Origin of the sequence: Francisella marina (assembly GCF_008369785.1) — a bacterium.
GTDB classification, from domain to species: Bacteria; Pseudomonadota; Gammaproteobacteria; order Francisellales; family Francisellaceae; genus Francisella; species Francisella salimarina.
The window spans coordinates 1554223-1611893 of record NZ_CP043552.1 but is presented as its reverse complement, the minus strand read 5'-3'; the positions used below and the strand labels follow the sequence as shown (position 1 = coordinate 1611893).

The following is a 57671-nucleotide window of genomic DNA, read 5'->3' as shown; positions in this document are numbered from 1 at the left end:
GTAAGATTGCCGATACATTAGCCGAAAAATCAGATCTAGTTGTTCGCTATCAAGGTGGTAATAATGCTGGGCATACTCTGGTCGTAAATGGTAAAAAAACATTCCTTCATTTAATTCCTTCAGGTGTTTTGCATAAGCACACAAAATGTGTAATAGGTCATGGTGTAGTTGTTGATCCAATAGCTCTAGATGCAGAAATTACACGTTTACAAGATACTGGTATTGAGATATCTGCAGATAATCTATTTGTCTCAGAATCCTGTACAGTTATTACTTCATATCACAAGCTTTTAGATGCTGTTAGAGAAAGTAGTACTACTGAGAAAATAGGCACAACTGGTAAAGGTATTGGACCTGCGTATGAGGACAAAGTATCACGTAAAGGTATCAAATTTAAACATTTATTTGACAAAGATGTTTTAAGATCAAGATTAGCACTTTCATTGTCAGAGAAAGAGACATTATTTAGAGATCTTTATAAAGTTGAGTATCCATCTTTAGAAGAAGAGTTTGATAGATTGTATACATTAGGTCAAAAGCTTCAACAGTATTCAGCTGATACTTTCTCAATAATTGATCAAGCGATTGCTGCAGGTAAAAATGTTGTGTATGAAGGTGCACAAGGAGTACTCTTAGATATTGATTATGGTACATACCCATTTGTAACATCTTCAAGCACATCTGTAGCTGGTGTGTATTCAGGTGCAACAACTGCAGGACATAGTCTTGATCATGTAATAGGTATCACAAAAGCTTATACTACTAGAGTTGGTGAGGGTCCTTTCCCTACTGAGTTATTTGATGATGTGGGTAGCTTTATTCAGAAGAAAGGTGGTGAGATAGGTGTAACTACGGGTAGAACACGTAGATGTGGTTGGCTAGACTTACCATTACTTAAATACTCGGCTAAATGCTCAAATCTTACATCTATAGCTTTGACAAAAGTAGATGTGCTTTCAGACTTAGACACTCTAAAAATATGTATAGGTTATAAGTATGAAGGCAAAGAAATATTCTGTGCTTATCCGGGCATAGATCTATACAAGGTCGAGCCTATATTGGTAGATATGGAACCGTTCTCTCTTGATGAAGTTGTGACGAAAGAAAATATGCCAACTGCTCTTAAAACATATTTAAGAACTATAGAAAATCATATTGGTATTCCAATATCCTCATTGGCTTATGGCCCATCTAGAGAACAGATTTTATTCTTTGAAGATTATTTCAAAAAAGGTTAATTATGAGTTTTGCTAAAGATAATACAGAAGTATATATAAGTGCTGAGCAGCTAGAAACAGAGATTACAAAGCTGGCTAATAAAATAAATAAAGATTATGCAGGTCAAGAGATTGTATTGATTTGTGTACTAAAAGGCTCATTTATGTTTTTTGCAGATCTAACTAGGAAGCTAGAAGTTGATCTAAGAACTCACTTTGTGACGGCTTCGTCTTATGGTTCTGGTACAGTTAGTTCGGGGAAGGTAATCTCTACTATTGGTTCTTTGAAAAAAGAGTATATCCAAGGTAAAAATGTAATTATAGTCGAAGATATCGTGGATACTGGACATACTTACCATAAGCTTATGGATGGTATAAATGAGCTAGAACCAAAGAGCTTGAAATTTGCGACTTTACTATTCAAACCAGCTAGGCTAGAAAGAGAAGTAAACCTAGACTATATATGCTTTGAAATTGAGGATAAGTTTATAGTTGGTTATGGTCTAGATTATAATGATAGATATCGCCAGTTGCCATACATTGGTATCATGAAAGATACTAAGTAAGAGGATGACATTATTTCTTGAATACTAAAACTTTATCGGAAGATTAATGTTAGTTACTATATTCTTGTTTTTTGTGATGATGGTGACAGCTAGTTACAAGTGTTGTCATAATTATTAGCATAATAGGGATTAATAGTAGCTTTTTCATATGTATTCTCCTCTTAATTCTTGATAAGCACATAATGTATAATCTTTAATTAAAATTAATTTTAAAGACCATATAATGATAATAGTTAATTATCTATAGATATACAAGTTATTTACTATTAAGATGATTTTTTCAAGATTTTGAATTGTAGCTAAAATTTGCTTAGATGATTATTTAAAAATACCCACTAACAAAAGTTTCTCTCAAGAAATCTTCAGCAAGCTTCCAAGCTCTTTTATTTGATAGTTTGTTAAATACTGTACCAAACTCCAGATCATTAGCATTAGGGTTTGTAAAGGCATGATACGTATTACCAAAAGTATGTAATTGCCATTCAGCATTGCGCATATCCATCTCTTGCTGGAATTTATTGACCTGCTCTGGTGATGCCATAGGGTCATTATAGCCGTGTAGTACTAATATCTTTGTATCTATATTTTGTTCTTTGACGATGTTGGATTCTAGTAATCCATGGAAACTAACAGCTGCTTTTAACTCAAAGTTCGATCTAGCCATATCTAGGACACATCGACCACCAAAGCAGAAACCTATTGCAGAAATACTTGATTTATCAACACGAGGCATTTTTCTAACAACATTAAATGCGGATCTAAGCCTTGTCATCAGTGCATATTTATCCTCTAATAGATTGTTCATAAGAGCAGCATTTTCTTCTTTAGAGCTACCTACTTTGCCCTCACCATAGATATCTATAGCAAATCCTAGGTAGCCTCTTTTAGCCATCGCTATAGCTTTCTCACAAGCAAAGTTGTCTCTACCTGCCCATGTTGGAGCAACTAATACTGCCGGTAAGTGCGCACCTCTATCAGGGTATGCACAGAAACCTTTCAATAAAACACCGTCTCCACGATACTCAACTTCTTTTGTTATTATCATTTTTTATATTAAATCTACTAAAACTAGCATAATTATAATGGTAAATAAGGCATCGGTATAGTCACAATTTGACAGTTTAGCAAAAATTAATAGAATTTGTTTTTTATGATACTTATCAGATACAAAATACAGATAATAGTAGTAATGAAAAAACTAATAGGAACATCGATATAGTAAGCGGCAATAATTCCAGACCAAACGGTCAAGATTGATATCACTGTACTAAGAGCTATAGGTTTATAAAATCCATCAACCCATTGAGTAGCAATCGCAGCAGGACCTATAAGTAGTGAGAATACTAACAATATACCAACAATCTGGCAAGCCATAGATACAGTGATTGCTATGCATATAAATAATAATATAGACAAAAACTTATTTGAGATTCTCTTTGATTCTGCAAATACGGGGTCAATAGATGATATGAATAACGGTCTAGCAATCGCAGCTAGAAGAGCTATGGTGAATATAGCTAAGGCAAGCAATATATAAATCTGCTCTAAAGTTACAGTCAGAATATTACCGACAAGTATAGACATTACAGAACCTGAGTAGCCACTTTGATATAAAAATAGGAAATATGTACCAAGCCCCAAAAAGAAAGTTAAAACTATACCTATTGCAATATCGTTCTTTTTGATTTTATCGCCAAAAGCACCCATGAGAAGACCTGCGATTAGATTTATAGTGAGCTGTCCAGTCATGGCAGATAAATTTAGAAGAACAGCTCCGGATGCTCCTGTAAGGCTAATATGTCCTAGTGCATGAGATGCAAATGATAATCTTCTAATAATTACAAAAAAACTAATAATCCCGCAAATAAGAGCAATTATAGTACCCGCTATAAAAGCATAAATCATAAAAGTATAGTTAAACACAGATATCCTCCTGTAGACATGGTAACTCATTGCAGTAATGGCATTGTCCGTCTTTAAAATGAATAAATGCATCTAATTGAGAGCTAATCTCTTTCATGTCATGAGAGATTAGTAGTAGTGTGATATTTTCTTGTTTATGAATTGCTCTCAAACAACTTAGGAATCTTTGCTTTGCATCTGGGTCAAGATCAGATAAAGGCTCATCTAATAGTAATACTTTGGGGTTGTTTATAAGTGCTTGAACTAAATATATACGTTTTTTTTGACCACCAGAAAGATTTTTAAATGGCTTGTGAATATAATCTTGAGTTTGTGTCAAGGTAATCAAGTAATCTAGTTTTTCTCTGAAATTTTTATTAAATAGAGGTAGCCCCCATGAACTAGGCTTGTAGCTATATTTTACGAGTGTGTAACCCGATGTTTTTTCTTCAAAGTTTATTTCTCTCTCTTGTGGTATGTAGCTTATAGTATTGATATCAACTTTCTTTTCATTAATAGTTATAGACCCTGAGAAGCTTGGTATCTTGCCTAATAGTGTTTTAAAAAAGGTTGATTTACCAACACCGTTTTTACCTACTATACCTACCCAAGCATTTGAGGGAATCTCGAGATTAAGAGGTTGTGTGATTGGTTTATCGTAGCCAATCACTAAGTTTGAACATTTGATCATTTTATTGGTTTGCTTTATCTAGAGCTTCAGCAGTTTTTTGCAGTGTTTTTACCATCCATGTAATAGCATCTTCATTTGTAGGCATTGTTTCTGTAATACCAACTACTGGTATATCGTTTTCTTCTGCTAGTTCTAACATTTTATTAGTGACATTATCAGTAACTTGCTTATTATAGAAAAGAACTTTAACTTCTTTATTTAAGAATAAGTTTTGATAATCAACCATCATAGTAGGACTCGGTTCAGATTCATTCATTATTACCCACTGGAATGCCAAACCCTTCATGTCTAAGTTTAAAGCATCTGACATATAGCCAAACAGAGGCTCTGTGGCTGTTACAGGTGTGCCCGCACTAGACTTCTTAATTTGACTAACTAGGTTATATACTTGCTGATACTTATGATTAAAATTAACTAGGTTTTTTTCAAATAAGTTACTATCAATACTATCTTCTTCAGAGAATGTTTCCTTTAGTTTTTTTGCTAGAGCAGGGAATGTATCGGGATCATACCAAAGGTGTGGATTAATACCAAATTTTGGAGTCTCTGGATAGTTTATGAGGTCCTGTACCTTAATGATTTTGGCATGTTTATTGCTTTGAATAATAGGTGTAATCCAAGAGTCGTAATCAGCACCGTTATAAATAATTACATCAGCTGATGCTAAGAGTTTAGCGTTCTTAACTGATGATATAAAAGTATGCGGATCGCCATCAGCATTGTTTATGATATTAGTAACTTTGACATTACTACCACCTATAAGCTGAGCTATACTTCCATACTGGTTTTCAGCTGCAACGACAGTTATATCGTGAGATCCTTTAGTGGTTTGGGGTTTAGTGGAATCTTTTGTTAGGAAGTTGACTGCTACAAAAGCTATAATGACTATCGCTACAGCCACAGCAATTACTAATTTTTTCATATCATAATACAAGTTCAAAATTTTATAACAAATAATAGATTAAAAAAAAGTTAGAGTAAAGCAGTATATATTTTAGTTATTTGAATCTTTGATAAACAAAGCGATTATAAATGAAAGAATCATTAATATTGGAATAATAATTAATGTTGTTTGGAATGCGTATAATGATTCATGTGATTGTTTTAGATGAGTTATTAATGCTCCAGTGGTTGGTTGCAAAACCCCTCCACTTAATGGTAAGAACATATTAACTACTGCTAATCCCGTTGCAATCTGCGTTGCAGAAACTGTATTTCTCAACGCAGAATAGTTTAAAACATGAACAGCTTGGACAGCACCAAAAAGAATACATAAAACTACAGCTATAGGAAAGCTTGTATTAAAAAATAGTAAATATGTAACAATAAAGAAACCAAAAATAGGTGTAATCAATAAGAATTTCTTCTCACCATCAAATATTGATGCAACAGTACCCCATATAGGGCTAGATATAGCTACACCAATAAAAATTAATGAAGTGCAGTAACCAGCGTTGACTTCAGAAAAACCTGTTAGCTGTAGATATTTTATACCCCATAAGTCTGCGAAAAGAACAGTTGTTCCATAGATAGTGAAGCAGTACAGGCCGTTAAACCAAATTTGTTTATTTTTAAATACAGTAATAATATCCTTTAAATTATCTTTCTTATGTTCATTTTGTTTATTATGCTTAGAGTAGTCAGGATGTACCTGTATTATAAATATGCTAACAAGCAACAAAATTATAGAAATTATAAATAGTAAAGCCATGATTTGTGAAATACTGAAGTGGCTAGCTAAGAATACTAGAGGAGCAGCTGAAAGCGTTGCACCTATATATAGTACAAATTGCGTTAAACCTGTAAATGCAGGAAATAACCTATTTGGTAACCAAATTGCGATTGCTTTTATAGTGCACAATATAGCAAAGCCTCCACCAAATCCAGCTAATATTCTATAAGCCAGAAGCATTGACTCATTATGGGCAATACTTGCGACCAACATTGCTAGAGAAAATATGGCCGAACTTGCTATCATTACTCTCTTGATGCCAAATCTATCTACGAGTATGCCAGCAGGTATCTGTGATATTATATAACTCCAATAAAATGATGAGCTAAACATTGCAGTCGCTGCGAGGCTAAGGTTATAAGGTTCTTTTGTGAAGTCATCAAGTAGAGCGCCTGTCGATGATCTTACAAAATACTCAAGAGCATAAAAAAATGCACATGCAAACCAGATGCTTAATCCCAGTGTGGTAACTTTTTTCTTATACATTAGGTTAGGTTCCTCTAAGTCAAAAAAACTATTTAGTGTTCACAGGAGATGTAAATACTAATCAATAATGATGAAAAAAATATACTAAACTATAAGTGTTACGAAAGCAAATTTTACTTATTTTTAATATTGTCTTTTAGTTTTTTGCAGGAACAATTCTGGTGTTATTACCAGACATATATATAGTTACTTCATCGCCAATATTTAAATCATGTTTATCTTCTTGTAATATGGCAAGTGTTTCACCATTACTTAACTGTATTGTAAATTGATAGCCTTTTGAAGAGGTTATGGCATCTTCTGTTGCTCCTCCAGCAATACCACCAACTATAGCTCCACCGATAGAGCCTGCAATACTGGTAAGCATCCCTGCTCCTGCGCCGGCAAAAGCACCACCAAAAGCACCACCAAGTCCTCCAATTTGGGCACCTATATTACTGTTACCTTTAATTTTGATCTGTTGAATATCTATGATTTTACCTTGCTTTACTTGAGATACTTGACCTACAGAGCTAGCCGAATAGCTTGGCTCTGATGTACTACAACCACTCAATATCAAGAGTGATAAAAATATTAAAGTATAAAAAATATTTTTCATATAATATTCTCCTAACAACAAAGTTTATTTGCAATATCCGCGACTCTTTTACCTAATGTTTTACAAATTTTAATCTCATCATCTGACATATTTTTGTTTGGTGAAAAAGTATTTAGATGAGATGCACCATACGGTGTACCACCTGTACGTGTATGCTCTAGAGCTTGTTCGCTATATGGTACACCAACAATTAGGCAACCATGATGTATAAAAGGGATCATCATTGATAGTAGAGTGCTCTCATGTCCTGAATGCATTCCAGAGGCAGCTGTGAAAAAACCAACAGGCTTGCCAATCAGACTACCCTTAAACCATATATCACTATGAATTTCTAAAAAGTATTTCAAAGGTGATGCCATATTGCCAAAATAAGCTGGGCTTCCAACAATTAAACCATCGCAGTTTGCAAGATCTTCTTTTGTAGCATATAGATCTCCGTTATCAGGAATTTTAGAATCAACCTGTTCAGTTTTTGCTGAGATATTTGGTACTGTACGAACTATGGCAGTAGCACCTGTGGCTTCTACACCTAGGGCTATGGTATGAGCCATTTTCTTTGTACTTCCACCTTGGCTGTAGTATAGTATTAGTATGTTTTTCATTATTTTTTTTCTATGTTTGAAATCAAGTTATACAAAAAATATTTGTCAATATTTAAAAACTATTGGATCTGGGTCTTCAAAGAATATCTTCGTAAAGACTGTCCAACGGTAGCTGCAGCTATAACTCTTACAAGTTTGTTTGCTATCGTACCAGCTTTCTTCATTATAATAAATATTTTGAATGCTTTTAATGCATTTAGCTCTCTTTCTGAGAATTTGCAGAATTTTCTTTTCCAAAATATGCTTCCTGAGACTGCGGCGACAGTTCAGCAGTACATCACAAGTATTTCTGAAAAGATGACCTCTTTGCCTATTACATCAGTTATAGTTTTATTGGTTGTTATTTTTCTAATGATTAAAAGATTAGAAATTACCCTAAATAAAGTTTTTTATGTTAATAAACAACGACCTCTTGTTCAAAGTTTGTTAGTGTATTGGGCTTTGATGACAATGGGACCTATATTAATGGGTTTTGTATTTATTTCTAGTACATATCTTATTTCTATGGCTTGGTTTGTAAAAGATATTGGTATTGAGCAATATCTTTTAAATGGATTATCTTTAATTTTTTTAATAGCAGGATTTTTTGTTTTTTATAAGATATTACCTAATACAAGGATTAACTCAAAAACGGCATTAATTGTAGCGTTTTTGGTGGCTATAGTTTTCTCTATTGCAAAAAAACTTTTTGCTCTATATATGTTCTATGTACCTACTTATTCAGTGATCTATGGTTCATTATCTTTGATACCTATCTTTATACTATGGGTCTTTGTTGCTTGGCAGATTACACTTCTAGGAGCTGTAATGATCAAAGCTATACAGTATATGGAGGTGACATTAGATTTTAAGAAAGAAGTAAAAAGAGATGATTTAAGTATAAGTGTTTGTATGCTTAAAGAGCTACATGTGGCTCAAAGAGAGTCGAGAAATGGGATTAGTATTGATCAGATGTATCAAAAGATGGCGGTTGCTGATTACGATAAAGTTAAGAAAATTTTATATGACTTAGAAACCGCCGGAGTTATTAGGATAACTGCTCAAGATATTTGTTATTTAAATTGTGATGTATTCAGTACAGACTTGTATGAGATATATTTGGCGTGTAATCCAACGATTAATTTCAAAACGAGCTCTATAAGAAAAATTAATGTAATAAAGTCTGACTTATATAAAGATCTTGATATAAAATTATACGAGTGTTTTTAGAGATATAGGAAATTATATAATGATATTTGAGACTCTTGATTATTCAGCATTGATTATAAATGTATTGTATACAATATACTTAGCAAGACTTAAAGTATGGTCTTGGTCATTGGGTATAGTAGGTGCGATACTTTTATTATTTTTGTTTGCGATGAAGGGGACATACTCACTGGTACTGTTGCAGTTCGTTTATGTGGTATTCTTCAGCTATGGTTGGTATAAGTGGTATACACAAGGTATAGATGGTGAGCATAAGACTGTTAAATGGATGAAGAGAGCTGACTATTTTCGTTATATTGTGTATCTAGTAATATTATGTATTTTTAGTATTGTATTTAACTATATCACTAGTTCAGCAGATATATTTTCAACAGGTATTCTAACAGGTATTACATTTACAGCAATTATTATGACTATAGAGAAGTTTATGGAAAATTGGATTGTATGGATTGTTTCTGATTTGTATTTCGTTGTAGTCATGTATCAACAAGAATTGTATGGTCAAGTACTACAGAACTTTATATTTTTCATTACAGCTGTTTATGGCTTTTATTACTGGTATAAAAATACAAAAACTACAGAAGTTAGATAATGATTGTTAAGGTTGCTCTAGCGGTACCTCCAAGTTACTTGCTTGATTACTCTATTAAAGATGCTAATGTCGAGCTATTTAGTAGAGTTTTGGTACAGGTAGGTAAGCGTCAACTTATAGGTTTTATTGTAGCTAAGGATATAAAGATTGATTATGAGCTTACAAGAGTAAAACCTATTCTAAAGATTATAGATCAACCTATTAGCGATGCTGTACAAAGACTTATTTTGTGGTTATCGCAGTATTATTGTTGTGATTTATATAATGCTATACGTTTGGCTTTACCAAATGATTTTTTGAAAATTGAGAAAGTTTCTCCTCAGAAAGATACCTATGCATATTTAGATCAAATAGAGCTACAGCAACATAAACTGACTTCAAAGCAACAAGATGTTCTAAAAATTTTTGCTAATAATGAAGCGCTTCGTTTTGAGGATCTAAAAGAATTAGCCTCTAGCTATGTTATTAATAAACTTCTTGATAAAAACATCCTCAAAAAAACTTATAAGTTAAGACAGTCTAATAATATTATAGAATCAGACTTACCTAAGTTGCTTAATCCAGAACAGCAATATGCTTTTGAGCAAATTACATCACAATCGGGTTTCAAGGTATCTTTACTTTATGGAGTAACTGGAAGTGGCAAAACAGAGGTTTACTTACATACCATTCAGAGTTTTTTAGCTAAGTCTCAACAAGTTCTTGTCTTAGTGCCAGAAATAAATCTTACACCACAGACAATCAAAAGATTTGAGAAGAGGTTTATATATAAGAATGTTGTTGCACTACATTCTAAACTAAGTGATAAAACTAGGTTAACTAACTGGTTAAAAATAAAAAATGGCGAAGCTGATATTGTAATTGCTACTCGAAGTGGAGTCTTAGCTGACTTTAAGGATCTTGGGATTATCATAGTTGATGAAGAACATGATAGTTCATATAAACAACAAACAACAACTATTCGTTATAATGCACGTGATGTTGCTATATTTCGAGCTAGTCAGCTTGATATACCAGTAGTTCTGGGTAGTGCTACACCATCTATTCAAAGTTATTATAATTATGTGGTTGGTAAATATGATTTACTCAAGCTTAATAAAAGGGCGCTAAACTCACACCAGAATACGATTGAGCTATTAGATCTAAAATCAAGTATTGTTGATAATGGTATTAGTAATACTCTTTTTTCATTGATTGAGCAGAATATCAACGATCATCAGCAGTCATTAATATTTATCAACAAGTTAGGTTTTGCTAAGGCTTTGGTCTGTAAGAGTTGCGGAGAGGCTGTGGAGTGTAAGAGATGTGATAAACCATATACATTACATACACACCCATATCAGTACTTAGAATGTCATTTTTGTGGTTCTCGTAAGCCAATAGTTACAGCTTGTCCAAGTTGTAATGCTGAAGAGCTTTTTGCTTATGGTAGTGGTACTGAAAAAGTTCAGTCAAGAATAGAGGCGAGATTTCCATATAATAAGGTGGTGCGCTTTGATAGATCAAATATCAAAACTATGAATGATCTACATAGCATCAATCAGATGATAAATGATAAGCAAGTTGATGTTATCGTTGGTACTCAGATGATAGCAAAAGGGCATCATTTCGAGAATATTACATTAGCAGGGTTAATTAATATTGATGCTGGTTTATATAGTACTGATTTCCATGCAATAGAGCGAACTGCGCAAACGATAGTTCAAGTCTCTGGAAGAGCTGGAAGGGCGGATAAACCTGGAAGGATAATACTTCAGACATATCAGCCTGATAATAAACTTTTACAGTTATTGGTAAATAGTGACTATCTTGAGTTTCTGGATTATCTTCTAGAGCAAAGAAAGTACGCGAGCTATCCACCATATACCTATCAAGCACAAATCATAGCAGAATCAAAAGATGAGAATAAAGTCTTAAATATGTTGGAGCAAATATATTCAAGCTTGAAAGATAGCTCTGGTGTGCAAGTATCTAAGCCATTACCAGCTCTTCATCTGAAAAAAAATAATGTATATCGTTATAGTATACTTTTAACTTCGAACTCACGTAGTCAGATAAATTTAATAATTAAATGGGTTGCTAATAGTCAAATAATGTCAAGTTTAAAAAATTCAGTTAAGATGTGTTTTGATATTGACCCAATAGAGCTAGGTTGATTTAGCGAACTTCTATTTTTCTGAATTTAAATATTGATGAAAAATTTTAGGGTTATCTTTTATCCAGTCATTAAATTTACTCGCAAGACTTTTTCCTATTGGTGTGTTATTAAACATAAAAGCCTTATATGAAATACTATCATCAACTTTAACTGGTACTTGGCAAATGCTTGGATTTATAGAGTGCTGATACGCAATTTCGGGCGAATCAGTAAACATTATATCTGGATATATACCATCTATGCCATCGGTGATAGATTTAATTGCAAGCTTATTATTAGCGATAATTAATAATTGAGCATTTTTGATTTTCTGTAAGGCAAATTTTTCATTTGTTCCACCTCTATTTTCTATGATTAGGGTATTTGGATTGTCTATATCTGCAAAGCTCTTGAACTTAGATAAGTTTTTGCAGCTAGTCATAGCAGCCTTACTAAAAGAGCCTAATGGAGTAGAGAATATGAATTTTGCTTGACGAGTAGGAGTTATTGTCATACCTCCTACAAAGACATCAAATTTATTGTCTTTTAGATCACCTTCAGCAGTTGCCCAAGTGGTCTTAACAAATTTAATATCTTCATTATTTGCTTCAGCAAAAGTTTTTATGAGATCGATATCTTTCCCGGAGAATTTATTATCGTTTTTGTTATAAGTTGAAAAAGGAGCATAATCTCCAGTTGTTCCAACAATAATATCTGCATAACAATTAGATGTTATAACAAGAAATAAAGTGATAGTCAGAGATATTATTTTTTTCATTTTATTAAACAAGTAAAATTTGAATGAAAAAATTTTATATCAAAGAGAAGAAATAAAATAGAAGAAAATAGCAGATAGAAAATTAGTCTTCTTTTTTGTCAATTCTGCTAGCTACGAAACAACCAGCGCCAACAGCTACAAATGCAGATGTAATCCATAATAAATAAAACATACTAGTCTCCTCTTAGTATAACTCGTGAGAGTTTGCTTTAACTTCTTCAGCAGATACTCTACGACCATTTGCCCACATTTTCTTATACACAAAGAATGTATAAGAGAAGATGATTGGAAGTATAATAATAGCTGCACATAATATACCTATTAGAGAAGTTTGGCTACTACTTGCGTTAAATACTGTCAAGCTATATTGGAAGTTGCCGACATTAGATACCATAATAAATGGGAATAATGCAAAGCCAACAGTTAATACAGCGCCTAGTAGAGAGGCCATACTAGCTATGAAAGCAGCACCATCTTTATCTTTGTTGTTGAACTTGATAACAAGTAATGCACCAACAAAAGCTAGAATAGGAGCAAACCACATCCAAATAGTTTTAGCATGCGTGAAATTATAATACCAAGAATGGTCATTAGTAATAACTCCAGCACTGAATGGATGTTGTAATGCTTCTGATGCGTATGTACAACTTGCACCAGTAGAGTACTGATATCCAGGTATTAGAGCAATCCAAATAGCTGCGATTACAAATAAGACTAAGTAAATAGTCGCTGTAACATTTGTAATTTTTCTGAATCTATCTCTTAAAACGCCATCTGTTCTAAGCTTAGCATAAGCTGAACCATGCATTAGTGACATATTTAGAGCAAATATACCAAACAATAATGCAAATGGAGTTAGTAAGTGTATCAAAGTAACCCACATAGATTGATACTGGCCGTTAGTAACAGCACCATATATTAATCTTGAGGTATCATCATAAGAGATAGGAAAACCTAAATATAAGTTACCAACAGCTACACCCATGACAACTATAGGAATAACACTTCCTAACAAAAGCATCCAGTCCCAGAAGTTTTTCCATGTAGGGTTATCTATTTTCTTTCTGTACTCAAAAGCAGGAGGTCTTAAGAAAAGTCCCCATAACACTAGTAAGATAGCGATATATAAACCTGAGAAGCTAGTAGCATAAACTTGTGGCCAAATAGCAAATATAGCACCACCAGCTGTAATAAACCAAACTTGGCTACCATCCCAAGTAGGGCCAACTGTATTTATGATAGCTCTTTTTTCGTAGTCATCTTTACCAACAAATTTGGCAAGAATACCTACACCAAAGTCAAAACCAACAGTAGCAGCTACTAAGAATATTAGAACCCCTACAACTAGCCAAGAGATAATTTGTAAAACATCTAATAACATTTATCTCTCCTTATTTATCATTTTTGTTTTGTTCAAAATGGTATTTACCAGTGCCTAACGAACTAGGTCCTAGTCTTGCATACTTGAACATTAAGAAAATTAGTACAGCAAATAAGCTTAAGTCTATTAGACAGAAGATTGCCATAGATGTACCTACATCAGCAGCCGTAAGAGCTGAAGAACTTATACTAGTAGGAAGCTCTCCATATACTGTCCAAGGCTGACGACCATGCTCTGTTACGAACCAGCCAGCAGAGCAAGCAATAAATGGTAATGGGATTGACCATAGCATTACTCTTAATACAAGTCTGCTAAATTTAGAGCTACCTAAAGAGTTTTTAGCAAGTAGGATTAAGCCAACAAACATTAGAGCAAATAATAATAGACCAATTCCAACCATTATTCTAAATGCCCAGAATATGCTAACAACTTCAGGAACCATATTAGTAGCAGTTGCTTTTACTAATTCAGGATCGTTAGCAACTTTTGCTATCGTATCTGAATCAGCTTTACCGTACTTCTCTTGAGCTACTTGTACAAGTAACTTACCGAAGCCCATATATCTTTGATATTCAGGGTTGTTGTAGTTAACATAGCTAGCATCAGGAGTATCACCTTCATGACCAGTTTCTCTCCACTTAAGAAGATCTGCATACGCTAAACCACCATCTCTAATCATAACTACCGCAGCAGGTACTTTTTCGTACTTAGCAGGGTTAGCAGCAGCTACTTCTGGAGATACATCAGCAGTTTCACCTGTTGCGATATCTCTATAGTATGCAAGGCTAGGGTCTCTAGTGCCATTAGCATCTGCTTTTCCATAGAGGATAGCTTTGATACACGGGACTTCTACATCTGTAGAGTGAGTAGCGATTAGACCAAGTACAGCAGGAATCTCTACTGCATAATGGTTTTCTTGATCAGCATTGCTCGGGATAGCTACAGCATTGAAAGCAGCAGGAGCTTTAGAAGTATCCCACTCAGCTTCTATTGAAGCCATTTTTAATGGTTGTACTTTAAATGCATCTACACCGTTTGCATCACCGAAGAACATCGCCATAGTACATGCAACGATACCGAAACCTAAGCCAACACCCAAAGATCTTTTAGCAAAACCGCTATCACGATTTTTTAGTAGATAGAAAGCACTAATACCGATTACAAAAGTCGCACCAGTTGTGTATCCAGCTGTTATCACGTGACCAAAGTTTGTTTGTGCTGTTTCATTTAGGAATACTTGAAGTAAGCTTACAGTTTCCATTCTCATTGTAGATGCAACGAACTCAGAACCAACAGGATGTTGCATATAACCGTTAGCAACCAATATTAGTAACGCAGAGAAGCTTGAACCTATTGCTAAGCAGAATGTAGACAGTAAGTGTTGTTTCTTTGATAACTTATCCCAGCCGAAGAAGAATAAACCAGCAAAAGTAGACTCAAGCATAAATGCTGCCAAGCCTTCAATAGCCAGAGGTGTACCAAAAATATCACCTACTGATTGAGAGTAGTATGACCAGTTAGTACCGAATTCAAACTCCATGGTTAGACCAGTAATAATCCCTAGAGCGAAGTTAATTCCGAGTAATTTACCCCAAAACTTCACCATATCTTTATATACTTGCTTACCTGTTCTTACGTACATTAGTTCCATTGTGAATAAGATCCACGTTAGCCCTAACGTTAGAGGAACAAATAAGAAGTGAAATGATGCTGTTAAACCAAACTGCAATCTTGCTAAGTCAACAGACATGAGCGTTGGTAACATGTTGCTTCTCCTTATAGTTCTAGTATTTTAGTGTTATTTCCTTTTTGTAAAAGAATTGGAAAGAAAAAATCTTATAATTTGATAATTTAGAGGTCTTTTCTTGCCTTATAATTATACACTCCAAATTTTAACATATTAATAGCCTAAATCAAAAATTAAATTCGAGTGAAGATATTGAAAATAAAGGCTTTGAGTATACTAAAATGGTATAGTATCTGGTTTGAATTTAGATACCTAATGCAGGTGAAATTAAGCTATATATTAGCTTTTGAGAAGTTATTTATTTAAAACGGAGGGGTTGAATTTATACTGCTACAAGCTGCATATTTAAAAATCTTATTTGTTATATTTAAATTTCTTATGTATAAAATACATTTAATTTAAAGATTAAAGATCTATTTTTAGACTTTTTGCTAGTGCTTTGAGTTTTTTCATAGTTTCTGGAAGCTTCCTGATGGCTATCCATTGTTTTGCTAATTCAGTATCTTTATAGGCAGGGTATCCCATATGACTCTCACCAGCAGGTACATCCCACATCACACCAGCCTTACCGCCTATTCGAGCTCCGCTACCTATTTTGGTATGATCTTTGATGCCGGCGTTACCTGCTATTACTACACCATCTCCTACTGTTACAGAGCCACTGATACCTGCTTGTCCGCATATCATACAACCTTTACCAATAATGACATTGTGACCTATCTGAACTAGGTTATCGATTTTTGTATAATCACCAATTATTGTTGAGCCGTATTTAGCATTGTCAATACATGTGTTAGAACCAATATCTACAAAACTGCCAATCACAACATTACCTATATGAGGAATTCTAACTATACTTCTACCATCTTCTGAAGGTCTGTAGCCAAATCCATCTGTACCTATAGAGCAGTTTGAGTATAGTCTACAGAAGTGTCCTATAACTGTTCTATCTCGAATTGTAACACTAGGCCATATAATGCAGTTAGTACCAATTTTTGTATCGTTGTAAATACATACATTGGCGTAGATTATTGTATTATCACCAATTTCAACATTTTTACCAATGTATGCTCCCGGGCCAATTGAGACATTTTCACCAATTTTTGCTGATGAGTCTATAACAGCTTTTTCATGAATGCCATTTTGTTCAGGGTATGGTACAGAGAATAGTTCTAGTACCTTAGCCATGGCTAAGTCTGCGTTACTCACTACCAATATTGGCTTATCATTAATTTTTGCTAACGCAGTGCTAATCTTATCGCTGACAATAGCAGCAGCAGCCTTTGAGTTTTCCCAAAGCTTAATATGCTCGTGTTGATCTATCAAAGTCAAATCATTTTCTTTTGCGGATTCTGCATAATTAAGTCCTGAAATAATAACTTCAGTAGACGGGTTATTGATTATTCTTGCTTTTAGAATATCGGAAATTTGTTTGAGAGTGTGTTGCAACATCTTCCCCTAAAGTACACTTGTACTATAAAGATAGCATACTTCAACGTATTTTGATATCAGCTAAAGTTGCATTAGTCACCAACACCAAAATCAGTATTGCTGACAAGTATCTCAAATTGTGGATCATTAAATAGCTCTTTATATTCATCTAAAAACCATTTTTTCAACTCTTCATCTGCTTTTATTGATGTTGTATTGTTTACATATAGATTCAAAGTTGTGTGATTAAAGTGTTTTTTAGCTATTTCAATATCTTTCTCTATTATATCTTTTGTTTGACCTTTGACGCCAATCAAGAGACAAACCGAGTCAAATAGCTCACTTAGTTGTTGGGGTGATGTATGAAAGAATCCTTTATTCAAAATTTTTTCTCTAAACTGATTATCAAAGCTTTCTAAACCAGTTTTGATAAAAATATTAGTATCAAATAGATCTTTGATTTTGTATAGATGGTCTTTGTACATCCAGTGTGCTTCAACAAATAATAATCTGATATTTTTCTCTTTGACTATCTCTTTGATACGCTGTTTAGTTGCCTGAGGAAGTTCAAATATATTGCCGGAATTTATTATTTCAAGAACACCAAACTCTCCGCTAACATTGTTTAAAATATCAAAATTAATAGAGTTGATTTCGTCAATATTTTTTGAGTTATCTAGTATATAGTCACAAAAAGTACATTTTCCATAAGCACAAGGGCGACTTTTTAGCAGCACGATTTCTCTTTTGTAGCGATGGACATCTGTGATTTTGCTATAACGATCCATTATTTGATGTACTCCTGTGCTTGTATTAAGGCTAGCTCATCAGTGTTTAATTCGTGTGTAACCCTGAAGATGCCGTCCAAACATCTAGTAACCAAACTTAGAGCTTCATCTAATGTTTTACCCTTTAAAAGATAACTTAAAAACATCGCTGCAGTAATATCACCTGAGCCACTTACTTTAGGTTGAACTTTATATTTGGCAGATTCCATATAAGAAAAGTTATTGTTCTGGTAAATTGCAATACCAGTTTTATTTTTATCAAAAGACACACTTGTAACGATTATGATTTGTTTTTCATTTTTGGTTTTTACAATTAGACTTTGGCATGCTTTGACTATATCTTCATGTTTTCTTATCTCGACACCGCTTAGTACACTTAGCTCAAATATATTTGGTGTAATTATGTCAGCTAATGGTAATAAATATTTTAAGAATATTTCTGGGTGATCGTTTGATGCAAAAATATGTCCTGTTTCATCTTCATCATATTTATCACCAAAGACAGGGTCACAGCAGTATAGGCTAGCTTGTTTTTTTTCTTTTAGTAATGTGACTGTATTTGCAATAACTTTAGCAACATCGACGTTACCGATATATCCAGATAAGATAGCATCCTGTTTTGCTAAGAAGTTGTTAGTAATCAAGCCTTCTATAACATTTTGAATATCTTCAGCACTAAAAAAAGAACCTTTAAAAAAGTCGTATTGAGTATGGTTTGATAGCTGGACTGTATATATTGGGGAGACTTCTATACCAAGACGCTGCATAGGGAATACGGCAGCCTTATTACCGGCATAGCCATAGGCTACATGAGATTGAATAGATAATACTTTTGGGGTATTTACACTCATTATTTATAATCCTAGATTACTCTTTATGTTTGTTAGTAAATTAACAGATGCTTCTTTATTGCCAAACTTACCTATTCGGATAAGTAAATTAACAGTATTGTCGTTACCTTTGAGTAGTTTTATATTAAAATTAACCGTGTGGCCTTTGTCAAAAAAACTGCCGTTGATAGTGTACGTGCCAGTGATGTTCGCGGTGTCATCATTGATGTTGCTAGTTACTATTTTATTACTACCGTTATTTAGAGCCAAAAGTGTTGCATTGTATACACTTTGCAGGCTAGTGTTATCAATTTTAGCAGAAAAAGTACCATTCACAAATCGTGCAATAGATTCGCCGGCTGAGTTCAGATTGCTAGTTAAATCAGATGTGTTCGAGCAGCTAACTAGTGTTAAACTTACTAGCATTGATACTGCCCACATTTTAAGAATTTTCATAAGAATCTTGTCGATTTTAGTTAATAACCTAAAGTTTATAACACTGTTTAATCTTTGTAAATTAGTTATATCGAGCCTAGACTCTTGAAAAACTAGTAACAACCCATATACTCTACAAAAGAAGATAAGAGGTTTTGGAGAGGCTGTGTCTGTATATAATCAGTTTGAGGAATTACTAGAGTTCTTAAACAATCGTGTTGTTGGTCAAGAAAATTTAAATAAGCGTTTATTGATAGCATTGCTAGCTGGAGGACACTTACTTGTAGAAGGAGCTCCGGGATTGGCTAAGACAACCGCGATCAAAACATTGTCTGAAAGTATAGATTGCTCTTATCATAGAGTGCAGTTTACACCGGATCTTTTACCGGCAGATTTGACAGGTACAGAGATATACATACCTCAGCAACAGAGCTTTGAGTTTCAGTCAGGGCCATTATTTCATAACCTATTACTTGCTGATGAGATAAATAGGGCGCCTGCAAAGGTTCAGTCGGCATTGCTTGAGGCTATGGGAGAGAAGCAAATCACAGTGGGTAAGAAGACTTATCCCTTGTCTAATCTTTTTATGGTGATGGCTACGCAAAACCCAATTGAGCAAGAAGGTACTTATCCACTTCCTGAAGCACAGTTAGATAGATTTATGCTTTTTGTGAAGATTGAGTATCCGGATCCAAAAACGGAAGCAAAGATTCTGGCTATAAGTAGAGGTGAGGCATTAGGGCATAAATTACGCTACCCAAATATTTCTCAAGAAGCAATTTTTGCAGCACAAAAAGAAGTTTTGAATGTTCAGATGTCAGCAGCTCTTGAGCAATATATTATTGAATTGATTCTAGCTACTAGAGACCCATCAAAATATAGTCCAAGTATCAAAAAATGGATTGCCTTTGGTGCAAGTCCTAGAGGAACTATAGCATTAGATAGAGCAGCTCGAGCACATGCTTGGTTATCTGGCAATGACTATGTATCTCCGGGAGATGTTCATGCAGTTATATATGAAGTCCTACGTCACAGAATATTATTAACATTTGAAGCAGATGTTGATGGTATTAAAAGTGATGATGTGATTACTGAATTGCTAAAGGCTGTGCCAATCCCTTAGAGTATCCTCAATGAAAAGTTATAAAGGTGTTAAGGCTGATATTCAAGAGCTTTTGAATCATCGCTATCAGGCAAAGTCACTAAAATTATTTGCTAATCAGAAAGTTAATACGACTAATGCTGGTACGAATATCTCTAATGCAAAAGGTCGTGGCATGGACTTTGATGAGGTTAGACATTATCAAGCAGGCGATGATATTAGATTGATGCACTGGTCACTTACGGCAAGACTTGGTAAGCCATACACTAAAGTTTATCATGAAGAGCGTGAACGTAGTCTGTATTTTATTGTTGATCAAAATAGTACAATGAATTTTGGTACAAGGGAATGCTTTAAATGCGTTAAGGCTGCTAATACATTAGCGTTATTAGGGTTTGGGGCGTTAGAAGCACATGATAAGGTTGGTGGTATCATTTTTGATGATCATGGCTATAATTTCTATCCTGCAAAACAAGATAAATCAGCGTTGATCAAAATGTTTAATTTTATAACGACTGATCACAAAGATTATCAGCTTAAATCTCAAAAGAAATTAGCAGATGTTATAAAGTTTCTGTATGCGAAAGTTCGTAGTAATAGTGTGATAATTATTATTAGTGATTTTAGTAGTTTTGATGAGCAAGCAAAACAGTATCTTAAATTATTGAGAGCTAAAAATGAGGTTATAAATATCTTTAGTTATGATCTTATAGAAAAGGAGTTGCCTGCTTTAGATACATATTATTTTAGTGATGGTGAGCATCGTATAGTATTAGATGCTGCAAGTAAGAAACAAAGAAGTGTTTATAAAAACCTTTATCAAGAAAGATACACTGCGATAAAGGATTTTTCACGTAAGAATAAAACGGGGTTTATTGAGATAGCGACAAATGATGATCTGGTTAAAGCAATAAATTATGGGATAGCTAATTATGCAAACTAATGATCTTTTGGCTCAATTAAAAGATATTTATTTGCCTGCAAGGGTCTTTCAATGGTGGCCTTTGGCTTATGGTTGGTGGTTACTTTTAGGTTTGATTGTACTAACTTTTATTATCTTCTTGATTATTCTACATTTTAGGAAAAAGAGAAATAGTTACAAGGATTCTATTGTTAATGATTTTAGAATGACAATAGAAGAGACTCAACAAAATAAACCTAAAGAAGCTTTGCAGAATATCTCGGTATATCTAAAAAGAGTAGCATTACAAAAATTTCCAAACCAAGAAATCAAAACTCTACATGGTGAGCAATGGCTTGAGTTTCTTGACTCTAAAATGAAAAAGCAAAATTTTAAAAATACCAAAGCTAATATGCTGGTAAATAGTTATAGAGCTATCGAATTAGATAGACAAACGTTAAATGAAATTTTGACTGTGGCAGAGCAGTGGCTAAGGAGAGTATTGTGATTAATATAGAATACCCTTGGTTTTTGGCTTTGGTTATTTTACCTGTTATTAGCTATTGGATATTTCCAAGGGTAAAACATGATAAGCAGCTAGCACTAAAAACTCCATTTTTTGATCAGTTGGAATCTCAGTTGAGAGGCAATAAAAATGGAGACTTTACCAAAGCGAATTATCTTAAATATATTCTAAGTACTATTTGGATATTATTGATTATTTCAGGTTCTGGTATTCAGTGGTTAGGCAAACCAGTTAGCTTGCCGCAAAGTGGTAGGGATCTAATGATGGCTATTGACCTATCTGGTAGTATGGCTATCCAAGATATGCAGAAGTCTAATGGTAAGATGGAGTCAAGATTTGATCTTGTAATGCGTGTTGCTAATGAGTTTTTAGATACACGTCAAGGAGATAGGGTCGGTTTGATACTTTTTGGTACTTGGGCATATTTGCAGACCCCGTTGACTTTTGATATTCCAACTGTCAAAAAAATGCTTGATGATGCGAGTATAGCTCTACCAGGTCCACAAACTGCTATAGGCGATGCTATAGGTTTGGCAGTTAAGAAGCTCAAAAGATATCCAGGTGACTCTAAAGCTCTTGTTTTGCTAACAGATGGTGAAAACAACTCTGGAGCGCTACAGCCTTTGCAGGCAGCAGAACTTGCAAAACAGTATCACATAAAGATATACACCATAGGTTTGGGTGGCGGGCAAATGATGGTTAAGACTACTTTTGGTGAAAGATTAGTTAATACATCAGAAGATTTAGATACAGAAGTATTACAAAAAATTGCCACAATGACTGGAGGGAAGTTTTTTAGAGCGCAAAATAGTACTGATTTGAAACAAGTATACGAGTCGATAGATCAGCTAGAGCCGATAGAGTCAGACAAAACAGTAGTTAGGCCAGTTACATATCTATATCCTTGGAGTCTTGGTTTTGCATTGCTGTTAAGTTTTGTGATGACTATGGTATGGTTGAAGCGTAGGAGAGGATATTAGTATGGATTTTCATTTTCTGCGTCCGTGGTGGCTGTTAGCATTAGTGCTTATTGTAGTTTTTGTTATTTTACTTTTTAGAAGTTCTTCACAAGCAAATAGTTGGACTAAGTATTGTGATAGTCATTTGTTAGAACATGTAGTTGTAGGTAAGCAGTCAAAAACTAAAAAGTCATTAGTGCCATTTTTGTTTTTGTGCTTGTGGATTGTATCTGTGGTAGCATTGGCAGGTCCTACATGGAAATATAAAGATGTGCCTGTATATCAAGAAAATGTTTCGAGAGTTATAGCTTTAGATGTTTCACAGTCTATGGACACTACAGATGTTTCTCCAACTAGGCTTGAGAGAGCCAAGTATAAGACTTTGGATATTTTGCGTAGAATAAAAGAAGGTCAGGTTGGGATGATAGTATTCTCAAGTGAGCCATTTGTTGTTTCGCCATTAACATCTGATGCGAATACTGTTGAGAACCTTGTCCCTGTCATTAATTCAGATATCGTGCCTGTGCAGGGTAATAATATCTATAAAGCTATAGAAAAATCTGCTCAGTTAATTACTCAGGCAGGTGCAAAAAAAGGTCAGATAATTTTGATAACAGATTCAACACCATCAGCGGATGCTATCGCTAAAGCAAAACAGTTAGCAGAGCAAGGTATAGATACTGATGTATATGCAATAGGAACCCCAAAGGGAGGTATTGCTAAAGATGACAAGGGTAATTATATAAAAGATGATGGAGGCAATATCCAGTATTTTGGTATAGATATGAATCAACTTGAAGCATTAGCAAAAGCTGGATCTGGGAAATTAGTGACTTTAACTGCTAATAATACTGATGTTAAAAAGTTATTATCAGATACGCAAGGCAATGGTAAAAAGAAATCAGATAAAAAGTCAGCAAATATCTTTTGGCAGGATGAGGGGATTTATTTTATTTGGTTATTAGTAGCTATGAGTTTACTATTTTTTAGAAGAGGTATTTTGGAGAGAATATGTCGCTAAGAAAATTAATATTTATCTTGTTACTATTGCCATGTTTTTGTTTTGCGAATAAATTGAATGATTTATGGCAAACAAGAGATCAACAAGGCATGGGATATTATGATAGTGGTAATGCAAAAAAGGCGGCTGAAGCTTTTGAAAACAGTAATTGGAAAGGTTCTTCATACTATAAGGCTGGAGACTATCAAAATGCATATCAAGAGTTTAAAAAAGATGATTCAGCTAAAGGGTTGTATAATCAGGGTAATGCCTTAACGCATATGGGCGAATATAAAAAAGCTATAGAAGCATATACAAAAGCTATACAAAAAAGACCAGATTTTGCAGATGCAAAAAATAATTTAGAAGTAGCAAAAGAGCTAGATAAACAAAAAGATAATCAGCAGAATTCTCAAGACAACAAAGACAACAAAGACAACAAAGACAACAAAGACAACAAAGACAACAAAGACAATAAAGACAATAAAGACAATAAAGACAATAAAGACAATAAAGACAATAAAGACAATAAAGACAATAAAGACAATAAAGACAATAAAGACAATAAAGACAATAAAGACAATAAAGACAATAAAGACAATAAAGACAATAAAGACAATAAAGATAATAAAGATAATAAAGATAATAAAGATAATAAAGATAATAAAGATAATCCTGAGCAGTCAGCCGCAGAAGATCAGCGCCAACAAGAACTAAATGATAAAGAGGCGAATAAGCTATTAGCTGCGATAGACAGTAATCCTGGAGGACTTCTTAAAAATAAATTTGCACGTGACTACCAGAGGATGATAGGAGATAAGCGTGAGAACTAAATTATTAAAATTAGTAAGTATACTTTTGCTGTTAATCGCTGGATTGAATATTAGTTATGCTAATGTCACAGCTAGTGTGGATAATACTCATCTTGAGTATGGAGAAACTTTTGAGCTAATACTCCACCTAGATGATTTTGACACTCAGCCTGACCTAGATGTTTTAGATAAAGATTTTACAGTTTATAACACTAGTACCAGCAGTAAGACTACTGTTATAAATGGTAAATCAAGCTCACAATTTGAGATGATTGTTACTCTTATGCCAAATAGATCAGGTAATTTGACAATACCATCAATTAAAGTTGGTAACGAGTCCACTAAGCCAATCTCTATAAAAGTAGATAAAAAACTTTCAAGTGAAGAGGCAAGTAACTATCAAGATATATTTGCCATAGGCACATTAGCCACAAACGAAACTTATGTTAATGTGCCTGTGTTGTATACTTTGAAGTTGTATTATTCGACACCTATTTTGAGTCTGGATCCTAGAAATTTTGATATAAAAAACTCTGAAATAAAACAAACCAATCATAGAAGAACTTATCAAAAGCGTATTAATGGCAAAATGTATGATGTTGTTGAAGAAAGTTTTTTGATAATCCCACATAGAACCGGAACTATTGCTATTCCACCTATCGCAATGCAAGCAACTATTCCGAATAGATTTGGGCAACTAGGAACTAGGGTTAAGAGCTTCTCCACGGATGCCAAATTTTTAAGAATCAAACCAATTCCCCAAAAAATAGCGATTAAGGACTGGTTCCCTGCTTCAGATGTTAAGATTAGTGATAACTGGTCAGCAGGGGATACCATAAAAGAGGGAGAACTACTAACTAGGACTGTAACTATTAAGGCAAAAGGCGTTTTAAGCGAAGATATTCCAAAATTAGAATTTAAATCTTCTGATGCTTTTAATGTTTATCCTGAAAAGCCAGTACTTGAGGATATCGAGCAAGGTGGACAGCTAATAAGTACAGCGACCTATAAGATTGGTTATATGCCTATTAAGCAAGGTAAAACAACAGTTCCTGCTGTTATGTTAAAATGGTTCGATATTGACAATAGTAAATCACAACTTGCGACAATAGCCGCAAAAACATTTGATGTCAAAAAAGGCACTATACCAAGTACAAGTTTTAATGTAGGTAGTCAAACTGCACCACAAGTTATTAAAAAGGTTATTGAAGATACTTTTTGGCGAAATGTGGCTATAGGGATTTTTGTATTATGGCTGATTACATTTATGCTACTCATAAAGTGTAAACTAACTCGAAAAGCTAAAAATATAACTGAAGAAAAGTTTGTTACAGATGATAAAAATCCTGCAAGCATAAAAGATATTAAAAAAGCATGTGCTAATAAAGATAATATACAGCTTCAAAAAGCAATTATTGGTTGGGCTAATACAAAAAGTGATAAGCAACTCTTTTCATTATTAGAGGTTGCTGAGATATTCCCACAATTAAAAGAGCAATTAAAGTCCTTAAATGCGAGCATATATGCCGGAAAAAGTTTTAGTAATTACCAAGAACTTTTAAGTTTGATTAAAAGTACAACAAAAAATACTAAATCTAAATCTGATACACTAATTAAAGGTTTGTATGAATAGGTAGGGATCATGAAAAATTTTTTATTAAGTATATTTATATTTTTGACTTTTGCTGTTTCAGCGAATTCACAAACTGTTCTTATAACTGGTTTTACTCCTTTTGGTGGAGAAAAGATAAATCCATCTTGGCAAGCAGTTAAACAGCTTCCAGACTCTATTGATGGAGCTAAGGTTATTAAAAGACAAATTCCAGTTACATTCAAAGGCTCTGTTAATGAGTTAGATAAGTTAATCAAAGAATATAATCCTGATGTGATTATTGCAATTGGCGAAGCTGGAGGTAGAGCAGCAATCTCTATCGAAAGAGTAGCAATAAATGTCGATGATGCTAGGATTGCGGATAATGATGGCTATCAGCCTAAGGATGTCAAAATATCAACAAATGGTGATAATGCTTATTTCTCTAAGTTACCAATTTATCAAATCCAAGATGCAATACAAGCGCAGGGTATTCCAGCATATATATCTAATAGTGCAGGAACATATGTTTGTAATCATGTAATGTATCATTTACTAGAGACATATCCTAATAAGATAGTTGGATTTATACATGTGCCATATGCACCACAGCAAGTTGTAAATAAAGCTGATATACCTAGTATGAGCACTAATGATGCTACTAAAGCATTAAAGATTGCTATACAAGAGTCATTGATTAAGCAGGGTAGTTAACATGACAAAAGATTGGAAATATTATTTAGGATTGTTGTTATTTATCTTATCATTTGTGCCTTATATTGTGGTTTTTTGCATAATGCCTTTTTTGGGGTTATCTACATCTAGCTATTTGGCGATTTCATCAATTTTGCTTGTTAGTGCGGAGGGAATTTTTCTAATATCAGTTATGCTACTGGGTAAAGTAATAATTGATACGATAAAATTAGCGATTAAGACAATATTTAAATCAGCTTTTACAACACACAAGCCTATTACTCGTACAAGGCATAGCATTGGTTTAGTAATGTTCTTTGCTAGTTTGGTATACCCAACATTATTGCTTGAGATGATACTAATTTTTGACAAAATTAACCAAGTTGGTCAGCTAAATATGATGCTTGTCTTGTTTAGTGGCGATATTATTTTTGTGGCTAGTTTTTTTGTCTTAGGTGGTGACTTTATCAATAAGTTAAAATCAGTATTTAGATACAGTAATTAAGCATAACTCAAATAGAGGGTATAAGAAGATATGTTTCATAGATTTAAGTTAATAGTTTGTTTAATTCTAGTACTATTGCCTTTTAGTCTTTATGCAAAAGATAAAAAGTTAGATTATTCTAATTTCCTCGGGACTTGGACTAATGTGGATAAAAATACTCAATCTATAGTTAAGTTTGAAATAGCTGCCGATGCTAAAGGCAATCCTTTGATTAGTCTAAAGGGAAATTGTTCACCAACATTTTGTGATATTGGGCCGTATAAACTAGTGCTATATGGAGATAGTGTAGCATCTAAAAAAGCGGTATCTGCTATTGCTAATTATGATATTGATTGGTCGAAAGGATATTATGTGCTAAGACTAGAATCAGCTGATAAAGTAGAGCTTTCTTCGTATACTAGTTATGATGGTTTTAGGACTAATAGCTATACTTCAGGTGTCTTTGTAAAGTCAGACTCAGTAGATAAATAGTATCTAGTCATTTGTCTATAGATTCTATTTGTATTATTATGGTTGTGTATTTTGGTAGATAGCTAAATTGTAATTTTTGGAGTGGTAATATTTGTGATGAAAGTAGAGTTTAGAGTTTTACAAACGCCAGATATTAACCAAATGCTAGAAGTGTTGATTGCTACAGTTATCAAAGAATATGACGAATGCAAAACAATAGCGATTCTTGCTCCTACAGGTATTGCAAAACAACTTGATGATGATTTGTGGCAAGATGGTCAGGATTCTTTTATACCACATCATTGTGCTATAGCTGCTAGAGAATATAACCAATATAAAAATATTCCGATTCTTATCACAGATAATTTATTTATCACTTCAGGTTATGATGTTTTGATTAATATTATGGAAGTAGCAGTTGATCCTCAACGAGTAAAAATCAAAGAGTTAAAAGAGTTTGTTTATCAGGAAGATAGAGCTTTGCAGGCTTCGCGTAAGAAGTATGTTTACTATAAGAACTCAAATTTAGAAATAACTACTAACAAAGATAGTTAGTGTTGCTATTGGACATAGCTAGCTTATTGATGATAAACCTTAGTATTATTTAACTAGTGACTAATAGTACTTTCTAAAGAACTTTGTTAAAATTATCAGCATTAATTTTTTCTATAAACTTATATATTTAGGCATTATAAATGACTCAAGAAATGAATAAAAACTATAATTCAAAAGAAATAGAACAGTCTAATTATCAAAATTGGGAAGCTTCAGGTAAGTTTGCATGCGGTAATACTGACTCAAAAGATACTTATACAATCATGCTACCACCACCAAATGTAACAGGTACTTTGCATATGGGACATGGTTTCCAGATGTCATTGATGGATATTTTAATCCGTTATAATCGTATGTCTGGCAAAGATACACTTTGGCAACCAGGTACCGATCATGCAGGTATCGCTACGCAAATGGTAGTTGAAAGACAGCTTAACGCTCAAGGTATCTCAAGACATGATTTAGGGCGTGAGAATTTTGTAAGCAAAATTTGGGAATGGAAAGAGCTATCAGGTGGCACTATCACATCACAGATGCGTAGAATAGGGGCTTCTCCAGATTGGGATCGTGAGAGATTTACAATGGATGATGGTTTATCTGATGCGGTTAAGAAGTGCTTTATCAAATTATACGAAGATGGCTTAGCATACCGTGGCGAGAGATTAGTAAACTGGGACCCTAAATTAAAGACAGCTGTTTCAGATCTTGAGGTGGCTCAAGTAGATAAGCAAGGCTCACTTTGGCATTTTGTATATCCAGTAGCTGATAGTGACGAGAAGATTATAATCGCAACAACTCGTCCAGAGACAATGCTTGGTGATATGGCTGTTGCAGTTCATCCAGAAGATGAAAGATACACCCATTTAGTAGGTAAGATGATTAATCTACCACTTACAGACAGACAGATTCCGATTATTGCTGATGATTATGTTGAGAAGGATTTTGGTACTGGCTGTGTTAAGATCACTCCTGCCCATGACTTTAACGACTATGAAATGGGTAAAAGACATGATTTACCTATGATGAATATCTTAACTGATGATGCGACATTAAATACAAATGTACCGACAAAGTATCAAGGTCTAGATAGATTTGCAGCACGTAAGCAAATAGTTGCTGATATGGATGCAGCAGGTTTATTGGATAAAATAGAGCCGCATGCACTAAAAGTGCCAACTGGCGATAGAACAGGAGAAATTCTTGAGCCATATCTAACTAAACAATGGTTTGTTAAAGCTGATGTGCTAGCAAAACCAGCTATAGAAGCAGTTGAAAAGGGTGATGTAAGATTTGTACCAGATAATTGGAAAAATACTTATTTTGCGTGGATGAGAGATATTCAAGATTGGTGTGTATCACGCCAACTTTGGTGGGGTCATAGAATCCCAGCTTGGTATGATGAAGCAGGCAATGCTTATGTCGGCGAAAATGAGGCAGATGTTAGAGTTAAATATAATTTGGCTGAAGATGTGGCTATCAAGCAAGATGAAGATGTATTTGATACTTGGTTCTCATCAGCATTATGGCCATTTAGTACATTAGGTTGGCCTGAGAAAACTCCTGAGTTAGCAAAATACTATCCAACAAGCGTACTTGTAACTGGTTTTGATATTATCTTCTTCTGGGTGGCTAGAATGATGATGTTTGGCATGTATTTTATGAATGATGTGCCATTTAGAGATATTTATATCACGGGACTTATCCGCGATAGCGAAGGACAGAAAATGTCAAAATCTAAAGGTAATGTTTTAGATCCTGTGGATTTGATAGATGGTATTTCATTAGATGAGCTTCTGAAAAAGAGAACTACTGGTCTAATGCAACCACAGATGAAAGCTAAAATTGAAAAGGCAACTAAAAAAGAATTCCCTGAAGGTATTAGTGCGTATGGTGCCGATGCGGTTAGATTTACTTATGCTGCATTGGCTTCTACATCGCGTGATATTAGCTTTGATACTGCGAGAGTTGAGGGGTATCGTAACTTCTGTAATAAGCTTTGGAATGCTTCAAGATTTGTAATGATGAATCTTGATGATTATAAGGTTTGTGATAACTATGAGTTAGGTGTGGCTGATAAGTGGATTTGGAGTGTGCTAAATACTGCTACTGCTGATGTACATAGACATCTTGCTAACTATCGTTTTGATTTAGTAGCAAACACTATTTATGATCTTGTATGGAATAACTATTGTGACTGGTATGTTGAGTTTGCTAAGGTTGCTTTAAAAGATGAATCTTTATCTGAGAAGCAAAAAAATGGTGTTAAATATGCTCTTACTAAAGTTTTAGAAAATATCCTTGCTTTAGCGCATCCACTTATACCATTTATCACTGAGAGTATTTATCAGCAGTTAAAAGCACACTTAAATGATGCTAAAGATACAATTATGGATGTATCTTATCCTGTAGCTACTCAGTATTTAGAAGCTCCAGAAGCTGAAAAAGCTATCGTATGGTTACAAAATGTTGTTACAACTCTACGTAATATGCGTAGTGAAGTCGGTATCAAGCCATCTTTAGAGATTTCTCTAATAGTCAAAGATGTTGCTGCTAAGGACAGAGAATACTTAGCTCAAACAGAAGGTTTTATCAAAGCGTTAGCTAGAATAAATAATATTGAGTTTAATGATAATCCGCCAACATCTTTATCACAAATTGTCGAAGGGCTTGAGTTAAATATTCCATTAGCAGGTTTGGTTGATATCGAAGCTGAAAAAGCAAGATTAGATAAAGAACTAGACAAGCTAAAAGGCGAGGTTGCAAGGGTTGAGAAGAAGCTTTCTAATGAAAGATTTGTATCGAATGCTCCAGAGGCTGTAGTTGCTGCAGAGCAAGAAAAGTTAGCTAAGTATCTAGAGTTATATGCTAAGACCTTAGAGAAGAAGCAAGCATTAGCATAGCTACTCATAAATCACCTTATTTCTACCATTTTCTGAATAAAATTAATTTATATAGAATTCTGATTAGCATTTATATTAGCCGCTAGAGATTTTTTGATTATAGTTTTCAGAAGCTTCTTATGTTTGTGATTAGGATTCTTTCTTAGGCAGTCTAACGCATATTGTTGCAATATAACCAGAGGTAGAGTTATATCATCTCTCATTTTGATAGATCTTTCTTTGACAGGATTTGCATGCAAGAAGTTTTCATCTTTTTCAGTTACAGCTAACAGATATTTTTTAGCTAATTGATGTTCATCGAACAATTGTTGCCAAAAGGCGCTGTATTTAGGATCTTTACTTATATGCTTTGTAATATTGAAATTTGTTTGAGCAATACTTTGTAGAGCATTATCAAATATTCCTTTGATTATAAGTGAGCGTTTATATATTTTTTGTAGTGCGGTTAGATTGTTGTTATCTTTTGTCACTACGGTACTTATAGCTGTTCCTAAGCCATAAAATGCTAAGATACTCTGTCTCATTTGAGTCCAAGCAGCACCATAAGGTATAGCTCGAAGGTCATCTAGTTTAAATTTATCGCTAGAGTTTCTTTTAGCGGGGCGAGATCCGACATTCATTTCACTAATATATTTCAAAGGAGTGATTTCGGTAATATAGTCAATAAATTGCGGATGATTTTTTAGATTTATATAAGTATCGAAAGATAGTTTTCCTAGCTCATTTATAAGAGAAGTCTCTGTAGGATTAAGTCTATGTGCATTGTGTAAGTTCAGTTTGCCATATAAGCCAGATGTCAAAATTTGCTCAAGATTATATTGAGCACTATTGGTATTACCAAATTTTGAAGAGATACTTTGTCCTTGGATAGTTATCTGTACATCGTGGTTTGAGACAACATTAGATAGTCCTTTGTAGAATAGAAACATATCTCCACCTCCACGTGAAGGAGGGCCACCACGGCCATCAAAAAATATTGGTTTGATACCTTTTGAGCTAAGATATTTGCTTAGAGCTCTCTTTGCCTCAAGGATAGACCAGTTAGCCATGAAATAACCACCATCTTTGGTACCATCAGAGAACCCAAGCATAATAGTTTGAGTATTTTGCCATGCTTTGAGATTGTCTGTGTAGAGCTGTGTTTTGAGTAGTTCATCAATGATTTCTGTCGAATTTTTGAGGTCCTCCATAGTCTCAAATAAAGGCACTACTTCAATTTTTATTTTACTATTAGTATCTATATCTTTGTTAAAAAGTTTAAATATTGTCAAAACCTCTAAGATACTTACAGTAGAGTCAGCATTACTTATGATATATCTTTGAATAGCATCGTAACCACTGTGTTGCTGAATATATTGTATTACTTCAATAGTCTCTAGAAGTTCTCTAGCTTGGTCGCTGTTGATTTCTAGTTTTTTAAAAGATTTTTGTTTAGCAAGTTCGACAAGGTGTTTGACTTTCTCAGACTCGTTGAGTGCTTGATAGTCAAGGTTATAGTTCTCGCTAAAAAGTTCATTAAAAAACTGATTATGTATTTTGGCATTTTGACGAATATCCAATTTAGCAAAATGAAAGCCAAAAATTTTGACTTTTAAGATAAGATTATCGAGTTTATCAACAAATAAAGAGTCATATTCACTATCTACGACATTTTTTACTTTGACTAAATCATCCAAGAATGTTTGTGAGTTGGAATATTTATTAGTTTTTAGTCTTTTGCGTATTTTTGTAAGCTCTTCATGGACATTTTCAAAAGTAAGTTTTTTGATTAATCTCTTTAGATCTTTATTGTAGCTATTTAATATATTTGTTCTTAAGTGTTTAGAAACTTTTTTGGTAACACTTGCTGTCACAAAAGGGTTGCCATCACGATCTCCACCTGGCCAAAATCCAATTTCAATATTAGTACTATCGTTAGTTAGTTTATGTTGGATTTTTGGAATCACATTATAAAAAATATTATTTAAATACCATATTATCGAAACAGCCTCATCTTCAGGTGTTGGTTTAGCTTTATTGCTGAATTTAGTTTTTCCCATTTGTAGGAAAATATCCTGAATTTTATTTATATCATTGTCGATAATCGCCTTTTTTAGATCATGGATAATCGGCAGTACTAATTTTGCATAAAACTGTGTAGGATGAGCTGTGAGTACAAGTCTTGTTTTGTACTCTTGTAAGGCTCTACTTAGAGCATTTTGCTTATCGTGTCGTTCGACTCTTCTAGCTAGCCTTGTGATACTATACTCACCATTTAAATCATGTGTTTTGGCATAAGCAGCTTCTTCAAGAGCATCTATCAAGACTGTTTGTCGTTCAATATAGCGTATGAATTTGACAAAGATTTGAAGCTTTTGCTCTTCTGACATTTCAGGATATAGATTTTCAATAGTCTCTATTGGGTCTTTAGCATTTTCAATGAGATCTTTACAGATATTAGCAAATGTAGCTAGCATTGCATTCGCATTGTGTTCTTTATCAAGAGGAGTACTCAAAAAAAGACCATTTAGCATCTTATACTTAAGCTCAACTTCAGATTTATAGCTCTCTACTAGTTCATTTTGGATCGAATAAAATGACATTGGCAACTCCTCAAATTTATAAAAACATATAAATAAACATTTAAAACTATTTGGTATGCAGAGTATATATTTATACGCTTATTTTAGTAATTTTCTATAATTATTGCTTTAGTTTTGAGCTAATGAATAAGAGCTTATTAAATAACTGTCTTGAAACCATCAAATTTCTAGTTTAATCTTAAAACAATTTTATTTGCATGATATTTTAAATTGGGAATTTGTAGGTATGAAAAAATCTTTTGTGTTGCTTGACTATATTTTGAAAAACTTGTTTACAGCAATATTTTGGTTTGTTGCTGGTCTTTTTGTTGGTTATTTAGCAGTAAGCTTTGCAGCATCAGAACATGTTTATAGTGTTCTAAAGTCTTATGGTTTTGTTTGGATGTCAATATATGGAGCTATTAAGATTTCGGGAGTGCTTAGTATTATTTTTGCTATTGTTTTTGCTGTATTTGATGAAAATAAAAAGTTTTTGATAATACCGATGATAGTTACCGTCGCTGTTTTATATTTTATTCAATATTTTTTGACTCATTTCATATTTCACTGTCTAGCATAAGATTATGTTGAATCAACTTGCTGAAAATATCTGGGTTGTAGATGGTGGAGCCGTTCCTTTCTTTGGTCTTCCGTATACGACAAGAATGACGATTATAAGGCTTGAGAATAATGATTTATTTATTCACTCACCAATTAAACCAAATAATGAGCTAATGCAAGAAGTATCAAAGCTTGGTAATATTAAGTATCTAATCTCCCCAAATAAAATTCATCATCTATTTTTACAAGATTGGATAGAGCTTTATCCTAATGCCGAGGTATATGCTTCACCAGATCTTAGAGAAAAAAGAAAAGATATTAATTTTACTGCTGATCTAAAAGATCTTCCTGAAGCTCAGTGGCAGAATGAAATTGATCAGCTAATATTTAAAGGTAGTAGGGTAATGCAAGAGGTTGTGTTCTTTCACAAGCCATCTAAGACTTTGATACTTACAGATCTTATAGAGAATTTTGATGAGAACTACTTTACAGGATTTAAAGGCTTGATAGCTAAGTTATCAGGTATAGTTGCTCCAAACGGTAAAACTCCTATAGATTGGCGAATGTCATTCTTTTTTGGTAAAAAACAGGCTAGAGAGTGTTTTGAGAGAATCTTGGCTTGGCAACCTGAGAGAATAATTATTGCTCATGGTAAAAATATTGAAACAAATGCTGTAGACTTTCTTAAAAAATCATTTAAATGGCTAGGGAAGTAAATTAATGATTTATGCAGCAGCTTTTGTCGCTATCAAAGATAATAAAATTCTTTTGACTAGAACTAGAGATAATACTATTTGGTATCAAGCAGGTGGTAAAATTGAGCAAAATGAAACACCTATCCAAACTATTGTACGTGAGCTAAAAGAAGAGTTAAGTCTGGAGCTTACAACAGATGATATGCGCTATTTGGGGAACATAACTACGGATAATCATGATAGAACTACAACGGTATCTTTAGAGTGTTTTACAGCTGATATTAATCAAGAAATTAAGCCGTGTGCTGAAATTTCTGCAATCAAATGGTTTGACTTTGATGATACTGAGTTCGTTGCACCAGCTGTATTAGAGGTTATTACGAAATACAAAAGTGGTGAATGGCAGATATAGATATTTTAGGTATTCTTTTAGACTTTAAATCATAATTTTTTCAAATACGTATTTAAATGATTAAATAAACTCATAAGCTAGTATAAACTTGTTTCAAATTGCTAATGAATTATCAAAAAATATGCAAAGAAAAGAGCTATTAAATGCAGTTAAGAGAATAGTTGTAAAAGTTGGGACTAGTACTCTAACTCATCAAACAGGCTTACTAAATATTTATCGAATAGAAAAGCTAATTAGACAGTTATCAGACCTTCATAATCAAGGCTATGAAGTAATACTTGTAACATCAGGAGCTGTTGGTGCGGGTATGGGTAAGTTAGGGCTGCAACAAAAGCCAAAAACTCTACCAGAGAAGCAAGCTGTAGCTGCAGTAGGGCAAGTGGCTTTGACTCATTTATATCAAAAGCTTTTCTCTGAATATGGTAAGAATATTGCTCAGTTGCTTCTGACAAAAGATGATGTTGCTAATAGAGAAAGATACCTAAATGCACGAAATGCTTTTTCAGCTTTATTGGCAAAGGGAGTTATCCCAATCGTTAATGAAAATGATGCGGTAGTAGTTGATGAGATTAAGGTTGGTGATAATGATACTTTATCGGCATTAGTTGCGAATTTAATAGATGCTGATTTATTGATTATTCTCTCGGATATTGATGGCCTGTATACAGCAAATCCACGTATAGATAGCTCAGCAAAACTTTTAAATATTATCCCAGAAATTTCAGATGATATTCGAGCTATGGCTGGTGACGTGGGTTCTAAATTTGGTACAGGAGGCATGGCTACTAAGATTAAGGCGGCTGAGATTGCTGTGGCTGGTGGTGTTAATATGGTTATCGCCAGCGGAGAAGATCCTAAAATTCTTTTGGAGATAGTGTTAGGTCATGATATCGGGACATTATTTACAAAAAATAACAAAAAAGAAATTACAGCTAAAAAGCATTGGATAACTTATAGTAGCCACAAGCGAGGACAAATTATAATCGATAGAGGAGCTGTTACGGCGCTAAAACAAAACAAGAGCCTTTTACCATGTGGAATTATTTCAATTAATGGAGATTTTCAAAAGGGCGCTACGGTTGTTGTTTGTAGTGAAGATACTCAAGAAATAGCTACTGGATTGGTTAATTATTCATCACAGGATTTAGCAAAAATCAAAGGACATAAAAGTTATGATATTGCTAATATTTTAGGGCATTGTGATTATAATGAAGTTGTCCATGTTGATAATATGTTTTTAAAGGAGAGTTAGATGAGCTTGTCTATCGTAGAAATGGGTAAAAATGCTAAGCAAGCTGCAAAAGAGTTAGCTCAAGCAAATACAGAGTTTAAGAATAATGTGTTACATCAGTTAGAAAAATCATTGTTAGACAATGCTGAGTATATTTTGCAACAGAATCAAAAAGATCTAGATAATGCTAAAAAAAATAATTTATCAAAAGCATTCATTGATAGATTAACACTAACTCCGGCACGAATAGAATCTATGGCTCAAGGGGTTAGACAAATTGCTGATTTTGCAGATCCTATAGGCAAGGTTGAGAAAGGCTTTAAGCACCTTAAAGGAATGACAATCTCTCAAGTTAGAGTGCCATTAGGTGTAATCGCAATGATTTTTGAATCACGCCCAAATGTAACTATAGATGCTGGAGCATTAGCATTAAAATCAGGTAATGCTATTATCCTTAGAGGTGGTTCTGATGCTTTGCATACAAATATTGCTTTGAAAAATATTTTCCAAGAGGTATGTGAAAAGCATGGGTTATCAAAAAATATAGTACAGTTAGTCGAGGATGTTGCTAGAGAGCGTGTAACAGAGTTAGTAACACTAGATAAATATATTGATGTGATAGTTCCAAGAGGTGGCAAAAGTCTTAAAAAGGCTATCCAACAGAAGGCTACTATTCCAATGATAGAAACAGGGGCGGGGATTTGTCACACTTATATTGATGAGTTCGCCGATTTAGATAAAGCTATAAAGATAGTTATAAACGCAAAAACCCAGCGCCCTGGAGTTTGCAATGCCTTAGAAACTCTTTTAGTTCATCAAAATATAGCGGAGAAATTCTTACCTAAGTTAGAAATAGAGCTTGCTAAATACAACGTTGAACTAAGAGCCAATAATGAGAGTTTAAAATATCTAGAAAATGCTACACTAGCGACTACAGAAGATTGGGATACTGAATATTTAGATTTAGTACTTTCTATCAAAACAGTGGCAAATATTAATGAAGCTATAGAGCATATTAATACCCATGGTAGTATGCATTCAGAGTGTATAGTTACTGAAAATTATACAAATACAGAGATTTTCTTAAATGAAGTAGATGCCGCAGCTGTATATGCCAATGCTTCAACTAGATTTACAGATGGTTCTGAATTTGGTTTTGGCGGCGAGATTGGTATTAGTACGCAGAAGCTTCATGCTAGAGGACCAATGGGTATCAATGAACTTACAACTCTAAAATATATTATTAGAGGAAATGGGCAGGTTAGGGGATAGTCTTATTTTACTAGTATAGATTTATCTACATTATTGATATCTGTGAAACCACAAAATGCCATAGTTTTATCTATTTCTTGATGGAAAATTTCAAGTACTCTGTAAGCACCTTGTTTGCCATAAGCACCAAGACCGTAAACCATTGGTCTACCAATTAGTCCAGCTTTAGCTCCGAGAGCTTTTGCTTTGAGTAAATCTTGACCGCTACGAATACCACTATCAATTAGAACTTCAAGCTTTGGATCTACAGCATCAACTATCTCTTCAAGCATAGATATGCTAGAAGGCGCTCCATCTAATTGGCGACCGCCATGATTTGAGACTACTATTGCATCAGCACCAGTATTTTGCGCCATAATAGCATCCTGTGTATCCATAATCCCTTTGATAATCATAGGGCCATTCCATTGTTTTTGTACCCACTCGACATCATGCCAATTTAGGCTTAAATCAAATTGTTCATTTGTCCATTTACCAAGAGATGCAAAACCACCTTTATTTTCAGCGTGATTTGCAATATTACCAAAGGTTCTATTTTTGGTTTTTAACATATTCAAGCACCAGTATGTTTTAGTACTTAGGTTAATTAGATTTTTAAGAGTAGGTTTTGGAGGTACTGTTAAGCCATTTTTTATATCGGCATGGCGGTTACCTAGCATTTGTAGGTCAGCAGTTAGTACTAGGGCACTACAACCAGCATGCTTTGCACTTGCTATAAGATTTGCCATAAACTTTCTATCTTTCATCATATACAACTGAAACCAAAAAGGTTTGGTTGTATGCTTAGCTACTTCTTCTGTAGAGCAGATAGACATTGTCGATAGTGTAAAAGGAATACCAAATTCTTCAGCTGCTTTGGCAGCATGAATCTCGCCATCTGCATGTTGCATTCCTAGTAGACCAACTGGAGCAAATGCTAAAGGCATGCTGTATTCTTGTCCAAGAATTTTGGTTTTTAACGATCGATGTTGGATATCTGTTAGCACTTTTTGCCTAAAAAAGTATTTATCAAAATCTTTTTGATTATGCTCTAGAGTTTTTTGTTGCCATGAGCCTGATTCACAGTAATCAACAAACATTTTAGGAACTCTACGATGATAAATTTTACGCATATCATCAAGAGATGTGATTTTTAGTAGATTTTTTTTCATAAAAGCTTTCTCAACTATAATGATATTTTTATCAAAATCGTAGTGTTAATGTAATAAGCTAAATTTCTGTAAATATTTTATCTTCAGGTAGTCTAGATTTTGGTAATTTAGCATTAAAATCTTCTTCTGAAGCATAACCAACAGTTACAACCACGGATGTTTTATAACCTTTTTCTCTTAGGTTAAATTCTTCGTCTATTATATTAGCTTCGATACCTTCCATTGGTGTAGCATCTATTTTCAGTGCGGATAATCCTAATAGAATATTACCAAGGGCAATATAAAGCTGCTTTTCTGTCCAAATCTGTAATTCTTGTGGTTTGTCTTTGTATGCTAGAGCAAATTTTTTGCGTATATCTCTTTGCATATTTTCAAAATCTGAAGTAGGGAATCTACCATCTTTACGCTCTTGATCAAGAAGTAGCTGTAGATATTTATCATCGATATCAGTTTTTAGGCAAAATACTATAGCCAAAGCACAGTCTTTAATATTTGTTACATTTTTTGGGTGTATATTTTCAGCAGCTTTTGAAATTTTGGCTTTTGCCTCATCAGATGTTGCTAGGATAAAATGCCATGGCTGTGAGTTTACACTTGACGGTGTGAATCTTAGCAAGTCTTTTATTTGTTGGACTTGTTCAGAGTTTAACTTTTTTGTTGGATCATAAGCTTTTGTAGTGTAGCGAGTTTTGGCATATTCGACGATATTCATAATTAAAAAGTAAAATTTTATCAAAAGATTAACTCAGTATATTTGATTCAAAAATATACAACAATGTTTTTTGAGTTATAGACTCATCTTAAAGTTATTTAGCAATTAACCCTTACAGGACATTTCCAATTAAAATTTTCTGGTAACTTCGCTATTATTTTTGGGAAATCTTTTTTTAGAAATATTATTAGTGAAATTGATCTTAAAGTTTTTATATACATCAGTAACATAAATATTGAGATCATAGTTTCATAGAAATATCTCATTATTTTTATACTGCCTTTTATTTCAAAGTTTAGATAGATGATTTTATCAAAGACTATTAACACTAAAAATGCTAATAGTGTTAAAAGTATAAATGTAATAAAACTAGTAATTACTTTCCTTAGGATTTTTAAACTTGGAGTAATATAAAAAGTATTGTTTTTATTATCAAAAATAACAGCTTTTAGTTTGTTTAATTTTTTTATTTCTTGAAAAGAAAGATACTCAGTAAGTTTATTTAGTAAGTAAATATCTCTAAATCTCGGTGGAGCTATTGCAAATTCACGCTTGAGAAAGTTTTTATGATCTATCTTAAATTGTAAATACAAAGCTGCTCTAGCGATAGGGTCTGTAGTAGAGTTTATTTTCTCTATTATTTCAGCCATATCTTTTATCTTATGATGACTAAAGACATTTACTTTCTCAGTTTCACCAAATAAAAAATTAAGTGCATAATAGAGTATTGCTACAGGGATAACTAATAGTAACTTGTAGTTAGGATCAATCAAAAATTCAAATAATTCCATGGTAACTGATATCCATAATTAGCTTATAAGCAATATTTAATATTCTTTAGTTACTAAATTCAATAGTGATCTATTATGCTATTTGTTAAGTTTGTTTTTAGTGTTATTGATGTTATCTTAGATTTATCAAGATGTTCACTGTGGGTGATGGCTTTGTATAGAATAGAAACTGATAGTATGGGGGAAGTCAAAGTTGATGACAGATATTATTGGGGTGCTCAAACTCAGCGATCTATAGAGCATTTCTCTATAGGTAAGGATTTGATGCCTATAGAAGTTATCAAGGCTTTAGCCATTATCAAAAAAGCAACGGCAATTACCAATAATGAGCTAGGTATTTTGCCTACAAATAAGCGAGATATCATTGTTACAGTTTCTGATGAAATAATTTCCGGCCAGCTTGATAATCATTTTCCACTACATGTTTGGATGACCGGTAGTGGTACGCAGTCAAATATGAATGTCAATGAGGTTATTTCAAACAGAGCGATTGAGCTACTAGGTGGCAAAAAGGGTAGTAAATCTCCTATTCATCCAAATGATGATGTCAACATGTCACAATCATCAAATGATGCCTTTCCAAGTGCGATGTATATTGCTACGGCTTTTGAGATAAATAAACAATTATTACCAGCTCTCGAATACATGTATGAGGATCTAAAAAGAAAGAGCAATGACTGGCAAACTATCGCTAAGATTGGCAGAACTCATATGCAAGATGCTGTGCCGCTAACTCTCGGACAGGAGTTTTCAGGCTATGCGGCGCTACTTGAGAAAAATATTCAAAGAATCAAAGAATCTTTAAAAGATGTATATGAGTTAGCCCCGGGAGGAACAGCTGTTGGGACTGGCTTAAGTGCACCTAATGGCTTTGCTGAAATTGTAGCGAAACATATCGCTTCTATTACTGGGTTACCATTTGTTACAGCCACAAATAAATTCGAGGTGCAAGGTTCACATGACGCTTTAGTTGCGATTATGGGTCAGCTCAAAACTTTAGCAAATTCACTATTTAAGATTGCTAATGACATTCGCTTATTAAGCTGTGGCCCTAGAGCAGGGTTTCATGAGTTGTTAATCCCTGAGAATGAGCCTGGATCATCAATTATGCCAGGAAAGGTTAATCCTACACAATGTGAAGCTATGGCAATGGTTGCTGCTCAAGTAATGGGTTATGATGTTGCTGTTGGTATCGGTGGTTCTGCAGGATATCTTGAAATGAATGTCTATAAGCCCTTGATTATTTTTAATATTATTCAATCGATTAAGATTATTTCAGAAAGTTGTGTGAACTTTACAAAATATCTTTTGGAAGGTATGACGCCAAATCATGACAAAATAGATTTTTATCTCAAAAACTCATTGATGCTTGTTACAGCTCTTAGTCCAGTGATAGGCTATGATAAAGCTTCTAAAATGGCGCATTATGCAGATAGTAACAACTTATCGTTAGCTGAGGCAAATAAAGCTCTTGGTTTTTTGTCTGAAGAAGAGTTTAATAAAGTAGTTGATCCATACAAAATGACAAAAGGTGGTATTATATAATCGATAACTATTTCCAAAAACAGTATCCTAATTCGATCTGCTAACTCTTGCAAGAAACCTATTTCTAGTTTAATCTTTAAGCAATTTTATATTCAAGGTACTTATTATATGATCACAACAAGATTTGCACCAAGTCCAACAGGTTTTTTACATGTTGGCGGGGTGCGTACAGCACTTTTCAGTTGGCTTTATGCTAAGAATAAAAAAGGTAATTTTATCTTAAGAATCGAAGACACTGATTTAGAAAGGTCTACTCAGGAAGCGGTGGATGCAATTTTAGATGGTATGAGCTGGCTTGGTCTAAAAAATGATGAAGAGATCTATTATCAAACGAAAAGATTTGATAGATATCATGAAGTTATTAAGCAATTAATAGCAGAGGGTAAAGCATATTATTGTAACTGTTCTAAAGAAAGATTAGATGAGTTAAGAGAGCATCAGCAGGCAAATAATCTTAAAACTGGTTATGATGGTAAATGTCGTGATGCAAGCTATGTGCCAAAAGAGGGCGATAGTTTTGTAGTTAGATTCAAAAATCCTACTGATGGAGTTGTAAGCTGGGATGATGCTGTAAAGGGTAGGATTTCAATTGCTAATCAAGAGCTTGATGACATGATTATCCAAAGAGCAGATGGTTCACCTACTTATAATTTTTGTGTGGTTGTTGATGATATGGATATGGGTATTACACATATTATTCGTGGAGATGATCATGTTAATAATACTCCTAAACAAATCAACATATATAAAGCCTTAAATGTTAATGTCCCAGTATTTGCTCATGTACCGATGATTCTTGGTCCGGATGGGGCAAAGTTGTCTAAGCGACATGGTGCGGTCAATGTTATGCAGTACCGTGAAGATGGTTATTTACCTCAGGCTATACTTAATTATTTAGTTAGACTTGGGTGGTCGCATGGGGATCAAGAGATTTTTTCTATAGATGAGATGATAGAATCCTTTAATTTGGAGCACATCAGCGCATCGCCATCACGTTTTGATTTTGAGAAACTTAAGTGGTTAAACAAACACTATATTAAAGAATCTAACTTTGAAGATATCAGAGATGAAGTTGAATATCATTTTGTCAAAGCTGGTTTAGATATCACTAACGGCCCTAAGCTTCAAGATCTAGTAGCTGTTATGGCAGAAAAAGTTGACACTCTAGTGGAGCTTACAGAAAAATCAAGCTACTTTTATAGTGATGATATTACCTATGATGAAAAAGCTGTTAAAAAGCATATTAAAGCGACAACAGGTGATATATTTATTAAGCTTATAGAAAATTTTGAAGCTTTGGAAACTCAGCAATGGCAAGATCCAGATACTTTGCATAACGTAGTTGCATCAACAGCAGAGCAGTGTGAAGTTGGTATGGGTAAAGTTGGTATGCCATTACGTATTGCTGTTACAGGATCGGGGCAATCACCTGATATTGGTATTACTCTTAAGCTTTTGGGTAAAGAAAAAGTATTGTCCAGACTGCAAAAAGCAATCAAAGAGCTTTGTAATTCATAAAAAAGCAAAAATATTAACAAAATGACTTGACTAAGTTATGAAAGTCATTATAATACACATCATATCGCTGAAGACAGTGATTAAAAGTCTTAAGTCCCGTTCGTCTAGAGGCCTAGGACACCGCCCTTTCACGGCGGCAACAGGGGTTCGAATCCCCTACGGGATGCCAAATTTAAAAAGCCACCTTGAGTGGCTTTTTTTATGCCATTGAAGAGTGCTCTCTCTATCCGTTTTTATAGAAGCTTTATTGAGTTGGTTGAGGAGCTATCTCTGTTTGTGTGGGTAGAGCAGTAGTATATGGCTCCATACTTTCAGTTATTACACTGTTTGGCGATACTCTGCAGTGTTTGCCAATAGTTATATTACCTAAGATTTTAGCGCCGGCTCCAATTATTACTTCATCTTCAACTGTTGGATGACGTTTTGTGTATTTCAGCTTTGGATTTCCAGATGAACCAAGAGTTACACCATGGTATAGTGATACATAATTTCCAACTATTGCTGTTTCACCAATTACAATACCCATACCATGATCAATGAAACAATATGAGCCGATAGTTGCCCCAGGATGTATTTCGATTCCTGTCAGGAATCTAGATATATGAGATAAGAGTCTACCTAAAAATTTTAATTTACAACGCCATAGTAGATTTGCGGGTCTGTGAAGTAATATTGCATGTAATCGAGGGTAAGCAAATATCGTTTCAAGAATGCTTGGAGCAGCAGGATCTTGATCTCGATAGTGCTGTATTAGTTTAATCATGGCGCCTCTAAGTGTTGTTGTGGTTTTATTATACTATTATAAAATCGATGTTTTAGCCATCCAAATAGGGTAGAATATCAATTGTTATTTGTATAGAGTATCAAAAGGTTGTGCTATGAATATATGTGACAATTTCAGTGAAACTATTGGTAAAACTCCATTGCTTAGGTTACATGAAATTGAGAGGTTGTTTGACTTAAAAGCCAAGTTAGTTGCTAAGTTAGAGTTTTTTAATCCGCTCTCATCTGTAAAGGATAGGGTAGCTCTGAATCTTATCGAAAATGCTGAAAAGGTTGGCGATATAAAGCCTGGTGCTACAACTTTGATAGAGCCAACGTCAGGCAATACCGGGATTGGACTGGCATTTATTGCTGCTGCAAAAGGTTATGATCTAATTATTACTATGCCAGAGACTGTATCGGTTGAAAGACGAAAATTAATACAACACTTTGGAGCCAAGCTTATCTTAACTCCTGCGGCAGAGGGCATGACTGGAGCAATTGCCAAAGCCAATGATTTGTTAAAAGAATTAAAAGATAGTGTTATATTGGGTCAGTTTACTAATCCAGCTAACCCAGAAGCACACAGGGCTTCAACAGCCTTGGAAATCTGGCAAGATACTGATGGTGAGATTGATATTTTGGTTGCAGGTGTAGGCACGGGTGGTACCATTACAGGTGTTGCCGAAGTTCTCAAGCATAAGAAATCTAGTTTTAAGGTAGTGGCTGTGGAACCTACATCTAGTCCTGTTTTATCCGGTGGTAAATCTGGTCCGCATAAAATTCAAGGTATAGGTGCTGGATTTGTTCCAGAGATTCTAAATACATCTGTGATCGATGATATTGTTACAGTTAGTGATGGGGATGCTTTAGAGTATGCTCGTTTAGTGGCGCGTGAAGAGGGTGTGCCTGCTGGTATCTCATCAGGTGCAGCATTGAAAGCGGCAATTGAAATAGCACAACGTATAGAGAATGAGAATAAATTGATAGTAGTTATCTTTGCGTCTAGTGCCGAGAGATACCTATCGACAGCTTTATTTACCGAAGATTAGATAGAGGTTTTTTCATATACGGCAAATGTAAAGTCAAACTCGTTTTTATCATCTTTTTTGAATTGTTTATGGCCTATGCGTTTGTATTTAGATTTGTCCCACTTAGGAAAGAAAGCATCAAGATCACTCATTTCTGTGTTGACTTCAGTTATATATAGTCTATCGGCATATTGCAAAAATTCCTTATAAATCTGAGCACCACCAATTACAAAAATCTCATAATGAGGTTTTGATTGCGCGAAGTTTAGAATTTCTTGAACACTGTTAATTATTAAACATTTGTCCTGCTTGTAGTCTTTATCTCTAGTTAGGATGATATTTTTACGGTTAGGGAGTGGGCGACCAATTGATTCAAAGGTTTTTCTTCCCATTACTATATAATTATCCTCAGTTATCTTTTTAAAGTTTTTAAGATCTTCAGAAAGTTTCCAAGCTAATGTATTCTCTTTGCCTATCCCAAGGTTTTTATCATAAGCTACTATTAGTGAAATCATTTTGATGTTGGGTTTTTACAATTATTTTGCAATATTTTAGCATTTTAAATAAATATAAAATACCTTTTGTAATTTATAAATTAAGTGTGATAAAATTTTACGGCTTATATATTATAAGCAGAATGTTTAATTAATAAATCATGTATCTTTTAACCAAAAGTTATGTCAAAGGGTGTCGGTTTCGATATTTGGCGTGACTAAGATACTAGATATAACCCAAATAAGGAAAATCAAAATGTCTTTAATGAAAGAAATGTTATCTGCTGGTGTTCACTTTGGACACAAAAAAGCTTTCTGGAACCCTCAAATGAAAGAATACATCTTCGGTATTAACCATGGTGTACATATTATTAACCTTGAGAAAACAGTTCCTCTTTTCCAAGATGCAGTTAACTTTGTTGGTAAAACTGTAGCTAATGGCGGTAAGGTTCTTTTTGTTGGTACAAAAAGACAAGCACAAGATATCATAGAAGCAGAAGCTAAAAGATGTGGTATGCCATTTGTGAGTCATAGATGGCTAGGTGGTATGTTGACTAACTATAAGACTGTTAGACAATCTATCAAAAGACTTGCTCAGTTAGAAAAGATGAAAGAAGATGGTACTTTAGATTCATTAACTAAGAAAGAAATGCTTCAAAATATCAGAACTATCGAGAAGTTAGAAAAAGTTCTTGGTGGAATCAAAGAGATGGGTGGCTTACCTGATGCTATCGTTGTTATTGATAGTAACAAAGAGCATATCGCTATTCAAGAAGCTCAAAAATTAGGTATCAAAGTTGTATCTATCGTAGATACTAACTCAAACCCTGAAGGTATTGATTACATCATCCCCGGTAATGATGATGCTGTTAAATCAATATCTTTCTATATGGCAAAATTTGCAGATGCTGTTATCGATGCACAAGGTTTAGATAGAGCAGTAGAAGCAAAAGCTGAAGAAACTACAGAAGCATAAGAAACAAACAAGGATAAAACAATGTCAAATATTTCTGCTAAATTAGTGAAAGAACTTAGAGAAAGAACTGGTGCTGGTATGATGGAGTGTAAAAAAGCTCTAGTTGCTGCTGCTGGTGATATTGAAAAAGCTGCTGAAGAAATGAGAATTTCTGGACAGGCGAAAGCTGACAAGAAGGCTTCTCGTGTGGCGGCTGAAGGTGTTATCGAAGTTTATGCTGCTGATGGTAGAGCTGTTCTACTTGAAATCAACTCAGAGACAGATTTCGTTGCTAGAGATGATACTTTCAAAGCGTTTGCTCAAAACGCTGTGAAAGCTGCTCATGCTTCAAAAGCTACAACTATCGAAGAAGTTTTAGCTGCTAAAACTGAGTCTGGTGAAACAGTTGAAGAAGCTCGTAAATCTTTAATTGCTAAGATTGGTGAGAATATTCAGGTTCGTAGAGTTAAAACTATCGAAGCTGGTAATTTAGGTGCTTATATTCATGGTGGTAGAATCGGTGTTGTTGCTGCTTTAGAAGGTGGTGACGATGAGCTTGCTAAAGATATCGCTATGCATGTTGCAGCTGCTAATCCTCAGTATGTTAATCCAAGTGATGTTCCAGCGGATGTTGTAGAAAAAGAGCAAGCTATTCAAGTAGAGATTGCTATGCAGTCTGGTAAACCTAAAGAAATCGCTGAAAAGATGGTTGTGGGTCGTATGAAGAAGTTCACTGGTGAAGTTAGCTTAACTGGTCAAGATTTCGTGAAAGATCCTAGCATCAAAGTTGAAAAGCTTGTTAAAGACAAGGGAGCTAAAGTAGTTAGCTTTATTCGTCTAGATGTTGGTGAAGGTATCGAGAAGAAAGAAGAAGACTTCGCGGCAGAGGTGATGAGCCAAATCAAAGGTTAATATATGTCTAATGATTCGTTAGAATGTTCTCAAAATGCTCCAAAGCTTAAGAGGGTCCTTCTTAAGTTAAGTGGAGAATCTTTATCGGCAGATCAAAGTTTTGGTATAAATGTTGAATCTGCTGCCCCTATCATAAATCAAATCAAAACTCTTGTTAACGCGGGTATTGAGCTAGCAATAGTTGTTGGTGGTGGTAATATCCTGCGTGGTGGCAGAGCTAATTTTGGTAATAAAATCAGAAGAGCTACCGCTGATTCTATGGGTATGATTGCTACCATGATCAACGCTTTAGCTTTGCGTGATATGCTTATTAGCGAAGGTGTCGATGCCGAAGCTTTTTCAGCAAAAGGTGTCGATGGTTTGTTAAAGGTGGCTAGTGCACATGAATTCAATCAGGAGCTTGCGAAGGGTAAGGTTTTGATATTTGCTGGTGGTACTGGTAACCCATTTGTGACTACAGATACTACGGCTAGTTTGAGAGCGGTCGAGGTTGGTGCAGATGCTTTGTTGAAAGCCACAACTGTTGATGGTGTGTATGATAAGGATCCTAATAAGCATTCAGATGCTAAGCGCTTTGAAAAAGTAACTTTCTCAGAGGTCGTTAGTAAAGAGTTGAATGTTATGGATTTGGGTGCATTTACTCAATGCAGGGATTTTGGTATTCCAATATATGTTTTTGATCTGACTCAGCCAAATGCTTTGATTGATGCTGTTGCTGATTCAAAACATGGTACGTGGGTTACTTTAGACTAATTGATTTTTAAAAAGGATTGTTTTTATGATAAACGAAATTCTAAAAGATGCTGAAAGCAGAATGACTAAGTCTTTAGAGGTTTTAGCCGATGATTTGGCTAAAATCAGAACGGGTCGTGCTCATCCTGATATTTTGGCTCATGTAACTATAGACTATTATGGCTCTGCCACACCGATTACTCAGGTGGCAAATGTTACAGTGCTTGACGCAAGAACGTTGGGTATTACTCCATGGGAGAAAGGTCTTTCTGGACAAATTGAGAAGGCTATTATGACTTCTGATCTTGGTCTTAACCCAACCAACCTTGGTGATAGTTTGAGAGTTCCGATGCCTGCTCTTAATGAAGAGCGTAGAAAAGAAATGGTTAAGCTTGTTAAGTCTGAAACAGAAAGTGGTAGGATTTCTATTAGAAATATTCGTCGTGATGCTAATAGTGACATTAAAGAGCTTCTTAAAGAAAAAGAAATAACAGAAGATGAAGCTAAGAGAGCAGAAGATAATATTCAAAAAATTACAGATAAAATGATTGCTCAAGCTGATGCGTTAGCGGTTAAAAAAGAGCAAGATTTAATGGCTGTCTAATTATTAGATTTCTTAATAAAACTTGTATTTCACTCTATTCTTTCTTATTATTTACGTAGTTTAAATATTTATATAAGTATTTGTCATGACCTTGGCTAAGGAAAATGCTCTTAAGCATGTTGCTATAATTATGGATGGTAATGGGCGTTGGGCTAAAAGTAAGCTAAAGCCAAGAATATTTGGTCATAGAAATTCTATATCTAGTGTAGATGCTTCTATAGAGTATTGTGCTGAGCGTAATATTCAGATGCTGACTCTCTTTGCTTTTGGTAGAGATAATTGGCTTAGGCCTGCTAAAGAAGTTTCTGATTTGATGGATCTTTTCTATAAGACTCTCAAGGATAAGACTCCAAAACTACATAAAAATAATATTGTTCTTAAAGTTATTGGTGATCGATCTAGGTTGCCAGACAAACTTGTACGTATGATAGAGTATGGTGAGTCTGTTACAAAAGACAATACTGGGTTGCAGCTTAGGTTGGCAGTTGATTATGCTGGAAGATGGGATATTGTTACTGCTATGAAATCTATCTTTGAAGATGTAAGTAATGGTAAGATGCGTTTGAGTGATGTGACAGAAGAAAATTTTGCTAGTTATACGATCGCTGGCGAGATGCCGGTTGATTTACTTATTCGTACTAGTGGTGAGGTTAGGTTGAGTGATTTTATGTTGTGGCAGCTGTCGTATGCTGAAATGTATTTTACTGATGTTATGTGGCCTGAGTTTACTAAGTTTGAATTTCAGAAGGCAGAAGAATATTTTAACTCACGCCAGAGAAGATTTGGTAAGAGTGGTGAACAACTTGATAAGAGGGATGTATGAAAGAAAGGATAATAACAGGAGTATTGTTAGTAATTTTTGTTTTTGCGGGGCTTGTGTATGCAAGTGACTATCTTTTTGGTGTTGGTGTCTTTTTGGTTGCAATGCTTTCGGCATATGAGTGGCTAAAGTTCACAAAGATTAGTCAGCAAGAGACGGTTAATTATCTTGTGATATTTATGATAATCTTGTTTGTTGTTTCTGAGTTTTTTGTTTATATTCAGTATGTTTTTCCAATATTTTGGCTGTATGCGATTTATAGGCTTAGTGGTTATGAGCGCCAGAAGTTTGATGCATTGTCTACCAATGAAATGTTAATACTTGGTGTTTTTGCGATTTCGCCATTTGCTGCTTCATTATATGTGTTGCACACCAATTCAATTGCTTGGATATTTATGTTTATTTTAGTTGTGGCTGGGGCTGATAGTGGAGCTTATTTTACAGGTAAAGCAATGGGTAAGCGTAAAATGCTTCCTCGCTTGAGCCCAAATAAAACTATTGAAGGCCTTTTGGGTGGTATGGCTTGTGCGGTAGTTATTGCGGTTATATTTCTTTTATTTATGGATTTGAGCATTTTTGAATATGTATTTATGGTTGTTATTTCGGCTGTGGTTGCTGCTTTGTCAGTGGTTGGAGATGTTTTTGAGAGTATGATGAAGCGAATTGCTGGTGTAAAGGATAGTGGTAATATTTTGCCTGGTCATGGTGGTGTGCTTGATAGGTTGGATGGCTATATGCCTGCTCTGCCTATTTTTGTTACATTGGGTTACCCGGCAGGTGTATTTGTTGTGTAGGAGAGCTGATTTGAATATAGAGCTAAAAATTTTAAATAAAGACATTGTCAAAGAGGTGCCTGAATATGGTACAGAAGGTTCGGCCGCAGTTGACCTTAGGGCTTGCATATCTCAAAAAGAGTTTTTGAATCCTCGGGAGTGTAAACTTGTTGGTACTGGTATTGCAATTAATATCGCAAACTCAGGCTATGCAGCTATGATTTTACCTAGATCAGGTTTGGGGCACAAAAAGGGTTTGGTATTGGGTAACGGTACAGGCCTTATTGATTCTGATTATCAAGGTGAATTGATGGTTTCTTGTTTTAACCGTTCTCAGGAAGTTATAGAGATAGAGCCTCTGATGAGATTTGCTCAGCTTGTTATTGTTCCCGTGGTTCAAGCAAAGTTTGATGTTGTAGAAGACTTTTCCCAGCAGACAGTCAGGGCGGCTGGTGGGTTTGGTCACACTGGAGTTTGATTTATGTTTTTTAATATTCCAAATATTCTAACTTTTGGACGTTTGTTTCTAATACCTTTTATTGTAATTTGTTATTATTTTGACTTTCCTCATCATCATGGTATTACAGCTACTTTATTTTTGCTTGGGGCAGCTACTGACTGGTTGGATGGCTATCTAGCGCGTAAGTGGGAGCAAACGAGTAAATTAGGTGCTTTTTTGGATCCTGTTGCTGATAAGTTGATAGTGGCTACTGCATTATGTCTTTTTATTGAAATGTATCCTTATTGGTGGGCAACAATTCCAGCAATTATTATGATATGTCGAGAGATTTTGGTATCAGCACTGCGTGAGTGGATGGCTGAGCTTGGTCAGCGTAGTGTCGTTAAGGTAGGTGTTTGGGGTAAGATCAAAACAACAGCCCAGATGGCGGCTTTATTTATATTTTTGATTAAGCCTGCGATAGATTTTAGGCACTCTTTGGATTATGCTAGCTTTAATACTTGGTTTATCTTATTAGGTTTTTTAATGCTTTATGTTGCGGTAATTCTTACGGTTTACTCTATGTGTAACTATCTTTATGTTGCGTTTAAGTCTGTTTTTGGCAACTCTGATAAATAATACTTTTTCTTTTCTTTCTTTTGCTTTTTTGTTATTATGTCTGTCTAATGCTATTTTTGCAGGGATCATATCCTTGTGAGGCATTTGAAATCAATTTAAAACAAAACTGATAAAAAACGGAGAATAATAACTAATGGCAACTATTAATCAGTTGGTGAACAACCCTCGCAAGAGATCGGTTGTTAAGTCTAAGGTTCCTGCGTTAAAGGCGTGTCCACAAAGAAGAGGTGTGTGTACTAGGGTGTATACTACAACTCCTAAGAAGCCTAACTCAGCACTTAGAAAAGTAGCTCGTGTAAGATTAACGAGCGGATTTGAGGTAACAAGCTACATTGGTGGTGAAGGTCATAACCTACAAGAGCATAGTGTTGTGCTTATCAGAGGTGGTAGGGTTAAAGATTTACCAGGTGTGCGTTACCACATTGTTAGGGGTGCTTTAGATACTTCAGGTGTTAATAATCGTAAGCACGGTCGTTCAAAGTATGGTACTAAGCGTCCTAAGTCTTAATTTGTGTTTAAAGTTTAACATTTGAAGAAGGTGTAAAAATGTCTAGAAGAAATAGAGCTCCTAAAAGAGATATTCTACCTGATCCTAAGTTTAAGAGTCAGGTTGTTGCTAAGTTTGTGAACCATATTATGCTAGATGGTAAGAAGTCTGTAGCAGAAAAGATTGTGTATGGTGCATTTGATAAAATTAAAGCTAAAGATGCATCCGCTAATGAGGTGGAAGTGTTTGAGAATGCTTTAGAAAGTGTTAGTCCAATGGTGGAAGTTAAGTCTCGTCGCGTTGGTGGTGCTACATATCAGGTTCCTGTAGAGGTTAGACCAGAGCGTCGTCAAACTCTAGGTATGAGATGGATAATTGATGCTGCTCGTAAGAGAAAAGAAAATACTATGGGTGATAGAGTTGCTGCGGAAATTCTAGAGGCTGTAGAAGGTAGAGGTGCTGCTGTCAAGAAGAGAGAAGATACTCATAAGATGGCTGAAGCTAACAAAGCATTTGCTCACTTTAGATGGTAATAGGAGAATAGAAAATGCCTCGTAAAACAGCTTTAGAAAAATATAGAAATATTGGTATCTGCGCTCACGTTGACGCAGGTAAAACAACTACTACAGAGCGTATTCTATTCTATACTGGTCTTTCTCATAAGATTGGTGAGGTGCATGATGGTGCTGCCACTATGGATTGGATGGAGCAAGAGCAAGAAAGAGGTATTACAATTACCTCTGCTGCTACTACAACTTTTTGGTCTGGTATGGATCAGCAGTTTCCAGAGCATCGTATAAATATTATTGACACTCCGGGTCACGTTGACTTTACTATTGAGGTAGAGCGTTCACTACGTGTACTAGATGGTGCGGTAGTTGTCTTCTGTGGTTCATCTGGTGTTGAGCCTCAGTCAGAGACGGTATGGCGTCAAGCTAATAAGTATGGTGTACCAAGAATCGTATTTGTAAATAAAATGGATAGATCTGGTGCTGACTTTGAAAGAGTGTGTGGCCAGATTAGAACGCGTTTAAAAGCAAATGTTGTTCCGGTTCAGTTAAATATTGGTGCTGAAGAAGATTTCAAAGGTGTTGTTGATCTTATGAAGATGAAGGCCATCATGTGGAATGAAGAAGACATGGGTCTAACTTATGATCTTGTCGATATTCCGGCTGAGCTTCAAGATAGGGCTGAAGAACTTCGTATGGAGATGATTGAGGCTGCTGCAGAAGCTTCTGAAGAGCTTATGGAAAAATACCTTGAAGAAGGCGAGCTTTCTGAAGATGAGATTAAACAAGGTCTTCGCACTAGAGTGTTAGCTAACGAAATCGTATTGGCATTCTGTGGATCTGCGTTTAAGAACAAGGGTGTTCAAGCTGTACTTGATGGTGTTATTGAATACTTGCCAGCTCCTAACCAAGTTGCTGCTATCAAATGTGAGACAGAGGATGGTGAGCCAGCTTCTCGTCCTTCATCTGATGAAGAGCCATTTGCAGCTCTTGCGTTTAAGCTTGCTACAGACCCGTTTGTTGGTAACCTAACATTTATACGTGTTTATTCGGGTGTGCTTAAGTCTGGTGATGCTGTATATAACCCTGTAAAAGGTAAGAAAGAGCGTGTCGGTCGTATTGTACAGATGCACTCAAATAAACGTGAAGAGATTAAAGAAGTACGAGCTGGTGATATTGCTGCTTGTATTGGTCTTAAAGATGTTACTACTGGTGACACTCTTTGTGATCTTGATAAGCCAGTAATTTTGGAAAGAATGGAATTCCCTGAGCCAGTAATTTCTGTTGCTGTTGAGCCTAAGACTAAGGCTGATCAAGAGAAGATGTCTATTGCGTTAGGTAAACTAGCTGCGGAAGATCCATCTTTCAGAGTTAAGACAGATGAAGAGTCTGGTCAAACAATTATCTCTGGTATGGGTGAGCTTCATTTAGATATTATTGTTGATCGTATGAAGCGTGAATTCAAGGTTGAGGCAAATGTTGGTAACCCTCAGGTTGCTTACAGAGAAACTATCCGTGGAACTGTGGATCAAGATAGTAAGTTTGTTCGTCAGTCTGGTGGTAGAGGTCAATACGGTCATGTTGTTGTCAAGTTTGAACCATTGGCTGTTGAGACTAACGATGCTGGTGAAGAGAAAACTTTTGAGTTTGTTGACGAGATTGTTGGTGGTGTGGTACCAAAAGAGTATATTAGTTCAGTTGCTAAAGGTATCGAAGAGCAGATGCAAAATGGTGTGTTAGCTGGTTATCCTATGATTGGTGTTAAGGCTACATTGTTTGATGGTTCTTACCATGATGTTGACTCATCTGAGATGGCGTTTAAGATTGCTGCTTCAATGGCCCTTAAAGAGGGTGCTAAGAAAGCAAATGCTTGTATACTTGAGCCAATCATGAAGGTTGAGGTTGTGACTCCTGAAGATTATTTAGGTGATGTTATGGGTGACCTTAACAGAAGAAGAGGTATTATCGAAGGGATGGACGAAAACCCAAGCGGAAGAGTTATTAATGCTCTAGTTCCTCTTTCAGAAATGTTTGGTTATGCCACGAATGTGCGTTCTATGAGCCAAGGTAGAGCATCATTCTCTATGGAGTTTAAGAAGTACTCTGAAGTGCCAAATAATATTGCTGATGAAATAATCAAATCACGTAACTCATAATAAAAGGATATAATTAAAATGGCTATAAATAATCAACGTATTAGAATTAGATTAAAAGCCTTTGATCATAAGCTTATCGATATTTCTACTCAAGAAATTGTTGATACAGCTAAGAAAACAGGGGCTCAAGTAAAGGGACCAATCCCTTTACCAGTTCGTAAAGAGAAATTTACAATTCTTATTTCTCCGCACGTAAACAAAAAAGCAAGAGATCAATATGAGATCAGAACTCACAAGAGATTGATTGATATTGTTGAACCTACGGATAAAACTGTAGATGCTCTAATGAAGCTTGATTTAGCATCAGGTGTTGATGTTCAGATCAGTTTAAGCTAATATATACGATACTTTTTTGGAAATTCCAGAAAATAGTATTGGTTAGGTCTCTGCAGTCAATCGTAATTGCAGAGTTAATATAATAATAATAGAGGATATAATAATGTCTTTAGGATTAGTTGGTCGCAAATGTGGTATGACTCGTATATTTACTGAAGATGGTGTTTCTATTCCTGTTACAGTTGTTCAAGTTGAGTCAAACAAGGTTACTCAAGTTAAAACTGCTGAGACGGATGGTTATAATGCTATTCAAGTAACTACTGGTTTTAAAAAGCGTTCTAATGTAAACAAGCCTGCTGCAGGTCATTATGCGAAAGCTGGTGTTGAGCCGGGCAGAGGTTTGTGGGAGTTTGCTATTGATAATGCTTCTGAGTACGAAGTTGGTGCATCTATTGATGCTACTATTTTCGAAGCAGGTCAGAAAGTGGATGTCAGAGGTGTATCTAAAGGTAAGGGTTTTGCAGGTGGTGTTAAGCGTCACAACTTTGCTACTCAAGATGCTACTCACGGTAACTCTCTTTCTCATAGAGTTCATGGTTCTACTGGTCAAAACCAGACTCCAGGTAGAGTATTCAAAAACAAAAAGATGGCTGGTCACTTAGGTAGCGAAAACGTTACTATTCAGTCACTTGAAGTTGTGAGAGTGGACGCGGAAAATGGTTTATTACTTTTGAAAGGTGGTATTCCGGGTTCAGTTGGTGGAGATATTATCGTTACTCCAGCTGTTAAAAGTTAGTAGATAAATATTAATTATACCGGAGAGTTGTTGTGGACTTAAATATAAAATCTTTAGCTGGTGCAGAGGCTGGTGTAGTGGGTGTTGCAGATGGTATATTTGCAGCTGACTATAATGAAGCCCTAATTCATCAGGTTGTTGTTGCTTATATGGCAGGCGCTCGTCAAGGTACTAAAGCTCAGAAGACTAGATCAGAAGTATCTGGTGGTGGAGCTAAGCCTTGGAGACAGAAAGGTACAGGTAGAGCGAGAGCGGGTACGATCCGTTCACCTATTTTCAGAAAGGGTGGTGTTACATTTGCAGCTAAGCCTAAGAGCTATAAGCAAAAAGTAAATCGTAAAATGTATTCAGGTGCTGTTAAATCAATACTATCTGAATTGGTTAGATCTGACAGAATGACTGTTGTTGAGCAGTTGAAGTTAGATACTCCTAAGACAAAAGAATTCAAGACAATTGTTGATTCTTTAGGTGTTAAAGATGTTCTTTTTGTTGTTGGTGTGGAAGAGTTTAATGAAAATTTATACTTATCTTCTAGAAACCTTAAGAATGTTGCAGTATGTGATTCTGTGGAAATTAATCCAGTTTCTTTAGTTTGCTTTGAAAATGTTGTATTCACTAAGCAAGCTATTAAAGAAGTAGAGGAGAAACTAGTATGAGTTCTCAAGAAAAATTATTAAAGACAGTTGTTAGACCTCACGTTTCTGATAAGACTTATGGTCTTTCAGATGCTAACTCTACTATAGTGTTCGAAGTAGCAAGAACTGCGACTAAGCAAGATGTGAAAAGTGCTGTAGAGAAGCTTTTTGAGGTTAAAGTTGAATCTGTGAATATCCTTAATGTTAAAGGTAAAGCTCGTAGATTTGGTCGTGTTGAGGGTAGAACAAAGGCTTGGAAAAAGGCTTATGTAAAGCTTGCTGAAGGACATGACATCAATTTTGTTGGTGCAGAGTAACTTAGAGAAGGTTTGTAATCATGATTGAAATAAAAAAAGCTAAACCTACTTCACCTGGCCGTCGCCACGTAGTGAGCGTAAAGAATACAGAATTACACACAGGTAAGCCGTTTAAGGGTTTGGTAGAAGCTAAGAAGAGTAAGGCTGGTAGAAACAATACTGGTAGAATTACAGTTCGTCATCAAGGTGGCGGACATAAGCAGCATTACCGTGTTGTGGACTTTAAAAGAAACAAAGATAATATCGTAGCTAAGGTTGAGAGAATCGAGTACGATCCTAACCGTAGCGCAAATATTGCTTTAGTACTTTATGCTGATGGTGAAAGAAGATATATCGTCGCTCCTAAAGGTTTAAAGAAAGATATGTCGATAGTTTCTGGTGAAAAAGTAGATGTTGCTGTAGGTAACTGTATGCCATTGAGAAATATCCCTCTTGGTACAGTTATTCATAATATCGAAATGAAGCCTATGAAAGGTGCGCAAATGATCAGAAGTGCTGGTACTTTCGCTCAGTTGGTTGGTAAAGATAATGCTTATGCAATTATTCGTTTAAGATCAGGTGAGATGAGAAGAGTGCTTCTTGATTGTAGAGCTGTTATTGGTGTGGTATCAAATTCTGAGCACAACTTAAAATCTTTAGGTAAGGCTGGTGCGAAGCGCTGGAGAGGCGTAAGACCTACTGTAAGAGGTGTTGCGATGAACCCAGTAGATCACCCGCATGGTGGTGGTGAAGGTCGTACTTCAGGTGGTAGACATCCTGTGTCTCCATG

62 protein-coding genes and 1 tRNA gene (2 of these 63 only partly in view) are annotated in these 57671 nt (G+C 34.8%); 42 read left to right on the top strand and 21 right to left on the bottom strand.

The window, feature by feature from the left end:
* Together F0R75_RS08015 and hpt are read left to right on the top strand one after the other, a co-directional pair.
* Positions 1 to 1238, top strand: partial view of an adenylosuccinate synthase gene (locus tag F0R75_RS08015; RefSeq protein WP_149369103.1) — the 3' portion only. Its footprint begins 49 nt before the window's first position; only the last 1238 of its 1287 coding nucleotides appear in the window; its start codon lies beyond the left edge, outside the window; the stop codon is at positions 1236 to 1238.
* Positions 1239 to 1240: 2 nt separating this feature from the next.
* The gene (gene hpt, locus F0R75_RS08010; RefSeq protein ID WP_149369104.1) at positions 1241 to 1783 is read left to right on the top strand and encodes a hypoxanthine phosphoribosyltransferase; all 543 of its coding nucleotides are present in this window, start codon (positions 1241 to 1243) and stop codon (positions 1781 to 1783) included.
* Positions 1784 to 2105: 322 nt separating this feature from the next.
* Here hpt and F0R75_RS08005 read toward each other — a convergent pair whose 3' ends face one another.
* The 7 genes from F0R75_RS08005 to wrbA form a co-directional block, all read right to left on the bottom strand.
* The gene (locus F0R75_RS08005) at positions 2106 to 2828 is read right to left on the bottom strand and encodes a dienelactone hydrolase family protein (protein WP_149369105.1); all 723 of its coding nucleotides are present in this window, start codon (positions 2826 to 2828) and stop codon (positions 2106 to 2108) included.
* An 86-nt stretch (positions 2829 to 2914) separates the two neighbouring features.
* Positions 2915 to 3778: a metal ABC transporter permease gene (locus tag F0R75_RS08000; protein ID WP_149369106.1), complete on the bottom strand. Its 864-nt coding sequence runs from the start codon at positions 3776 to 3778 to the stop codon at positions 2915 to 2917.
* The gene (locus tag F0R75_RS07995) at positions 3699 to 4376 is read right to left on the bottom strand and encodes a metal ABC transporter ATP-binding protein (RefSeq protein ID WP_149369107.1); all 678 of its coding nucleotides are present in this window, start codon (positions 4374 to 4376) and stop codon (positions 3699 to 3701) included. The genes F0R75_RS08000 and F0R75_RS07995 overlap by 80 nt, the downstream gene beginning before the upstream one ends.
* 1 nt (position 4377) lies before the next feature.
* On the bottom strand, positions 4378 to 5298 hold the full coding sequence (locus F0R75_RS07990; RefSeq protein ID WP_149369108.1) for a metal ABC transporter solute-binding protein, Zn/Mn family: 921 nt from the start codon (positions 5296 to 5298) through the stop codon (positions 4378 to 4380).
* Positions 5299 to 5370: 72 nt separating this feature from the next.
* Positions 5371 to 6594 carry an MFS transporter gene (locus F0R75_RS07985; RefSeq protein ID WP_149369109.1) on the bottom strand — a complete coding sequence of 408 codons (1224 nt, stop codon included), beginning with the start codon at positions 6592 to 6594 and terminating at the stop codon, positions 5371 to 5373.
* A 136-nt stretch (positions 6595 to 6730) separates the two neighbouring features.
* Entirely contained in the window at positions 6731 to 7192 is a 462-nt protein-coding gene (locus tag F0R75_RS07980) for a hypothetical protein (protein ID WP_149369110.1), read from the bottom strand.
* Between the two features lie 11 nt (positions 7193 to 7203).
* Positions 7204 to 7794 (bottom strand): NAD(P)H:quinone oxidoreductase, encoded by a 591-nt coding sequence (gene wrbA / locus F0R75_RS07975; RefSeq protein ID WP_149369111.1) that lies wholly within the window; start codon positions 7792 to 7794, stop codon positions 7204 to 7206.
* A gap of 12 nt (positions 7795 to 7806) precedes the next feature.
* Between wrbA and F0R75_RS07970 the strand changes: the two genes are divergently transcribed.
* Genes F0R75_RS07970 through priA form a run of 3 tightly spaced genes read left to right on the top strand, consistent with a single transcriptional unit; the run spans position 7807 to position 11751 of the window.
* Positions 7807 to 9003, top strand: a complete 1197-nt coding sequence (locus F0R75_RS07970; RefSeq protein WP_149369112.1) for a YhjD/YihY/BrkB family envelope integrity protein — start codon at positions 7807 to 7809, stop codon at positions 9001 to 9003.
* 19 nt (positions 9004 to 9022) lie between these two features.
* On the top strand, positions 9023 to 9595 hold the full coding sequence (pnuC, locus tag F0R75_RS07965; RefSeq protein ID WP_146421693.1) for a nicotinamide riboside transporter PnuC: 573 nt from the start codon (positions 9023 to 9025) through the stop codon (positions 9593 to 9595).
* Entirely contained in the window at positions 9595 to 11751 is a 2157-nt protein-coding gene (priA, locus tag F0R75_RS07960) for a replication restart helicase PriA (protein ID WP_149369113.1), read from the top strand. Before pnuC ends, priA begins: the two co-directional genes overlap by 1 nt.
* Before the next feature lie 12 nt (positions 11752 to 11763).
* Here priA and F0R75_RS07955 read toward each other — a convergent pair whose 3' ends face one another.
* The 8 genes from F0R75_RS07955 to F0R75_RS07920 all read right to left on the bottom strand — a co-directional run bounded on the left by F0R75_RS07955 (position 11764) and on the right by F0R75_RS07920 (position 19143).
* Positions 11764 to 12510, bottom strand: coding sequence for a transporter substrate-binding domain-containing protein (locus F0R75_RS07955; protein WP_149369114.1), 747 nt, complete (start codon positions 12508 to 12510; stop codon positions 11764 to 11766).
* Positions 12511 to 12592: 82 nt separating this feature from the next.
* Positions 12593 to 12682 (bottom strand): hypothetical protein, encoded by a 90-nt coding sequence (locus tag F0R75_RS07950; protein WP_030003323.1) that lies wholly within the window; start codon positions 12680 to 12682, stop codon positions 12593 to 12595.
* Positions 12683 to 12694: 12 nt separating this feature from the next.
* Positions 12695 to 13891 carry a cytochrome d ubiquinol oxidase subunit II gene (cydB, locus tag F0R75_RS07945; protein ID WP_149369115.1) on the bottom strand — a complete coding sequence of 399 codons (1197 nt, stop codon included), beginning with the start codon at positions 13889 to 13891 and terminating at the stop codon, positions 12695 to 12697.
* A 10-nt stretch (positions 13892 to 13901) separates the two neighbouring features.
* A complete protein-coding gene (locus tag F0R75_RS07940) occupies positions 13902 to 15656 on the bottom strand; it encodes a cytochrome ubiquinol oxidase subunit I (RefSeq protein WP_149377274.1) in 1755 nt (584 codons plus the stop codon).
* A gap of 387 nt (positions 15657 to 16043) precedes the next feature.
* Positions 16044 to 17087, bottom strand: a complete 1044-nt coding sequence (gene lpxD, locus F0R75_RS07935; protein WP_149369223.1) for a UDP-3-O-(3-hydroxymyristoyl)glucosamine N-acyltransferase — start codon at positions 17085 to 17087, stop codon at positions 16044 to 16046.
* A gap of 74 nt (positions 17088 to 17161) precedes the next feature.
* Positions 17162 to 17857 (bottom strand): radical SAM protein, encoded by a 696-nt coding sequence (locus F0R75_RS07930; RefSeq protein WP_149369117.1) that lies wholly within the window; start codon positions 17855 to 17857, stop codon positions 17162 to 17164.
* A complete protein-coding gene (gene pdxY / locus F0R75_RS07925; protein ID WP_149369118.1) occupies positions 17857 to 18708 on the bottom strand; it encodes a pyridoxal kinase in 852 nt (283 codons plus the stop codon). The genes F0R75_RS07930 and pdxY overlap by 1 nt, the downstream gene beginning before the upstream one ends.
* A gap of 3 nt (positions 18709 to 18711) precedes the next feature.
* Entirely contained in the window at positions 18712 to 19143 is a 432-nt protein-coding gene (locus F0R75_RS07920) for a DUF3568 family protein (protein WP_149369119.1), read from the bottom strand.
* A 145-nt stretch (positions 19144 to 19288) separates the two neighbouring features.
* Between F0R75_RS07920 and F0R75_RS07915 the strand changes: the two genes are divergently transcribed.
* The 12 genes from F0R75_RS07915 (at position 19289) to F0R75_RS07860 (ending at position 31116) form a co-directional block, all read left to right on the top strand.
* Entirely contained in the window at positions 19289 to 20245 is a 957-nt protein-coding gene (locus F0R75_RS07915) for an AAA family ATPase (RefSeq protein WP_004286658.1), read from the top strand.
* Positions 20246 to 20255: 10 nt separating this feature from the next.
* Positions 20256 to 21167 carry a DUF58 domain-containing protein gene (locus F0R75_RS07910; RefSeq protein ID WP_004286656.1) on the top strand — a complete coding sequence of 304 codons (912 nt, stop codon included), beginning with the start codon at positions 20256 to 20258 and terminating at the stop codon, positions 21165 to 21167.
* Positions 21157 to 21633, top strand: a complete 477-nt coding sequence (locus F0R75_RS07905; RefSeq protein ID WP_149369120.1) for a DUF4381 domain-containing protein — start codon at positions 21157 to 21159, stop codon at positions 21631 to 21633. The genes F0R75_RS07910 and F0R75_RS07905 overlap by 11 nt, the downstream gene beginning before the upstream one ends.
* A complete protein-coding gene (locus F0R75_RS07900; RefSeq protein ID WP_042516957.1) occupies positions 21630 to 22631 on the top strand; it encodes a vWA domain-containing protein in 1002 nt (333 codons plus the stop codon). Before F0R75_RS07905 ends, F0R75_RS07900 begins: the two co-directional genes overlap by 4 nt.
* A 1-nt stretch (position 22632) precedes the next feature.
* On the top strand, positions 22633 to 23631 hold the full coding sequence (locus F0R75_RS07895; protein ID WP_149369121.1) for a vWA domain-containing protein: 999 nt from the start codon (positions 22633 to 22635) through the stop codon (positions 23629 to 23631).
* On the top strand, positions 23622 to 24443 hold the full coding sequence (locus F0R75_RS07890) for a tetratricopeptide repeat protein (RefSeq protein WP_149377273.1): 822 nt from the start codon (positions 23622 to 23624) through the stop codon (positions 24441 to 24443). The genes F0R75_RS07895 and F0R75_RS07890 overlap by 10 nt, the downstream gene beginning before the upstream one ends.
* The gene (locus tag F0R75_RS07885; protein WP_149369123.1) at positions 24433 to 26055 is read left to right on the top strand and encodes a BatD family protein; all 1623 of its coding nucleotides are present in this window, start codon (positions 24433 to 24435) and stop codon (positions 26053 to 26055) included. Before F0R75_RS07890 ends, F0R75_RS07885 begins: the two co-directional genes overlap by 11 nt.
* A gap of 9 nt (positions 26056 to 26064) precedes the next feature.
* A complete protein-coding gene (gene pcp, locus F0R75_RS07880) occupies positions 26065 to 26727 on the top strand; it encodes a pyroglutamyl-peptidase I (protein ID WP_149369124.1) in 663 nt (220 codons plus the stop codon).
* A 1-nt stretch (position 26728) separates the two neighbouring features.
* Entirely contained in the window at positions 26729 to 27211 is a 483-nt protein-coding gene (locus F0R75_RS07875; protein ID WP_149369125.1) for a transporter suffix domain-containing protein, read from the top strand.
* A gap of 30 nt (positions 27212 to 27241) precedes the next feature.
* Positions 27242 to 27682 (top strand): hypothetical protein, encoded by a 441-nt coding sequence (locus F0R75_RS07870; RefSeq protein ID WP_149369126.1) that lies wholly within the window; start codon positions 27242 to 27244, stop codon positions 27680 to 27682.
* 96 nt (positions 27683 to 27778) lie between these two features.
* Positions 27779 to 28216 (top strand): DNA polymerase III subunit chi, encoded by a 438-nt coding sequence (locus tag F0R75_RS07865; RefSeq protein ID WP_149369127.1) that lies wholly within the window; start codon positions 27779 to 27781, stop codon positions 28214 to 28216.
* 140 nt (positions 28217 to 28356) lie between these two features.
* Entirely contained in the window at positions 28357 to 31116 is a 2760-nt protein-coding gene (locus F0R75_RS07860) for a valine--tRNA ligase (protein WP_149369128.1), read from the top strand.
* Between the two features lie 47 nt (positions 31117 to 31163).
* Here the strand turns inward: F0R75_RS07860 and F0R75_RS07855 are convergent, their stop codons facing one another.
* Positions 31164 to 33698, bottom strand: coding sequence for a phosphoenolpyruvate carboxylase (locus F0R75_RS07855; protein WP_149369129.1), 2535 nt, complete (start codon positions 33696 to 33698; stop codon positions 31164 to 31166).
* 226 nt (positions 33699 to 33924) lie between these two features.
* Here F0R75_RS07855 and F0R75_RS07850 point away from each other — a divergent pair, with 226 nt between their 5' ends.
* From F0R75_RS07850 to F0R75_RS07830, 5 genes are all read left to right on the top strand, one after another.
* The gene (locus tag F0R75_RS07850; RefSeq protein WP_149369130.1) at positions 33925 to 34257 is read left to right on the top strand and encodes a hypothetical protein; all 333 of its coding nucleotides are present in this window, start codon (positions 33925 to 33927) and stop codon (positions 34255 to 34257) included.
* Between the two features lie 4 nt (positions 34258 to 34261).
* Positions 34262 to 34954, top strand: a complete 693-nt coding sequence (locus tag F0R75_RS07845) for a DUF4336 domain-containing protein (RefSeq protein ID WP_149377272.1) — start codon at positions 34262 to 34264, stop codon at positions 34952 to 34954.
* 4 nt (positions 34955 to 34958) lie between these two features.
* Positions 34959 to 35345, top strand: a complete 387-nt coding sequence (locus F0R75_RS07840; RefSeq protein WP_146421709.1) for an NUDIX hydrolase — start codon at positions 34959 to 34961, stop codon at positions 35343 to 35345.
* Positions 35346 to 35466: 121 nt separating this feature from the next.
* Positions 35467 to 36597: a glutamate 5-kinase gene (gene proB / locus F0R75_RS07835; protein WP_149369132.1), complete on the top strand. Its 1131-nt coding sequence runs from the start codon at positions 35467 to 35469 to the stop codon at positions 36595 to 36597.
* Positions 36598 to 37848, top strand: coding sequence for a glutamate-5-semialdehyde dehydrogenase (locus F0R75_RS07830; protein ID WP_149377271.1), 1251 nt, complete (start codon positions 36598 to 36600; stop codon positions 37846 to 37848). It begins immediately after the preceding gene.
* Between the two features lie 2 nt (positions 37849 to 37850).
* Here the strand turns inward: F0R75_RS07830 and F0R75_RS07825 are convergent, their stop codons facing one another.
* The 3 genes from F0R75_RS07825 to F0R75_RS07815 form a co-directional block, all read right to left on the bottom strand.
* Entirely contained in the window at positions 37851 to 38999 is a 1149-nt protein-coding gene (locus F0R75_RS07825) for an alpha-hydroxy acid oxidase (protein ID WP_149369134.1), read from the bottom strand.
* A gap of 58 nt (positions 39000 to 39057) precedes the next feature.
* Positions 39058 to 39711 (bottom strand): oxygen-insensitive NAD(P)H nitroreductase, encoded by a 654-nt coding sequence (nfsB, locus tag F0R75_RS07820; protein ID WP_149369135.1) that lies wholly within the window; start codon positions 39709 to 39711, stop codon positions 39058 to 39060.
* A 98-nt stretch (positions 39712 to 39809) separates the two neighbouring features.
* A complete protein-coding gene (locus F0R75_RS07815) occupies positions 39810 to 40502 on the bottom strand; it encodes a hypothetical protein (protein ID WP_149369136.1) in 693 nt (230 codons plus the stop codon).
* Between the two features lie 153 nt (positions 40503 to 40655).
* Between F0R75_RS07815 and fumC the strand changes: the two genes are divergently transcribed.
* The 3 genes from fumC (at position 40656) to F0R75_RS07800 (ending at position 43734) form a co-directional block, all read left to right on the top strand.
* Positions 40656 to 42047, top strand: a complete 1392-nt coding sequence (gene fumC, locus F0R75_RS07810; RefSeq protein WP_149377300.1) for a class II fumarate hydratase — start codon at positions 40656 to 40658, stop codon at positions 42045 to 42047.
* 108 nt (positions 42048 to 42155) lie between these two features.
* The gene (gltX, locus tag F0R75_RS07805; protein WP_149369137.1) at positions 42156 to 43565 is read left to right on the top strand and encodes a glutamate--tRNA ligase; all 1410 of its coding nucleotides are present in this window, start codon (positions 42156 to 42158) and stop codon (positions 43563 to 43565) included.
* 93 nt (positions 43566 to 43658) lie between these two features.
* Positions 43659 to 43734: transfer RNA gene (locus F0R75_RS07800), tRNA-Glu, on the top strand.
* Positions 43735 to 43809: 75 nt separating this feature from the next.
* Here F0R75_RS07800 and epsC read toward each other — a convergent pair.
* Positions 43810 to 44328, bottom strand: a complete 519-nt coding sequence (gene epsC / locus F0R75_RS07795) for a serine O-acetyltransferase EpsC (protein ID WP_149377270.1) — start codon at positions 44326 to 44328, stop codon at positions 43810 to 43812.
* Between the two features lie 115 nt (positions 44329 to 44443).
* Here epsC and cysK point away from each other — a divergent pair, with 115 nt between their 5' ends.
* The gene (cysK, locus tag F0R75_RS07790; RefSeq protein WP_149369139.1) at positions 44444 to 45379 is read left to right on the top strand and encodes a cysteine synthase A; all 936 of its coding nucleotides are present in this window, start codon (positions 44444 to 44446) and stop codon (positions 45377 to 45379) included.
* Here the strand turns inward: cysK and F0R75_RS07785 are convergent.
* Entirely contained in the window at positions 45376 to 45873 is a 498-nt protein-coding gene (locus F0R75_RS07785) for a dihydrofolate reductase (RefSeq protein ID WP_149369140.1), read from the bottom strand. The two genes, cysK and F0R75_RS07785, sit on opposite strands and share 4 nt — an antisense overlap.
* Positions 45874 to 46108: 235 nt before the next feature.
* Here F0R75_RS07785 and rpsB point away from each other — a divergent pair, with 235 nt between their 5' ends.
* From rpsB to rplB, 16 genes are all read left to right on the top strand, one after another.
* Entirely contained in the window at positions 46109 to 46828 is a 720-nt protein-coding gene (gene rpsB / locus F0R75_RS07780; RefSeq protein WP_013922008.1) for a 30S ribosomal protein S2, read from the top strand.
* 21 nt (positions 46829 to 46849) lie between these two features.
* A complete protein-coding gene (tsf, locus tag F0R75_RS07775) occupies positions 46850 to 47719 on the top strand; it encodes a translation elongation factor Ts (RefSeq protein WP_149369141.1) in 870 nt (289 codons plus the stop codon).
* A gap of 3 nt (positions 47720 to 47722) precedes the next feature.
* Positions 47723 to 48472, top strand: a complete 750-nt coding sequence (pyrH, locus tag F0R75_RS07770) for a UMP kinase (RefSeq protein WP_146421721.1) — start codon at positions 47723 to 47725, stop codon at positions 48470 to 48472.
* 25 nt (positions 48473 to 48497) lie between these two features.
* Positions 48498 to 49055 (top strand): ribosome recycling factor, encoded by a 558-nt coding sequence (gene frr / locus F0R75_RS07765; protein WP_149369142.1) that lies wholly within the window; start codon positions 48498 to 48500, stop codon positions 49053 to 49055.
* Positions 49056 to 49140: 85 nt separating this feature from the next.
* Positions 49141 to 49878 (top strand): polyprenyl diphosphate synthase, encoded by a 738-nt coding sequence (uppS, locus tag F0R75_RS07760; RefSeq protein WP_013922012.1) that lies wholly within the window; start codon positions 49141 to 49143, stop codon positions 49876 to 49878.
* Positions 49875 to 50669 (top strand): phosphatidate cytidylyltransferase, encoded by a 795-nt coding sequence (locus F0R75_RS07755; RefSeq protein WP_149369143.1) that lies wholly within the window; start codon positions 49875 to 49877, stop codon positions 50667 to 50669. The genes uppS and F0R75_RS07755 overlap by 4 nt, the downstream gene beginning before the upstream one ends.
* 10 nt (positions 50670 to 50679) lie before the next feature.
* Positions 50680 to 51126, top strand: a complete 447-nt coding sequence (dut, locus tag F0R75_RS07750; RefSeq protein ID WP_149369144.1) for a dUTP diphosphatase — start codon at positions 50680 to 50682, stop codon at positions 51124 to 51126.
* Positions 51127 to 51129: 3 nt separating this feature from the next.
* Positions 51130 to 51726, top strand: coding sequence for a CDP-diacylglycerol--glycerol-3-phosphate 3-phosphatidyltransferase (gene pgsA, locus F0R75_RS07745; RefSeq protein ID WP_013922015.1), 597 nt, complete (start codon positions 51130 to 51132; stop codon positions 51724 to 51726).
* Between the two features lie 133 nt (positions 51727 to 51859).
* Positions 51860 to 52234: a 30S ribosomal protein S12 gene (gene rpsL / locus F0R75_RS07740; RefSeq protein ID WP_003035357.1), complete on the top strand. Its 375-nt coding sequence runs from the start codon at positions 51860 to 51862 to the stop codon at positions 52232 to 52234.
* A 38-nt stretch (positions 52235 to 52272) separates the two neighbouring features.
* Positions 52273 to 52746 (top strand): 30S ribosomal protein S7, encoded by a 474-nt coding sequence (gene rpsG / locus F0R75_RS07735; protein ID WP_013922016.1) that lies wholly within the window; start codon positions 52273 to 52275, stop codon positions 52744 to 52746.
* A gap of 14 nt (positions 52747 to 52760) precedes the next feature.
* Complete coding sequence (fusA, locus tag F0R75_RS07730; protein ID WP_013922017.1) at positions 52761 to 54878, top strand: elongation factor G; 2118 nt, start codon at positions 52761 to 52763, stop codon at positions 54876 to 54878.
* A gap of 18 nt (positions 54879 to 54896) precedes the next feature.
* A complete protein-coding gene (gene rpsJ / locus F0R75_RS07725) occupies positions 54897 to 55214 on the top strand; it encodes a 30S ribosomal protein S10 (RefSeq protein ID WP_004286618.1) in 318 nt (105 codons plus the stop codon).
* Between the two features lie 103 nt (positions 55215 to 55317).
* The gene (rplC, locus tag F0R75_RS07720; protein WP_013922018.1) at positions 55318 to 55950 is read left to right on the top strand and encodes a 50S ribosomal protein L3; all 633 of its coding nucleotides are present in this window, start codon (positions 55318 to 55320) and stop codon (positions 55948 to 55950) included.
* 32 nt (positions 55951 to 55982) lie between these two features.
* On the top strand, positions 55983 to 56606 hold the full coding sequence (gene rplD, locus F0R75_RS07715) for a 50S ribosomal protein L4 (protein ID WP_146421724.1): 624 nt from the start codon (positions 55983 to 55985) through the stop codon (positions 56604 to 56606).
* On the top strand, positions 56603 to 56902 hold the full coding sequence (gene rplW / locus F0R75_RS07710; RefSeq protein WP_013922020.1) for a 50S ribosomal protein L23: 300 nt from the start codon (positions 56603 to 56605) through the stop codon (positions 56900 to 56902). The genes rplD and rplW overlap by 4 nt, the downstream gene beginning before the upstream one ends.
* A 20-nt stretch (positions 56903 to 56922) precedes the next feature.
* Positions 56923 to 57671 carry the 5' portion of a 50S ribosomal protein L2 gene (gene rplB, locus F0R75_RS07705; protein WP_149369145.1) on the top strand. It continues 76 nt past the right edge of the window, so 749 of the gene's 825 nt are visible here — the first part of the coding sequence; the start codon lies at positions 56923 to 56925; the stop codon falls past the right edge of the window.

Bases quoted from the DNA above. Each gene is read 5' to 3' on its own strand.
- hpt (WP_149369104.1), top strand. From the start codon at position 1,241: ATGAGTTTTGCTAAAGATAATACAGAAGTATATATAAGTGCTGAGCAG.
- F0R75_RS08005 (WP_149369105.1), bottom strand. From the start codon at position 2,828: ATGATAATAACAAAAGAAGTTGAGTATCGTGGAGACGGTGTTTTATTG.
- F0R75_RS08000 (WP_149369106.1), bottom strand. From the start codon at position 3,778: ATGCATTTATTCATTTTAAAGACGGACAATGCCATTACTGCAATGAGT.
- F0R75_RS07995 (WP_149369107.1), bottom strand. From the start codon at position 4,376: ATGATCAAATGTTCAAACTTAGTGATTGGCTACGATAAACCAATCACA.
- F0R75_RS07990 (WP_149369108.1), bottom strand. From the start codon at position 5,298: ATGAAAAAATTAGTAATTGCTGTGGCTGTAGCGATAGTCATTATAGCT.
- F0R75_RS07985 (WP_149369109.1), bottom strand. From the start codon at position 6,594: ATGTATAAGAAAAAAGTTACCACACTGGGATTAAGCATCTGGTTTGCA.
- F0R75_RS07980 (WP_149369110.1), bottom strand. From the start codon at position 7,192: ATGAAAAATATTTTTTATACTTTAATATTTTTATCACTCTTGATATTG.
- wrbA (WP_149369111.1), bottom strand. From the start codon at position 7,794: ATGAAAAACATACTAATACTATACTACAGCCAAGGTGGAAGTACAAAG.
- F0R75_RS07970 (WP_149369112.1), top strand. From the start codon at position 7,807: ATGTTTGAAATCAAGTTATACAAAAAATATTTGTCAATATTTAAAAAC.
- pnuC (WP_146421693.1), top strand. From the start codon at position 9,023: ATGATATTTGAGACTCTTGATTATTCAGCATTGATTATAAATGTATTG.
- priA (WP_149369113.1), top strand. From the start codon at position 9,595: ATGATTGTTAAGGTTGCTCTAGCGGTACCTCCAAGTTACTTGCTTGAT.
- F0R75_RS07955 (WP_149369114.1), bottom strand. From the start codon at position 12,510: ATGAAAAAAATAATATCTCTGACTATCACTTTATTTCTTGTTATAACA.
- F0R75_RS07950 (WP_030003323.1), bottom strand. From the start codon at position 12,682: ATGTTTTATTTATTATGGATTACATCTGCATTTGTAGCTGTTGGCGCT.
- cydB (WP_149369115.1), bottom strand. From the start codon at position 13,891: ATGTTATTAGATGTTTTACAAATTATCTCTTGGCTAGTTGTAGGGGTT.
- F0R75_RS07940 (WP_149377274.1), bottom strand. From the start codon at position 15,656: ATGTTACCAACGCTCATGTCTGTTGACTTAGCAAGATTGCAGTTTGGT.
- F0R75_RS07930 (WP_149369117.1), bottom strand. From the start codon at position 17,857: ATGGATCGTTATAGCAAAATCACAGATGTCCATCGCTACAAAAGAGAA.
- pdxY (WP_149369118.1), bottom strand. From the start codon at position 18,708: ATGAGTGTAAATACCCCAAAAGTATTATCTATTCAATCTCATGTAGCC.
- F0R75_RS07920 (WP_149369119.1), bottom strand. From the start codon at position 19,143: ATGAAAATTCTTAAAATGTGGGCAGTATCAATGCTAGTAAGTTTAACA.
- F0R75_RS07910 (WP_004286656.1), top strand. From the start codon at position 20,256: ATGAAAAGTTATAAAGGTGTTAAGGCTGATATTCAAGAGCTTTTGAAT.
- F0R75_RS07905 (WP_149369120.1), top strand. From the start codon at position 21,157: ATGCAAACTAATGATCTTTTGGCTCAATTAAAAGATATTTATTTGCCT.
- F0R75_RS07895 (WP_149369121.1), top strand. From the start codon at position 22,633: ATGGATTTTCATTTTCTGCGTCCGTGGTGGCTGTTAGCATTAGTGCTT.
- F0R75_RS07890 (WP_149377273.1), top strand. From the start codon at position 23,622: ATGTCGCTAAGAAAATTAATATTTATCTTGTTACTATTGCCATGTTTT.
- pcp (WP_149369124.1), top strand. From the start codon at position 26,065: ATGAAAAATTTTTTATTAAGTATATTTATATTTTTGACTTTTGCTGTT.
- F0R75_RS07875 (WP_149369125.1), top strand. From the start codon at position 26,729: ATGACAAAAGATTGGAAATATTATTTAGGATTGTTGTTATTTATCTTA.
- F0R75_RS07870 (WP_149369126.1), top strand. From the start codon at position 27,242: ATGTTTCATAGATTTAAGTTAATAGTTTGTTTAATTCTAGTACTATTG.
- F0R75_RS07865 (WP_149369127.1), top strand. From the start codon at position 27,779: ATGAAAGTAGAGTTTAGAGTTTTACAAACGCCAGATATTAACCAAATG.
- F0R75_RS07860 (WP_149369128.1), top strand. From the start codon at position 28,357: ATGACTCAAGAAATGAATAAAAACTATAATTCAAAAGAAATAGAACAG.
- F0R75_RS07855 (WP_149369129.1), bottom strand. From the start codon at position 33,698: ATGTCATTTTATTCGATCCAAAATGAACTAGTAGAGAGCTATAAATCT.
- F0R75_RS07850 (WP_149369130.1), top strand. From the start codon at position 33,925: ATGAAAAAATCTTTTGTGTTGCTTGACTATATTTTGAAAAACTTGTTT.
- F0R75_RS07845 (WP_149377272.1), top strand. From the start codon at position 34,262: ATGTTGAATCAACTTGCTGAAAATATCTGGGTTGTAGATGGTGGAGCC.
- F0R75_RS07840 (WP_146421709.1), top strand. From the start codon at position 34,959: ATGATTTATGCAGCAGCTTTTGTCGCTATCAAAGATAATAAAATTCTT.
- proB (WP_149369132.1), top strand. From the start codon at position 35,467: ATGCAAAGAAAAGAGCTATTAAATGCAGTTAAGAGAATAGTTGTAAAA.
- F0R75_RS07830 (WP_149377271.1), top strand. From the start codon at position 36,598: ATGAGCTTGTCTATCGTAGAAATGGGTAAAAATGCTAAGCAAGCTGCA.
- F0R75_RS07825 (WP_149369134.1), bottom strand. From the start codon at position 38,999: ATGAAAAAAAATCTACTAAAAATCACATCTCTTGATGATATGCGTAAA.
- nfsB (WP_149369135.1), bottom strand. From the start codon at position 39,711: ATGAATATCGTCGAATATGCCAAAACTCGCTACACTACAAAAGCTTAT.
- F0R75_RS07815 (WP_149369136.1), bottom strand. From the start codon at position 40,502: ATGGAATTATTTGAATTTTTGATTGATCCTAACTACAAGTTACTATTA.
- gltX (WP_149369137.1), top strand. From the start codon at position 42,156: ATGATCACAACAAGATTTGCACCAAGTCCAACAGGTTTTTTACATGTT.
- epsC (WP_149377270.1), bottom strand. From the start codon at position 44,328: ATGATTAAACTAATACAGCACTATCGAGATCAAGATCCTGCTGCTCCA.
- cysK (WP_149369139.1), top strand. From the start codon at position 44,444: ATGAATATATGTGACAATTTCAGTGAAACTATTGGTAAAACTCCATTG.
- F0R75_RS07785 (WP_149369140.1), bottom strand. From the start codon at position 45,873: ATGATTTCACTAATAGTAGCTTATGATAAAAACCTTGGGATAGGCAAA.
- rpsB (WP_013922008.1), top strand. From the start codon at position 46,109: ATGTCTTTAATGAAAGAAATGTTATCTGCTGGTGTTCACTTTGGACAC.
- tsf (WP_149369141.1), top strand. From the start codon at position 46,850: ATGTCAAATATTTCTGCTAAATTAGTGAAAGAACTTAGAGAAAGAACT.
- pyrH (WP_146421721.1), top strand. From the start codon at position 47,723: ATGTCTAATGATTCGTTAGAATGTTCTCAAAATGCTCCAAAGCTTAAG.
- frr (WP_149369142.1), top strand. From the start codon at position 48,498: ATGATAAACGAAATTCTAAAAGATGCTGAAAGCAGAATGACTAAGTCT.
- uppS (WP_013922012.1), top strand. From the start codon at position 49,141: ATGACCTTGGCTAAGGAAAATGCTCTTAAGCATGTTGCTATAATTATG.
- F0R75_RS07755 (WP_149369143.1), top strand. From the start codon at position 49,875: ATGAAAGAAAGGATAATAACAGGAGTATTGTTAGTAATTTTTGTTTTT.
- pgsA (WP_013922015.1), top strand. From the start codon at position 51,130: ATGTTTTTTAATATTCCAAATATTCTAACTTTTGGACGTTTGTTTCTA.
- rpsL (WP_003035357.1), top strand. From the start codon at position 51,860: ATGGCAACTATTAATCAGTTGGTGAACAACCCTCGCAAGAGATCGGTT.
- rpsG (WP_013922016.1), top strand. From the start codon at position 52,273: ATGTCTAGAAGAAATAGAGCTCCTAAAAGAGATATTCTACCTGATCCT.
- fusA (WP_013922017.1), top strand. From the start codon at position 52,761: ATGCCTCGTAAAACAGCTTTAGAAAAATATAGAAATATTGGTATCTGC.
- rpsJ (WP_004286618.1), top strand. From the start codon at position 54,897: ATGGCTATAAATAATCAACGTATTAGAATTAGATTAAAAGCCTTTGAT.
- rplC (WP_013922018.1), top strand. From the start codon at position 55,318: ATGTCTTTAGGATTAGTTGGTCGCAAATGTGGTATGACTCGTATATTT.
- rplW (WP_013922020.1), top strand. From the start codon at position 56,603: ATGAGTTCTCAAGAAAAATTATTAAAGACAGTTGTTAGACCTCACGTT.